We start from the raw sequence: 57,671 nt of genomic DNA, 5'->3' as shown, positions 1-57,671 counted from the left end.
TTTCAGCTTCCGTATGATCATTTTGCTGGTCCATGCCCGGTAGACAGGGTATTCGGGAAATGCCTGTCTCATGGAATCTTCAATGGCGTCAATGGTGACCTTTCTGGTGTCCTCATGGCTGGTGCCGAAGCTGACTGCCAGGATTGCTTTCTTTGTCTCTGTGTTCACTGGTGATATTCCTCCGTAATGTGTAGTATTCATATTGACATCTGCGATGTATTTTTCCAGAGTCTTCAGATTTTTGGGGACAGGCAGTGTGGGCTTTAAAATACCCTTCATACACAGACTGTCAAACAGCTCCAGAACAGCAGGCGGTTCCAGGTTCGTCCGGGCGAGGACTGCCTTGTTGCTGAATACATCAGCAGGGGTGCCGTGCATGAGAACCTTTCCCTCATGAAAAAGCATGATCTCATCTGCCCACTCATAGGCATAATTCACATCATGGGTGGCCATGAGGACGGTGATCCCGGCCTCTGTCAGACGATTGACGATGTGGTTGACCATGGTGGTGTGTTTGGGGTCCAGAGCCGCTGCCGGTTCATCTAAAATGATAATATCCGGATGCATAACAAGGATGTCTGCAATCGAGACCTGTTTTTTCTGCCCTCCGCTTAGGGAGTGGGTAGGCTTGTGGCGGAAAGGTGTGATCTCCAGATGATCAATAACCTCCTCCACCTCTTTTTTTGCATCCTCCTCGGACACACCCAGATTCAGGATGCCAAAGGAGATTTCCTGGTATACACTGGCTGAGAAGAGCTGGTTGTCAGGGTCCTGGAATACGATTCCTACCTTGCTGCGCAGTTTTAAGAGCCCCTTCTTGTCATAGGTGACCGGTTCTCCGTCAAAGTACAGGGTACCGGAGGAGGGACGGTGAATGCCGTTGCAGCATAAAAAGAAAGTGGATTTTCCGGAACCGTTGGAACCCATAAACGCAACTTTTTGTCCGCGTTTGATTTCCAGACTGAGACCGTTTAACGAATGGGAATTTTCATCGTCATAAGAAAAATATAAATTCTCTGCTTTCAGTATAATGTCATTGTTCATGTGAAGAACCTCCTCCAGATCATGATGGAAAATAAAAAGATTTCAAATAAAACAATCCACACAATCACTTTTTTCTTAGGAGGATAGGTTTCATTCAAAACATGGATGGTGCCGTCATAGCAGCGTGCTTCCATGGCACTGTAGAGGGCATTGGAGCGCTTTACTGCCCGAATCATCAAAACAGAGCCAAGGGAGCCGAAGGACTTTAAGCTTGTCCTGTAATCCCTGTTTCCAAGGCGGCTGTTCTGTGATGTGGAAATATAATACGCAGTGTCCAGCAGCACGAAGATGAACCGGTAGATGAGCAGCATAAGCTCGATCATCAGTTTGGGACAGTGGAGCTTTCCCAGTACATTTAAGATGTCCGGCATAGGTGTTGTCATGGACAGAAAATACAGGCAGGAGACTGCGGAAAGTGCCGTCAGGATCAACTGCAGAGCGTAGAGCAGGGCATCCAGACTTCCTGTGAGATATAAGCTCCCGATTGGGATGGCAAACAGGTCCAGCGGTTCGTGCTTTACATTCAGAACAATGGCAATGGTGCTCAGAATCAAGAAAGCCAGCGGCACAGTCATAAAGTGCAGATAGCGGGAAAAAGGGATTCCCCCCTTATAAACGGTGAGAATCCCTGTAACTGCTAAAACAATGCATGCGACCACGATGGAACGACTCATTACACAAAAAAGAAGTGTAATCATCGCAAACGCAAACTTTTCACCGGCATTTTCATATCTAAGCTTGGAAGTATAGCAAAGCTTATCAATGGTTATCATAAGTTACTCCTTTCGCCGGATGAAAAGTATCATTCGCCTTTTCCCAGCTTCTTTCTTTCTACAAAACGTCCCATAAAGAAGGCCAGAATGCCCACTCCGATGGAAGACTGTACGCAGAACAGAAGACTTTCCACTTCGCCCGGAAGCTCGCGGCCAAGCATTTTTTCAAGGAGCGGTTCCGCGATGGGCTGGAATCCGGAATCCACTTCCTCAACTATTTGGCTGCCGGCATCATCAGAGCCGCCGAAATCCGCATCCTTTAATGCAAAAAGCGGAACAAACGCAATTAAGAGAATCACAACTATTAATCCAATCACTGTTTTTTTCATATTACTTTGCCCCCTTTAAAAACCCGATGGTACGAAGTTCCGGTTTCGCATAGGTTTCAAGACCCATGATAATGAGAACTGTGATGACGCCTTCGATAATTGCCAGAGATAACTGTGTGGGTGCAAACATCAGCAGGAATTTTCCCATGGCTCCCATGATCGTGGTATCTGCATGATGAGCCAGAGCCAGCTGAACAGCAGTAACGCAGTATGTAAATAAATCGCCCAGGGTTGCTGCAAGGAAAATGGAAATATGCTTGTTTACCTTGCATTTTTTACATACGAAGAAAATTCCGTAGGATACAAAAGGTCCTGCAATCGCCATGGAAAAAGTATTGGCGCCCAGTGTGGTGAGTCCGCCGTGTGCCAGCAGGATTGCCTGGAAGAGCAGTACGATGATACCCAGAATGGAAACTGCGCTGGGACCGAAAAGGATAGCACCCAGTCCGGTTCCTGTCATATGGGAACAGCTTCCTGTTACAGACGGGATTTTCAGGGATGAAATAACGAACACGAATGCTCCTGACATTGCCAGCAGAGTGATCAGGTTTCTGTGTTCATTCAGGGTTTTCTTGATGGACATGAATCCTGCGATCAGGAATGGTACGCAGATGACACCCCATGCGATGCAGAACCCTCCGGGAAGATAACCTTCCATGATGTGCATGGCGCTGACGTTGGGCACGATACCAAAGGTCAGTGCGAACATGCTTGCCAGTACAATGATTTTTTTCTGTTTCTTACTCATTTTGTCTTTTCCTCCTTCTGATCGAGTAATAAAGCCTTACCCTTTAACCGGCAAAAGGCCAAAAAGGGTATAAAAAAACCTGGCGGCAGAAATACCGACAGGCCATCAGAAGAACAAACGCGGGGCAGGTGACTTTATACAAAGAATAAATGCCGTATCCGCCTGTTCTTACACAAGGCCATCGTTCGTAACCATTGTGTAAATCGTTTGTGACAGGCAGGTCTTCTGACTCGGGCCTCATCGCTGCATTTTGCCTTCCCAGTTTCCCAGTGACATTATAAAATGCAGCTCTTCCCTCACAGCGGCGTGACCGTGTGAGCTTTTAACTCAACTTTCCTATTCTTCCGCAAAAGCGGACACCTGTGCACACTCAATTCTGTGATTATTGTATCTCCCCGGAAGTTTTTTGTCAATTGAATTCGACAAGAAAAATCAGAAAACTATTATGGCACCAGATCTTCCTGCCGGGTATACGGGGAACAAGATGTTGCACCCGTTTTCATTCTGTGCTAATATGAAAAAACAGCAGGTGCCGTATAAGATTTGGAACAGTCATATTTTATGACCGCGGCATCTAAAAAACGGAAACGAAAGATATGGAGTGTAGGAACTATGAGTATTTCCATGATTGGAATTGATCACAGCAGAGCATCCGTAGATGTCCGGGCCAGATTTTCTTTCACCAAAAAAAATGCGGTGAGCGCTATGGAGCGTCTGAAAGAAGACAGGGACATCTTAGGGTGTATTATTTTGTCGACCTGCAACCGGATGGAGATCTGGGCCAGTGTGCAGGAAGACTGGGAGGGGTCCCTTCTTAGCTTTTTATGCAGAGAAAAAGAAGTTCCCGAGGAGGAATACCGGGAGTATTTTATCACAAGGGAAGGAAGGGAGGCTGTGGAGCATCTGTTTTATCTGACCAGCGGCCTGAAATCCCAGATTCTGGCGGAGGACCAGATCATTACCCAGGTGAAGGACGCACTGACTCTTTCCAGGGATGCCTACTGTACGGACGGTGTGCTGGAGGTGCTTTTTCGGATGGCAGTGACGGCGGCGAAGAAGGTTAAGACAGAAGTGGTATTTTCAAGGGCCAATACCTCTGTCATCCATCAGGCCATTGACAGGCTGGAAAACCAGGGATTTTCCATTCAGGGAAAAACCTGCATGGTCATCGGCAACGGGGAGATGGGAAAGGTGACAGCACTGGCTCTGAAAGAAGCAGGCGCTGATGTGACCGTGACCGTCCGTCAGTACCGGAGCGGCATTGTGACCATTCCCCAGGGGTGTGAGCGTATCAACTACGGCGACAGAATGGAACTGCTGCCAAAATGTGATCTGGTGGTATCCGCCACAGCCAGCCCGAACTGCACCATAACAAAAGAGCTTTTTGAAAACGCAGAGGTTCCCCATCATGTGATACTGATCGACCTGGCTGTGCCAAGAGATATTGACCCGGAGGTGGGAGAGCTGCAGAATGTGACGCTTTATGACATTGACAGCTTCAAGATCGATGCTGCCTCCCCAAGACTCCGGGCCAGCATGCAGAAGGCGGGGGCCATTTTGGATGAGCAGATGTCGGAATTTTATAATTGGTTTTCAGGGCGCGATGTATTTCCGAGAATCCAGGATATCAAGACAGAGGCAGTGGAGGATCTGAACGCGCGGATTCTGAAAATCTTAAAAAAGACGCCCATGGAGGACAGTGACAGGGAAAAACTCCTGAAAGCCATTGACACGGCAGCCGGAAAAGTGGTGAACAAAATGATCTTCGGCCTGCGGGATTCCCTGGAACAGGACGCGTTTATGGAGTGCGTGGCCGGATTGGAGAAGGTTTATGAAGACTGAGAAAAAACTGTTTCCCCTGTATACAGACCTGACACAGAAAAAAGCCGTGGTCATCGGCGGAGGAAAGATCGCTGCCAGAAGGATCAAAAGCCTTCTGGAATTTGTGGGGGAGCTGGTGGTGATCGCTCCTTTTGTACAGCCGGAGATCCGGGAGCTTGCAGAGAAGGGGGAGCTTATCTGGAAACAGAAAGAATACCGGCGGGAAGATCTGTACGACGCGGATTTGGCTCTGGCAGCCACAGATGACAGCAGAGTAAATGATGATATTTACAGTGCCTGCAAGTGTCTGGGCATACTGGTGAATACAGCCAGTGACCAGAACAAGTGTGATTTTCATTTCCCGGGACTTATCTGCCATGATGGCGTGGTCATTGGATTTAACGCGGCGGGAAAAGATCATAAAAAGACAAGACAGATGCGGGAAAAAGTGGAAGAATTTTTGAAAACGCCGGGAGGTAGAGCATGAACAGCAGGACAGTGGTAATCGGCAGCCGGGAGAGCCGGCTTGCTGTGATACAGAGCGAAATGGTGAAGGACTACATAGAGAAGAACAATGAGGGACTGAAGGCGGAGCTTCTCACCATGAAGACAACAGGGGATATCATTCTGGACCGAACCCTTGACAAAGTGGGGGGAAAGGGACTGTTTGTAAAAGAACTGGACCGGGCGCTTCTGGACGGAAGAAGTGAACTTTCCGTGCACAGCCTGAAGGATATGCCCATGGAGGTTCCGGATGAACTGCCTCTTCTGGCCTTTTCAAAAAGAGAGGACCCCAGAGATGCGCTGGTGCTCCCGGAGGGAGTGACCGAGCTTGACAGGACAAAGCCCATCGGCTGTTCCAGTCTCAGGCGTACCCTGCAGCTTCGGGAATTATTCCCGGATATGGAGTGCAGGAGTGTCAGAGGAAATGTGCAGACGCGGCTTCGGAAACTGGACAGCGGGGAGTACAGCGCGCTGGTGCTGGCAGCGGCGGGCCTTAAAAGGCTGGGGCTTACCCACAGGATTTCCAGATATTTTGAGCCGGAGGAGATGCTTCCGGCAGCAGGACAGGGCATTTTGACCGTGCAGGGCAGAAAAGGGAAGGATTACTCTTATCTGGACGGCTACGGGGACGCGGATAGTACCTGTGCGGCTTTGGCAGAGCGCTCTTTTGTAAGGTTTTTGAACGGCGGATGTTCCTCGCCGGTGGCTGCCCACGCGGTGGTGGACCGGGATGAAATCCTGCTTACCGGACTCTATTACGAGGAAGAGACAGGCGCTTATAAAAAGGGCAGTCTGAAAGGGAAAAGAGAAGAAGCAGAGGAGCTGGGCGTGCGTCTTGCACAGAAACTGAGAGAGGAGTGCAGAAGAGAGAATATGACAGCCAGGGAACAGGAAACAGACAATAGATACTGCAAAGGAAAGGTCTGGCTTGTGGGCGCCGGCCCGGGCGACATCGGACTTTTTACCCTGAAGGGCATGGAGACCTTGAAAAACGCAGAGGTGGTAGTATATGACAGCCTGGTGGGGCAGGGGGTATTATCCCGGATTCCGGCCGGCGTGCGCCTGATCAACGTGGGAAAACGTGCCTCCCACCATATTATGCCCCAGGAACAGATCAACCAGGTTCTTGTGGATGAGGCAAAAAAAGGTTACCGGGTGGTGCGTCTAAAGGGCGGGGACCCGTTCCTCTTCGGAAGAGGCGGGGAGGAGCTGGAGCTTCTTACAAAAGAGGGAATCCCCTACGAAGTGGTGCCCGGAGTGACCTCACCTTTGGCAGTCCCCGCGTACAACGGGATTCCCGTGACACACAGGAATTACTGTTCCTCCCTGCACATTATCACAGGCCACAAAAAGCAGGGGGAGGCCTATGACATAGATTTTGACGCGCTTGTGCGCACGAAGGGCACTCTGGTATTTCTTATGGGCGTCACCGCGCTTCCGGATATCTGTAACTCTCTGCTGCAGGCGGGTATGCAAAAAGAGATGCCGGCTGCCATTTTACAGAAGGGAACCACAGCGGGGCAGAAGCGGATCGTGGCCACAGTTGCCACACTTGAGGAGGAAGTAAAGCGCCGGGGAATCGAGACACCGGCGATCATTGTAGTGGGTGAGGTGTGTTCCCTTGCGGATACCTTCGGATGGTATGAAAAGCTGCCTCTTGCAGGGTATAAAGTGCTGGTCACAAGACCCAGGGAAACCATTTCCACCATGTCACAAAAACTGCGTCTGATGGGTGCTGAGGTGCTGGAGCTTCCGGCTATCCGCACAGCTCCCCTTGCAGACCAGAGCGCGCTTCATAACGCATTCGGACAGCTTCACACCTATGACTGGCTGGCATTTACAAGTCCTATCGGTGTAAACGTGTTCTTTGAGGAGATGAAAAAAGCCGGGACAGATGTCCGCAGACTAGGCCGCGCGAAGATTGCCGCCATCGGAAAGGGCACGAAAAAGGCACTGGAAGAGAGAGGTCTGTTCGTGGATCTCATGCCTGAAGTGTTTGACGGGGAATCTCTGGGGAAAGCTCTGTGCAGTGTTTGCAGCGGGAATGAGAAGATCCTTCTTCCGAGAGCCAAGATCGGCGGAAAAGAGATCATCCAGGAGCTGGAGAAAAAGCCGGGACTTTTCATCTGTGATGTGCCCACTTATGACACTTTCTATGAAAAACAGGAAGTGATCGATGAGAAAAAAGCTTTTGAGAGCGGAGAGATCAACTGTGCGGTTTTCACAAGCGCATCCACGGTAAGAGGATTTGCGGAGGCGGTAAAAGGGCTTGACTTTACAAAAGTAACGGCTGCCTGCATTGGAAAACAGACGAAAGCCGCGGCGGATGCCCTGGGTATGAAGACATTTATGGCGAAACAGGCCACCATTGACAGTGTGGTGGATTTGGTTGTAGACTTAAAAAATAGCAGATAACAGAGGATAAAGGAGTGTAGCAACATGGAAATGACAGTCAGACCGAGAAGGCTTCGGAAAAACGATACCCTGCGCAGAATGGTGCGTGAGACCAGGATGGACAAAAGTTCTCTGATCTATCCCATTTTTGTCCGTGAGGGAGAAAATATGGAGGAGGAAATCCCCTCCATGGAAGGACAGTTCCGATACAGCATTGACAGGCTGCCTTATGCCCTGGAAGGACTTATGAAGGCAGGCGTGGATAAAGTGATGTTCTTCGGGATTCCGGATGAAAAGGACGAGGTGGGAAGCCAGGCGTATGCGGAGGACGGAATTGTACAGAGGGCGCTTCGGGAAGCCAGAAAACAGTTCCCGGAAATGTATCTGATCACAGATGTCTGCATGTGTGAGTACACATCCCACGGCCACTGCGGCGTGCTGTGCGGTCATGATGTGGAAAATGACGCGACACTGGAGCTTTTGGCAAAGACAGCCCTTTCCCACGTGGAGGCAGGAGCCGATATGGTAGCACCCTCAGATATGATGGACGGCAGAGTCAGAGCGATCCGTGAGATCCTGGATACCCATCAGCACAAGGACATACCGATCATGTCCTACGCGGTAAAATATGCCTCTGCCTTTTACGGTCCATTCAGGGAAGCAGCAGGTTCTGCCCCTTCTTTCGGAGACAGAAAGAGCTATCAGATGGATTTTCACAACAAGAGGGAAGGTCTGAAGGAGGCGCTTCTGGATGTACAGGAGGGCGCGGATATCATTATGGTGAAACCGGCGCTTTCCTACCTGGATGTGATCAGTGAGGTGAAACAGAGTATACATCTGCCTGTGGCCGCCTATTCTGTCAGCGGCGAATATGCCATGGTGAAGGCAGGGGCAAAGCTTGGCTACATTGACGAGGAGAAGATCATCTGTGAGATGGCAGTGAGCACCTACCGTGCGGGAGCTGACATTTACCTGACTTATTTTGCAAAAGAGCTGGCCGGATATATGGACGAAGGGAGAATCGGGTAATGACAAGATCAGAAGAATTATTTGAGCGCGCCGTAAAACGGATTCCCGGAGGGGTGAACAGCCCCGTAAGGGCTTACGGTGCCATTGGGGAGACCCCGCGCTTTATACAGGGTGCAGTGGGAAGTAAAATATTCGATGTGGACGGCAATTCCTACACGGATTATATCGGGTCCTGGGGACCTATGATTCTGGGACACAACCATCCTGCTATTCGTGAGGCAGTGATCAAAGCCAGTGAAAATGGTCTGAGCTTTGGCTGTGCAACTGCAAAAGAGGTGGAGATGGCTGAATTCATCTGCGAGAGGATTCCCCATGTGGAGATGATCCGTATGGTAAATTCCGGAACAGAGGCCGTCATGAGCGCCATCCGCGTGGCCAGAGGCTTTACGGGGAAAGATAAGATCATCAAATTTGCAGGATGCTATCACGGCCACACGGATGCCATGCTGGTGAGTGCAGGCAGCGGAGTCATGACCAGCGGTGTGCCGGACAGCGCCGGCGTGCCCAAGGGCTGTACGCAGGATACCATGATCGCAGTGTATAATGATCTTGAAAGTGTGGAAGAACTTCTGACAGAGAGCAAAGACCAGGTGGCTGCTGTGATCGTGGAGCCAGTGGGCGCCAATATGGGCGTGGTCCCTCCTGCTGACGGTTTCCTTCAGGGGCTTCGGACCCTTTGTGATGCGCATGGGGCATTGCTGATCTTTGATGAAGTGATCACCGGTTTTCGGCTTAAATTTGACGGGGCCGCGGGATTCTACGGGGTGACACCGGACCTTGTCACCTATGGTAAGATCATCGGCGCCGGAATGCCTGTGGGCGCTTACGGCGGAAGAAAGGAAATCATGGAAAAGGTTTCCCCGGCAGGTCCTGTATACCAGGCAGGTACCTTAAGCGGCAATCCCATCGCCATGGCAGCAGGCCTTGCGCAGCTTAAGATCCTGTATGAAGATCCGGAGATCTATACAAGGCTGTACCAGAAAGGGGAGATGATGTTTGAGGGAATCCGCAGGATTTTCCTTGAGAACAATATTCCTTATCAGGTAAACAGTGTGGCATCTCTGGGATGTATCTTCTTTACAGAAAATAAGGTGACAGACTATGCCTCTGCCAAGACATCGGATACAGATGCCTTTGCAAAATATTTTAAATATATGCTGAACCACGGCGTACATCTGGCACCTTCACAGTTTGAGGCCATGTTCCTGTCAGATGCCCATACAAATGACGATATAGAAGCAGCACTGAAGCTGATAAAAGATTATTTCTGCGCATGAGCGTGTCATAAGATTGCTTTACGGATACGCTCATAACTGGTAAAAGAAAACGGAGGACAGCTATGAGTGAGACAACCTTGTGGACAGGACTGATCATCATTTTTGTGGCAGTCGTATTTGTGACCATGTTTCAGGAAAACAGGAGAAGACAGCGGGAATTTCTCCAGAAAATAAAAAAGGGCTGGGGACAGATTCCGGATCGGGAATACACCTGGGATAAGCTGGAACAGATCGGGGAGTATTTTCGCAGGAGGAAGGACGGGCGGTTTGTCATTGACGATATTACCTGGAATGATCTGGATATGGACCGTGTGTTTATGCTTATGAACCAGACAATATCCTCACCGGGGGAGGACTATCTGTACTATCTTCTCCGTACTCCTGAATATCAGGAGGAAAAGCTTGCGGAGAGGGAACGGCTGTACACATTTTTTCGGGAACATGAAAAAGAACGCCAGAAGGTCCAGGAGATCCTGGCACACATCAGAAAGCCGCCTTCATCGTCTGTTTACCAGGCTATTCATGTGACAAAAGAGTATGACGCGGGAAAACCGTGGAAGCAGATTCTCATGTGCCTGGCTTTTGTGCTTTCTATTGCTGCGTTCATAGCGGTTCCAAGGTACGGCGTCTTTGCCTTTCTGCTTGTGACCTGTATCAATATGGGAACGTATCTGAAAGACAAGGAGGTCATACAGGTATATCTGACCGGATTTAAGTGCATGCTCCAGCTTATAAACTGTGCAGGTGCTCTGGACAAACTGAAGATAGAGGAACTTCACAGGTATACGGAGCGTCTGAATGTCTGTGAAAAAGGTTTTTCCGGCTTCCGAAACGGGGCAAATCTGGTTTTGGACCGGGATGGATTTGCCAGCGGACCGGAATCCTTTATTCTGGATTATATCAGAATGATGACCCATATCGATCTGATCAAGTTCAATTCCATGATGAAGGCCATGAAGGAGCATAAAGCGGAAGCGGAGGAGATGCTGGAGATATACGGACTTCTGGACGCCTGTATTTCCATTGCATCCTTTCGGGAGGCCATGCCGTATTACTGTGTGCCGGATTTTACGAGGTATCAAAAGGGAAGTGATGTGCGGATGAAGGTGGAAAATCTGTACCATCCGCTGATTCATGAACCTGTGGCAAACAGTATTGATGCGTCTGGCGGCATCCTGGTGACCGGCTCTAATGCCTCCGGAAAATCCACTTTCTTAAAAAATGTGGCGATGAATGCCATTCTCGCGCAGACCGTGTATACCTGTACTGCCACAGAATACGCCGCTCCGTTTTTTAAGATACAGACTTCCATGGCACTTCGGGATGACCTGGAGAGCAAGGAGAGCTACTACATTGTGGAGATCAAGTCCCTGAAGAGAATCCTGGAGGAATCCAAGGAGGAAGCCCCCCTTCTGTGCATCATTGATGAGGTGCTCCGGGGAACAAATACCATTGAGAGAATCGCGGCTTCCTCCAATATTCTGGCGCATTTGAAAAAGCCCCATGTGCTTCCCTTTGCGGCGACACATGATATTGAGCTGTCTTATATGCTGGAGGGAGCGTATACCAACTATCACTTTGAGGAGGAATTCAGGGAGGATGACGTGGAATTTAACTATCTGCTGAAAAAGGGCAGGGTTACCACAAGGAATGCCATCCGCCTGCTCTCCATGGTAGGGTACGACAGAGAAATTGTAGAAGAGTCGGAAGCTGCGGTGGCTGATTTTGAAACCACCGGAATCTGGAAAAAGGTAGGAAATGAAAATGCTTGTTAAAATATATACAGATGGTTCTGCCAGGGGAAACCCGGACGGACCGGGAGGATACGGCTGTGTCCTCCACTATACGGACGCAAAAGGAACGCTGCATGAGCGTGAGTTTTCACAGGGATATGTGCGCACCACCAACAACCGCATGGAGCTTATGGCAGCTATTGTAGGAATGGAAGCGCTGACAAAGCCGTGTGAGGTGGAGCTGTATTCAGATTCCAAGTATCTGGTGGATGCCTTTAATCAGCACTGGATTGACGGCTGGCTGAAAAAGGGCTGGAAACGGGGAAAAAATGAACCGGTTAAGAATGTGGATCTATGGAAACGGCTCTTGAAGGCAAAAGAGCCGCATAAAGTGACATTTATCTGGGTGAAAGGGCACGACGGACACGAAATGAATGAACGCTGTGACTATCTGGCTACCAGTGCGGCGGATGGTGAAGACCTGCTGGTGGACCCTGGTGTGTAACTGCTTCATTTCAAAAGGGACTGCTGCCCGGCTGAATGGTTTCAGTCGGTGCAGCAGTCTCTTTTCTGTGTGGTTATCTGTTTTGTTTTCTCTTCTCGATTTCTGCGGAATATCCCTCGATATCCTTGCTTGACAGCTTATACCCGAATATCAGAATAAGCGCGCCGATTCCTACTGCAATAGCCGGAATTACGGTAAATCCCATACTGATTCCCCTTGCCAGCTTTTCCGTGACCTCATTGGACTGTACCACTGCAAGTGAAAAACCTGCCATGGCAAGACATGCATTGATCAGGATTCCACGGCTCACTACACCGATCTTCAGGGGGATATTACTCAGTCCCATGATCATACCGGTGGCATTTGTGCCTGTCTTATACTCGCTGTAAATTGCACAGTCTGCGTAGAGTGCCGGTCCGCAGGCGTTGGTCATGGTACAGAAAAACTGTGCAATGCTCACCATGATAAGGACCACCCAGGTACTGTTGTAGAAAAGGAAGCCAAGTACCAGCACCACGACCATACTCAGATAAGCGATGATAACGGTGTTTCTGGCCGAAAATTTTCCGGCTGCCTTTTTCGAGAGATAAGAAGCAGCGACGCCCAGCAGATTGGAAATGAGAATAAAGGTGGCGGTCAGACCGGCATTACCGGCAACATAGGTAAAGTAGTAAACGGCAATACCATTTGCTACAAACATGTAGACATATTTTGCCAGATCCGCAACGATCAGACCCAGAAGATAGGGATTTGATGTGAGGGATTTCAGCATTCCATGTCCTTTTTCTGCATGCTGGTCCTGTTTTGCCTTTTTCTCTCTCTGGAGTCTGGCAATCTCCTCTGCGCCGGTTTCTTCATATCCTTCAAACATTTTGAAATGTGCAAAGTATCCGGCTGCCATCAGAGCACCGAATACGAATGCTGCCGCACCGTATGAATTTTTGGCTCCCACAACGGCAGCCAGTATGGATACGGCACCCGGTCCCACGTAAGAATAAAGAACCATGCCCAGTGCGCCCCATAAAGCTCTCGTTGAGGAGAGGGCCATCCTGTCATCCGGTGTTTTGGAGGCAATATTGATCATTGAAATATTGGCCACAAAAGGAATATTCCAGGCAATATGACTGGTGATCGTAGCCACAATGATTACAACAATACCTGCCGCCCCGTCATTCAGCTTGATGAACTGGAATGCATACAAAAACGGCACCAGCCAGGGAATGACTGCCAGCCAAGAGCGGTAACGTCCCCATTTCATAGGTTTCATGGTATTGAGCAGAACACCGTACACCCAGGACAAGGCCGCGTCCACAAGACTGGTCAGTGTGGCTATCAGAGTTACAACAGGTATTGTATATTTTGCAATATCTGTCAGGAAAAACTGGAAATAATAGGTTTCAATATTCGTCATAAGATTGAAACCAAAATCTCCTACGCCAAAAAAGCGTTTTAACGATTTACTGATTTCCTTGCGCTCATTACTACTGTGATCTTCCATAATCCTTCCTCCCGTGCTGTCCGCCAAAAAAGCGGACTTTGTCATTGGTTACACGTTTTGGCACCTCCTGTCCATTTTTATTTTATGTATTCCGTACATAAGTTTCTGATAGTATTGAGGAGTATTTCTCACAGTTTCAGTTGGAATTTTGTTTTGTATACAAATATAGGCGATCATCGGATTCTTTTGGGATAATTATACTGCGGCTGTAAGGTTTATACAATGTTTTGAGGACAAAAATTGAATCTTTGTGACATTTTACAATTTTAGCTGCCGCTTATCAGACTGCGCCTGAACGCGGAAGGAGTGATTCCCTTTACACTTTTAAAAGTTTCCGCATAATAGCTGGAGCCGGAAAAGCCGTGTTTCAGTGCGATTTCCGTGATGGACAGATCTTTTTTCAGAAGATCCGGAATGCTTTGTTCCACGCGGTAGGCGTTCAGATATTCAAAGGGTGTCTGATGCAGGAGACGTTTGCAGATACGTCCGCATTCCCCGGTGCTCAGTGCTGCGGCGCCTGCAATGTCTGCCAGGGAAATTTTCTGTGTATAGTGGTTCCGGATGAATTCCAGAATGGATTTTGCCTTACCTGCAGCCTCCCGGCTCCTGGCAGTAGTTTTCCGGTTAGTGCCTTTTTCCGTAAATACGGCAAAAAGAGCACCCCAGCAGGAGAGAAGACTGGCCTTTACATGCAGCTCCCAGGCCAGGTTCTTTTCCTCATACAGATGCATGCACTGAAGCAGAAGCCCGGGTATGATGTGGCTCGCATCCCTGTTTTCCGACTTCAGAGGATAAGCGGAGAAGGCGGCGCTGTCCAGAATAGGGGAGATGTATTTTTCCCGAATCAGGCTGTCCTCATACCCGTACAGAAAACGGGGATGGAAAATGACAGATAAGGTGGAAGCCTGTTCACTGACTGCGGTACCCATATGCAGGCAGTTGGAGTTGATAAAAAGTCCCTCGCCCTCCTTAATATCATAGACTGTCTCATTGACCTGATAACGCATGGAGCCGGAGAGGACGATCATCAGTTCCGATTCGGGATGCCAGTGGCAGACAAAATAGGAGGGCGCGCCCGTTCCCTCTGCCTGGAAAACTTCACTGTGCACATCCACCGGAAACGCATAATTTCCGTGGGATATCTGTTCCTTTAAATTTTTGTCCACCGCAACAACAGATGATTTCATAAAAACTGCCTCCAAAATAGAAAATGATGATATTGTTATAAAATCTGCCGTAATTCTGATAGAAAATACCGCTTTTTGTCATTATACTAGAGTCCGGAAACAAGTACAAGCTACATAAAGCTTCAGGAGGAACGAAAATGGAAAGAAAAAATAAAAGAATCGGAATGGCATTCATCGGCATTATTCTGACAGCTGTCAGCGTGGGGATCTTCCGCTATGCGGATTTCGGAGTTGACCCTTACTGCGTACTGCTGACAGGGCTGGCAAAAATCTTTCATACCAGCTTTACCATGGCGGCAAATGTGACGTGTGTCCTGCTGCTTCTTTTCGCATGGAAAATGAAAAAAAGCCTGGTGGGGGTATCCACACTATTAAATCTGCTCATATACGGCGTGGTGGCAGATGCGGTATTTGCAGCGCTGAAAAGCGTGTATGAGACACCATCCCTTATTGTCAGGATTGTATGTCTTGTCAGCGCCCTTTTCCTGCTGGCCTTTTCAGGAGCCATGTATTACACGGCAGATCTGGGAGTATCCACATATGATGCCATTGCCCTGATCATGGATGACAGAAAGATCGGAAAATTCAAATACTGCCGAATCGCTGCTGACCTTACCTGTCTGATTGCCGGTATCCTGGCAGGAGGGGAAATCGGGATCGCAACGGTTATCATTGCCCTGACAGTGGGTCCCCTTATCCAGTATTTCCGCACTAATTTGGCAGAACCTTTCCTGGAAGGCCGCAAAATTCCCGCTTTTCTTTCTTGAAACCTGACAATTCCTGTGCTATTATTAAAAACAGTAATTTATAGCGGCAGCATTCGCGTGCTGCCCAATCATCAGGAGGTATGAACCGTGCAGAAATACGGAGTGAACGAACTTCGGAAAATGTTTTTGGAGTTCTTTGAAGGAAAAGGCCATCTGGCTATGAAGAGTTTTTCTCTTGTTCCCCATAATGATAAGAGTCTATTGTTGATCAATTCCGGTATGGCGCCGCTGAAACCATATTTTACAGGCGCTGAGGTGCCGCCCAGAAAAAGGGTGACGACCTGTCAGAAGTGTATCCGTACCGGTGATATTGAAAATGTAGGTAAGACAGCCCGTCACGGCACATTTTTTGAAATGCTGGGCAATTTCTCCTTTGGAGATTATTTTAAGAAAGAGGCAATCCGCTGGTCATGGGAATTTCTGACCGAGGTGGTAGGACTTGACGCGGACCGTCTGTATCCTTCTGTCTATCTTGACGATGATGAGGCATTTGATATCTGGAATAAAGAGATTGGAATTCCGGCTGACCGTATTTTCCGTTTTGGGAAAGAGGACAACTTCTGGGAGCACGGCGCAGGCCCATGTGGACCATGCTCTGAGATCTATTATGACAGAGGTGAGCGCTATGGATGCGGAGAACCGGGCTGTACTGTGGGCTGTGAATGTGACCGCTACATGGAAGTGTGGAATAATGTATTTACCCAGTTTGAAAATGACGGGGAAGGCCACTATGAAGAACTGCAGCAGAAGAACATCGACACAGGCATGGGCCTGGAGCGTCTGGCTGTAGCTGTGCAGGATGTGGATTCCATTTTTGATATTGACACAATCTGTGCCCTCAGAAACAAAGTCTGTGAGCTGACTCACACAGAATATAAAAAAGATGAAAATGTGGACGTATCTATCCGTCTGATCACAGACCATATCCGTTCCGCTACCTTTATGATCTCTGACGGCATTATGCCCACCAATGAAGGCAGAGGCTATGTACTGCGCCGTCTGATCCGCCGCGCTGCCCGTCACGGACGTCTTCTGGGAGTAAAAGGAAATTTCCTTGCCGCACTCAGCAATACTGTCATTGAGGGCTCCAGAGACGGTTATCCGGAATTGGAAGAGAAGAAAGACTTTATCTTCAATGTACTGACAAAGGAAGAGGAACAGTTCAGCAAGACCATTGACCAGGGACTGCATATTCTGGAAGAGATGGAGGCAGAGATGAAGGCTGCCGGAAGCAGCCAGCTTTCCGGTGAAAATGCATTTAAGTTATATGATACTTACGGATTCCCTCTGGATCTGACCAAGGAAATCCTGGAAGATAAGGGAATCTCCATTGACGAGGCCGGTTTCAAGGCAGCCATGGAAGAGCAGAGAGAAAAGGCCAGGATAGCCCGCGGAGTGACAAACTATATGGGGGCTGACGCCACGGTATATGATGAGATAGACCCGAAAATCACCACAGAGTTTGTGGGATATGACAATCTGTCCCATCCGTCCAGAATCACGGTCCTTACCACAGAGAACGAGATCGTGGATGCCCTGACAGAGGATGAGAAGGGAACCGTATTTGTGGAGGAAACTCCGTTCTATGCTACCATGGGCGGACAGGAAGGCGACAAAGGCGTGATCGAGCTGGGGGATGCCCAGTTTGTTGTGGAGGACACCATTAAGCTGCGCGGCGGCAAAGTGGGTCATGTGGGCAGACTGACAAAAGGCATGTTAAAGACAGGCGATGTGGTAACACTGAAAGTCAGCGCAAAGGACAGGGCAGACACCTGTAAGAACCACAGCGCTACCCATCTTCTGCAGAAAGCCCTGAAGACCGTTCTGGGTTCCCATGTAGAGCAGAAGGGTTCCCTGGTAACTCCGGACAGGCTCCGCTTTGACTTTGCCCATTTCCAGGCCATGACTCAGGAGGAGCTGGATCAGGTGGAAGCAATGGTCAACGAAGAGATCCAGGCAGCGCTTCCTGTGGTAACAGAGATCATGAGTATTGAGGATGCCAAGAAGACAGGAGCCATGGCTCTTTTTGGTGAGAAATACGGGGACAGTGTGCGTGTGGTTTCCATGGGAGACTTTTCCAAGGAGCTGTGCGGCGGTACGCATGTATCCAATACAGGAGTGATCACAACCTTTAAAATCGTATCCGAAGCAGGCATTGCAGCCGGTGTACGCCGGATCGAGGCACTGACCGGTGACGGCGTGTTCAAATACTACAAAGAGATGGAGCAGAAACTGGCCCATATTGCAGCACTTTTAAAAACTACCCCGGCAGAAGCAGCGGACAAGATCGTTCATCTGCAGGCAGAGGTAAAAGAGCTTCACGGAGAAAATGAGTCCCTGAAAGCCAAACTGGCACAAGAGGCAGTGGGCGATGTGATGAACCAGGTAAAAGAGGTGAAAGGCACTAAGCTGCTGGCTGTATCTGTAGCAGATGTGGATATGAACGGACTGCGCGACCTGGGCGACCAGTTAAAAGAAAAGCTGGGTGAAGGTGTGGTAGTTCTCGCCAGCGTTAACGGCGGTAAAGTAAACCTGCTGGCCATGGTGACTGACAGTGCCATGAAAGCCGGTGCCCATGCAGGGAATCTTGTAAAAGGCATGGCTGCAGTAGTAGGCGGAGGCGGCGGCGGACGTCCGAACATGGCTCAGGCCGGTGGAAAGAACCCGGAAAAAGTGCCCGAAGCCCTGGAAAAAGCGGCAGAATTGCTGGAAGGTCAGTTAAAATAAAATTTAAATAAAATATTTTAAAGAAAATAAGTCAAAATAGTTGACGTACGGCAAAAATCTGATATAATATTTGATGTGCAGTAAAAATACCCAGACAGTTGTATTATGCACAATCTACAACTGGAGGGAGGTTAGGTGTGAGACTATGTCAAATGTAATCGTAAAAGAAAACGAAACTTTGGATAGCGCTTTACGTCGTTTCAAGCGTAGCTGTGCAAAAGCAGGCATTCAGCAGGAAATCCGTAAAAGAGAGCATTACGAGAAACCAAGCGTTCGTCGTAAGAAAAAATCTGAAGCAGCTAGAAAACGTAAATATAATTAATGTGCAGTAAAAGCCTCTGGACAATACCAGGGGCTTTTTTACGACTCCGGAGCCAAAAGAGAGGATGGTGAGAAGATGAAAAAGATTATCGATCTGGTGTCCAGCCGGATCTTTGTATTTGTGCTGGCTGTACTGCTGCAGCTTGTGTGGCTGGTGGCGCTGGCCTGGGGTATGAGAAATATTTCCACCACTGTGGGATGGATCATGGATATTTTAAGTCTGTTTCTGGTATTATGGCTGGTCAATAAGAAAATCAATCCCTCTTACAAGCTCGCCTGGACGATTCTGATTCTTGTCATTCCCGTTTTCGGCGCAATTGTGTACCTGCTGTTCGGCGAATCCCGTGTGGCTAAGAAGATGACAAGGGAATCCGAGGCAGTCCTCAATGAAATCGGCAATTATTTCAAGGAAGATCCCAGGACAAGAACAGAACTTCAGGATATGGACCGGGGAGTATCCATCCAGTCTGCCTACATCCGGGATTACGCCGGTTTTCCCCTCCATAAGAATACCACCACAAAGTATTACCCGGTAGGGGATACCATGTTCGTGGATATGCTGGAGGAGATTAAGAAAGCGGAGCATTTTATTTTCCTGGAATATTTTATTATACATGACGGAAGAATGTGGAGAGAAATCCTTCAGGTGCTGGAGGAAAAGGTAAAGGAGGGCGTGGATGTACGCCTGATTTACGATGATATGGGATGTGTGACCACCCTGCCCCACAGATATTATAAAGAACTGCAGAAAAAAGGCATCAAGTGTGCGGCGTTCAATCCGGTGCGGCCTGTGCTGAACATTATCCTCAACAACCGGGACCATAGAAAAATTTTGGTAATCGACGGGCATACAGGGTTCACGGGCGGCATTAATCTTGCCGATGAATATATCAATGAGGATGTGCGGTTTGGGCATTGGAAGGATACCGGTGTCATGCTGCACGGTGAGGGTGTATGGAACCTGACGGTGATGTTTCTGCAGATGTGGGCAGTGATCACCCACACCAGAAGCCATCTGCCGGCGTACGGCCCTTATATCTATCACCCGGAAGAGTTTGAAAATGACGGGTTTGTACAGCCCTATGGGGACAGTCCCCTGGACAATGAGATCGTGGGGGAGAATGTCTATCTGAATATCATCAACCAGGCGAAGCGGTATGTGTACATCTGCACACCATATCTGATCATAGACAATGAGATGATGACAGCCCTGTGCCTGGCCTCCAAAAAGGGTGTGGACGTGCGGATCGTGACGCCGGGAATCCCTGACAAGAAGATGGTATTCCTTCTCACCCAGTCTTACTATGAGCAGCTTCTGGAGGCAGGGGTGAGGATCTTTGAGTACACGCCGGGATTCATCCACTCCAAATCCTTTGTCTGTGACGATGAAATTGCCTCTGTGGGAACCATCAACCTGGATTACAGAAGCCTGTATCTGCATTTTGAGTGTGCAGTCTGGATGTACCGAAGCAGGGCTGTGATGCAGGTGAAGGAGGACATGGAGGATACCTTCCCAAAATGCAGGGAAATCTGTATGAAATTCTGCCGCAGCAGAAATATCTTTGTGCGTATGGCGCAGAGTATTCTGAGACTTTTCGCCCCCATGCTTTAGGAAAAATAATAAAAGCGGCTATGTGTACAGGATTTTTTCTTTACAAGCCGGGGGCTCCCATGATAGAATGGGCACATAAAACTTACTATGAAGACACATGTTACGAGATGCGCCAATGATATAAGGGGAGATTAAGTATGATTTGGACAAAGAGTATGTTTGGTATAGATCTCTACCATGTCACCCAGTGGTTTTTGGTTTACAGTATCCTGGGATGGGTGGTGGAATCTATATACATGTCAATCTGTAACAGGCGGCTTACCAACAGGGGATTTGTGAGAGGGCCATTCTGCCCTATTTACGGAGTGGGAGCGTTGTCTGTGTTTTTTCTGCTGAGGCCGTTCTGCGGCAACCTTCTGCTGTTATATGTGCTGGGCTGTGTGTTTCCCACACTGCTTGAGTATGTGACAGCCAGGGTTATGCTGGCATTGTTCGGTGAAGTATGGTGGGATTATTCGGAGAAACCTTTTAATTACAAAGGTATCCTCTGTCTGGAAAGTACCATTGCCTGGGGGTTCTATACATTGGGCCTGTTTCTGTTTCTCCATGAAGGCGTGGAGCGTTTTGTGGACAGTTATCCGTTTACCGTGGGATACCGGGCCGGATCGCTGATGATCGCATTGTTTACAGCAGATTTTTTACATACCTTATACGAAAAGAAAAAAGACAGTCTGCCTGCCTCCTTGGGTGAGGTGAGAGAAGGGATACGCGCCCTGATTTACGGTAGATTTTAATGTTGAGGGACGCCTGAGGGCGTCCTTTTTAGTTGGTCTTGCGGGAGAAGATTTATGGCAGAGATTTGATCACAGTTCCTCGTGGGAAACGGAGGGAGGATTCGACGTAAATAAAAAAAGTGCAAAGCCATGATAATTCAGCGGGCTTCACACTTATATGGACATTATGCTATTTTGTTTTTCAGTTCGGCAATTTCTTTTTTGAGCTTTTCAACGTCTTCCATCAGATAATTGACTTTAATTTGATAGGCTATTTGCTGGTCAGTAATACTGTTGTTAGCATTGAGTTTTTTGACAAGATTACTGTAATTTTCTGCGAGAAGGGATATGTTTTTGTCACTTACATTTTCAAGATGGAGTCTTATGTCTGTTACCTGATCATCCATGCTGGACATCTTCTCTTCAATTCTCTCAAGATGTGAGTCTGCAGCGGTTACTTTTTGCAGCAACAAGTCAAGCTTTTCATCAACGGTCATTGTATTAACCTCCCTGCTTTATAGTGTATGTATTATACCATATGTATTAGTGTGAAGTCTATGTAAACATTGTTTCACTATTTCCTGATAGTATATATAGTAAGGTATATATCAGCACGGGCAGATTTTCGGTTAGATTTTATCAGGAAAAGGATTCCAGATTGCCTTCTCTAGGATCATAAGGGGAGTCTGTATAATGAATATGTATGGTCCAGATAAAATCCCAGTTTTTCTGCCAGTGACCTTGAAGCGGTATTAGTAAACATACAATCCCAATAAGGCTCGCAGCCATCTTCTAATAATTTAGAAACAAATGATTCTGTAGCCATTTGTGAAAACCCTCTTCTTCTGTGATGTTCTAAGGTTTCAATTCCTATGGTATAAGTATTCTGATATACAAAATTGGTGATACAATAACTTACAATCTTTTTATTTTCTATAACACAAAATCCAAAAGCCTGTTCAAAAAAATAATCTAATGAATCCCACCAGCGCAAAATCTCTGATTCAATAAATTCCGGATTAAGTATCTCTGCTGATTGTATTAAATTCAAATCTATTTTTCGTATATCAGTATCTTTACACAGCCCGTTTGTTTTATGGTATTTCCATTTGTCAAAATCTAACTGATAGACGCATTGTCTGGATTTGATTAGTTCTTTGAAATTAAAGATTTTTTCCAGCACGGAATCCCACATAATACAATCGCCGCTAAATTCAAAATGATTCAGTCCGCTTTGTATTATACGGAATCTCAGGTGATTAATAATAAATTCTATTATTTCGGCATTGAATGTATGATTATCTGGATTGCCAATAAAATAAAACCCTTCAATTCCTTTAGACCATAAAAGTGCAGTGGCGGGGGTTTCCAATGAATCTACAAACACCCATCCCGTATTTATACCGCTTAATACAGCCATTATTTCGATATTGTCCCATTGTTTGTGGACTATATCTTTTATACTGCCAAATCGCTCTTTTTTTAGTTCATAAATCATAGGATTCCTCTCTGCTGTTTTAGAAAATAATAATTACATGTCCTTCTCCAGGCTTTTTATTTGTTATTGTATCATGTGGCTCTATGCATGTCTACTTTAGAAAATAATATATCATCTATCTCATCTCCATCAAATAAAAAGTGCATGGGATTGAAAATTTGACTTTGCATTTTAAGGCGCTTTTTATAAGCCGCCTTATATAAATAAAACGAGAAGAGAAGATGATGCAACATTTCGGTCTTTGATTGACACAGTTATATTAGCATAGAGCATTTTACTGTTGAAAAAGGGGGAATTGTTAAATGAGAGTAAGGAAAACAGGAAAAATATTTGTTATATTGGGGAGTCTGCTGCTATTATGCATATTATTTTTATCTGCCAGCGAACAAAAACGGAATGGGTATTTCCAAGGAGAGGAAGAGGATGAGAATACAATTACCGGAAAGATTATAGAAGTCCGTGATACTTCGATTCTTTTATTACACGAGGGAGATGTGAACGAAGGACTCATGGAAGCAGAAATAAAAAATGTCAAAATATATAGTCAAAATAAACAAGAAATAAAAGCAGATACACTGAAACCCGGAATGTATATTCGATTGTCACTTCAGGAAGGCAGTACGGTTATGGAGTGTTATCCCTTGCTGATCAGTGGTGCGCAGGAAATTCATGTTCTGGAACAGGGGAATGATTACATAGGTTTGTATCTGGATATAATAGAGGAGATTTATGGCAGAGATTCCGCCCTAAACGATGGAATGCGGGTTATGGCCCTGGACTTGACTCAGGTGAGAAATCTTTCTGACAGTGAAAAAGAGGCAATCCGGTATTTGCTTGAGCCACTTCTTGAGACCTGGCAAAAAGACAGTATCGGCAGCCCGGGAACTGTGAAGTGTCCGAATCCGAATGTGATTCTTGTAGCGGAGGAGGATTTGATGGAACAAGGGCTGTTAAGTGAAGATGGTTCATATTTTCCGGAGGGAATATTGATTAAAATAAGGACAGTAAGAAACAGAAAAAACAGTTTTACTTTTTCAGCTAAAAAATGGAGTTCCGGTCTTGGGGCAAATGGATATGATGACTGTAAAGCTTCTTTTAAGAAGGGAGCAGGGGCATACAAGCTGAATTTTACATGGATTTCCTGAAGATAGCAGCGATAATGAGAAAGAGGCTTTCCGTATTCTATTTTTTATCCCGGTGTAATACAATTCTATAAGAGCATTTCTACGGGAGAGCGGTATGTTTCGGAAAGCATCTGTTTTTCTGGTCTTATTTTCCCTTATTGTCAATATAGCCCTGCCGGTTACGGTGCACGCGGAGGGGGAGGATTTGATCACCGCACCTCATGGGGTTCTGATGGAGGCTTCCACAGGGACCATAATCTACGAGAAGGACAAAGACACCAAGGTCTACCCGGCAAGTATTACGAAAATCATGACCCTGGTGCTGATATTTGACGAGATTGCCAAGGGCACCCTACATATGGAGGATGAAGTGACTACAAGTGCCTACGCCAAGTCCATGGGCGGTTCCCAGGTCTATCTGGAGGAGGGCGAGAAGCAGACAGTGGAGACCATGATCAAGTGTATTGTCATTGCCTCCGGAAATGATGCCAGCGTCGCCATGGCGGAACATATAGCCGGAAGCGAAGCGGAGTTTGTCAAACGTATGAATGAGAGGGCAGCAGGACTTAACATGACAGGAACTCATTTTGAGGACTGCTGCGGACTGACGGAGTCCACCAACCATTATACCACCGCATATGACGTAGCCCTTATGTCCAGGGAGCTGGTGACAAAATATCCCAAGGTTCTGGATTTTTCCTCTATCTGGATGGAAAATATCACCCATAACACGGCAAAGGGGAGCAGTGAGTTCGGCCTTACCAATACAAACAAGCTGCTGCGAAGCTATGACGGCTGTGTGGGCTTAAAGACAGGGAGTACCAGCCTGGCAAAATACTGCGTCTCCGAGGTGGCAAAGAGAAACGGGATTACTCTGATAAGCGTGGTGATGACAGCACCTGACTATAAAGTACGGTTTAAAGATGCTGCGGCGATGCTGAATCTGGGTTTTGGCGCCTGTAACCTTTATGTGGATGAAAACAAAGACAGCCTGCCGAAGGTTCCGGTGAAGGGAGCCATTCAGGATAAGGCGTCTGTATCCTATGAAGGGGATTTCCGTTATCTGGATACAAAAGGGGAGGCTCTTGATAATGTGCAGAAGAAAATTAACCTGAAGAAGAGCACAGATGCCCCGGTGAAGAAAGGCAGTAAAGCCGGGACCGCGGATTATTATCTGAACGGGAAGAAAATAGGCAGTGTGAATCTGCTTTTTAGTGAAAAAGTGGAGAAGGCCGGCTACATGGACTATGTGAAAAAAGTATTCAAAACATTTTTCTGAAAAAATAAAATTAGGGTATTGCAGGATAGAAATGTTTGCATTATAATAGCCCGGTAACAAAAAGACGGAGGGTGCCCGCTGGCACCTTCCTTTTTCGTGAAAAAATGACTTGATGGCAGGAAGAAGGCAGAGCCTGCGCCTTTTTGCCTGCCGGCGGACACATTGTTTACAGAGAGAATGAGGAGAGGCATGCAGAAAGATATGACGGCCGGCAGCCCGGCAAAAGCGATTGTAGGATTTACAATTCCGGTATTTATCGGAAATATTTTTCAGCAGTTTTACAGTATGGTGGACACCATCATCGTAGGAAAATTCGTGGGTACAAAAGCACTGGCAGCCGTGGGTAGTGTGGGTACCATTAACTTTTTGATCATAGGTTTTATGCTGGGACTGACCGCGGGATTTACGGTACTGACTGCCCAGAGATACGGTGCGGGGGATATGAAGAATATGAGACGGACCGTGGGGTCGGCAGCCGTGCTGTCCCTGATCGTTACTATTGTCATGACTCTGGTGAGTATGCTGGGAATGCATGGGCTGCTGGAATTTATGCATACTCCGGAGGATATTTTCGGTGATGCGTACCGGTATATTATGATCATCTGCGGCGGTATATTTGCCACGGTGCTGTATAATCTGCTGGCAAGTGTCTTGAGGGCGCTGGGAAACAGCCAGGTGCCGCTGTATTTTCTGATCTTGTCGGCACTGCTGAATGTGGTGCTGGACCTGCTGTTTATCATTGTATTTCATTGGGGAGCAGCGGGTGCGGCCTATGCCACTGTGATCTCCCAGGGTGTTTCCGGTGTTCTCTGCTTGGTGTATATAGCGAAGAAAATGCCGGAACTGCGGCTTCAGGAGGAGGATTTTCGTCTGTCAGCCCATATTGTGAAGATGCAGGTGGGAATCGGCATTCCCATGGCGCTCCAGTTTTCCATCACCGCCATTGGTACTATGATGGTGCAGTCCGCGCTGAATATGCTGGGCTCCATGGCTGTAGCTGCCTTTACAGCGGCCAGCAAGGTGGAGCAGATTGCCACACAGGCTTATGTGGCTTTGGGAACCACCATGGCAACCTACTGTGCCCAGAACATGGGTGCAGGCAGAATTGACAGGATCCGTATGGGCTTCCGGGCATCTACCTGGATGGGTGTGGTTTACTCCCTGGTGTTTGGACTTCTGACCGCTTTCTTTGGAAAGTACTTGACCTATCTCTTTGTGTCAAGCGATGTGCAGACACTGATGGGGCAGGTGGATATCTACCTGAAATGCGCCTCCCTGTTTTTCATTGCCCTGAATATTGTAAATGTATACCGAAACGGCATTCAGGGCATGGGATATGGTATACTGCCCATGATGGCAGGCGTGGCGGAGCTTTTTGGCCGCGGTATCGTGGCTCTGGCGGCAGGGCTGAACAGGAGCTACCTGCTTGCCTGCCTGGCAAGTCCGGTTGCCTGGGTATTTGCAGGTGTGCTGCTGCTTTTCATGTACCGTCTGGTTATGAAGCAGCAGGAAAAGGTTTTCGGCAGCAGTTTCAAAAAAAGCAGATAGTCTTACTTTTCTTTTTTCTCTTTATGGGGTAAAATAGAGAGAAAAGAGAGAAGAGCAGGGAATATTTGTGAAGAAATTTGTGACGACTACTTACAGGATAACAACAGATAAGATAAAAAGACATCCGCTGAGATTCGTGATGATTAGTGACCTCCACAATGTGATGTTCGGGGAAAGAAATGAGCCGGTTTTTGAAAAGATCAGGGCTCTTAACCCGGATGCCATATTGATAGCCGGAGACCTGGTGCTGGGAAAAGAAGACGCGTCCCTGAAACCGGCTGCGGCATTTTTAAGCGAGGCCGTTAAACTGGCACCCGTATTATACGGGCCGGGCAATCACGAGCAGCGGATGAAATTATTCACAGAGGAATACGGGGGCCGATTCTCTGCGTTTGAGAAGAAAATGAAACAGATGGGTGTCTCCTATCTGGAAAATGAGCGTGTCGTTTGGCAGATAAAGGGGGAAACCGTGGCGGTGACCGGGCTGGATCTGCCTATTGAATATTATAACAGAGGGCCTCAGAAGGGACCGGGAAGAAAAGAACTGGAAGGGCTGATCGGAAGGCCCGACAAAGATGTATATGAGATCCTGCTTGCCCATACACCCAGGTTTGGGGATGACTATTTTGCATGGGGGGCGGATTTGATTCTGTCCGGGCATTACCACGGGGGAATCATGCGGCTTCCGTTTTTAGGCAGTGTTATCAGCCCTGATTTTCGTCTGTTTCCCCGCTATGCTTACGGGGAATACAGAAAGAAAGACAATACGCCTGCAAAAAGGGCGGGAAGAAGACAAAGAGTAACAGGAAAGGAACAGATCATGATTACAGGTGCGGGACTGGGTGAGCACACACTGCCTCTTCGGATCAACAATCCGAGAGAACTGGTGGTGCTGGAATGTCTGCCGAAAGAGGTGTGAAATGGAAGAGAAAAACGGTATGGTAAAAATACGTGAAAATGTGGGGAAGGTGATTGTGGGAAAAGAAAAGGTGCTGGAGCTTCTTCTCACTGCCCTGACTGCCGGAGGCCATGTCCTTTTGGAGGACGTGCCCGGAACAGGCAAGACGATGATGGCGAAATCCCTGGCCCGCTCCATGGACGGGAAATTCTCCCGCATTCAGTTTACGCCGGATCTGCTGCCCTCTGATGTGACGGGGCTAAACTATTATAACCAGAAGGCAGGGGAGTTTCTATTCAAAGAAGGACCTGCTTTCTGCAACATTCTGCTGGCTGATGAGATCAACCGTGCCACGCCGAGGACTCAGTCAAGCCTTCTGGAGTGTATGGAGGAGCACCAGATTACCATTGACGGGGAAACCAGGACACTTCAGGAGCCTTTTTTTGTCATTGCCACTCAGAATCCGGTGGAGACCACAGGCACATTTCCGCTTCCGGAAGCGCAGATGGACCGTTTTTTTATGCGCCTTTCCATGGGGCTGCCGGACAAGGAGGAGGAGCTGGCCATCCTGGACCGTTTTGAGGACAGACAGCCTCTTTTTGAGCTTTCCTGTGTGTGTACAAAGGAAGAACTTCTAAATGCAAGAGAGGCATACAAAAAGGTATATGTGCACCCGGATCTGAAGTCCTATCTGGTGGAGGTGGTGCAGGCCACCCGAACAGCAGGAGATGTGATCGCAGGTGTAAGTCCAAGGGGTACCCTGGCTCTTTTTAACGGCGCGAAAGCTTATGCCTATGTAAAGGGCAGGGATTATGTGGTGCCGGAGGATATAAAAACCGTGGCGGTTCCCATTCTGGCCCACAGAATGATCATGACCTCCGGATACGGACAGGAGGAGAGCGGCAGCCAGGCAATTCAGCGGATCCTGAATCAGGTCCCTGTACCCACAGAGGAGTGGAAGAGAAAAACATGACAATTTTTTTGCTTTTGCTGGGAGCCGTCCTGCTGCAGTTTTTGGCGGAGTGGTTCTACCGAAAGAATTGGGACAGGCATCTGGAGGTAAATGTAAAATTCCAGGAACAGCCCGTCCACGAAGGGGAGAAGGCATACCTGACGGAAACCATTGAAAACAGAAAATGGCTCCTTCTTCCCATGCTGCAGGCAGCCTTTCGGGTACATAGAAACCTCTTCTTTGAGGAGGAGGAAAATACCAGTATCTCCGACTATACCTATAAAAGAGATATCTTCTCCGTACTGTTTTACCAGAAAATAGAGCGGGAAATCACATTTCTGGCAAGGAAAAGGGGATACTACGAGATTGAGCAGGCAGAGATTCTCACAAGAGGCCTTCTTATGAACCGTGAGATGTATCGGACCATGCCTCTTTCCACCCATCTGTATGTATATCCGAGAACGATTCCCGTCTCCCGCATGGAAATTCCCTTTAAAAAGCTTATGGGACAGGTCTTGGTACGGCAGCGGATGTATGAGGACCCTTTTTCCTTCCGCGGCCTGCGGGAATACCAGCCGGGGGACCCTATGAATAAAATCAACTGGAAGGCCTCCGCAAAAGAAGGCGGTCTTATGGTAAATCTGCTGGATTCCACATCCAGTGCCCAGGTCCTCATCTATCTGGATGTGGAGGATGAGACCATATGGAAATACGAAGAGATCCACGAGGCAGGCATTTCCCTGGCCGTCTCCTTAGCAGAACAGCTTCTGCAGAGAGGCATTGCCACAGGCCTTGTCACCAACGGCAGGGATCACATCACAGAGGCACCCATCGCCGTTTTGCCCGGCACGGGAAGAGGACAGCTTGTAAAACTGTATCAGAATCTGGCAAGACTGGATCTGGACCTTCCCGCCGGAAAGTTTCCCGAACTTTTAAGTGCGCAGCGCCGTCTTTTGTCAGAAGGCCGGGGTATCCCTGTTCTTATTTCCAAAAATCAGGGCCAGCCTCTTTTTACAGAGATGGAAACACTTGCGAAGGCCGGGGGCAGCGCCCTGTGGATTTCCACCCTGTACAAGGATATGGAGTGGAAGCTTCCGTGCTCGCCCCACATGGAGATCATACGCTGGGAGGTGCCGAGATGAAAATAGATCTGCTGGTTGTATACCGCTTTTTTCATACATTTCTTCTGACGGACAGTCTGGCACTTTTGATCCTGTCTTTCGGCGGGGATATCACGCCGATTCAGATGATGAAAAGCCTGCTGCTGTTTGTCCCCATACTGCTCTTATACTGGATACAGCGCCGCTTTCAGAGTCTGCTTCTTTTTGCAGTGTCAGGTGCAGTAAGCCTGGCAGTTCTGTATACTGCCTCTCAAACGGTGTGGGAGAGAGCAGCGTTCATGGTCTGCGGAGCTCTTCTTGTGCTTCTGTACTTCTTTGAGCGGGCGGGAAGCGGAGAGAGCCTTCTTGTGCGGCCTTCCTACGCGGGGCTTCTGATTTTTGCAGGTATCTATATCTATACACTGGCATACCATAAGAGCACTCTGGGAACGGTCATCTGTCTTTTCACAGGGGCTTATTGGCTGCTCACCATTCTTTCGGAAAACCGGCGCTCCCTTCTGAAGCTGTATGCACAGAATGAGAAGCTCCACAGATTCCCGAAAAACAGAATCGCGGAGGGGAACAGGATCGCCCTGGGCGGTTTCTGTGTTCTTGTCACTGCGGGAATGATATTTCTGCCCATGTCCGGCTTTGACAAGGTCTTACAAAGAATTGGGCACCTGCTGGTACGTCTGCTTCGGAGACTTCTGGCAGGTCTTGGCGGGGCGGAGGAGCTGATCCAGGAGGAGCCGGAGATGGCGGAACAGATGCCGTTTTTTCCGGGAGAATTTAAGGAGGCTTCCCCTTTCTGGCAGGCGCTTTTTCAAATACTGGAAAAAGTGTTTGTTTTACTGTTTCTGGCAGCAGTTGTTTATCTTGTCTGCCGTATCCTTTATGATTTATATAAAAAATACCATGAAACCGTTCTTACGGACGGGGACCGCGTGGAGTTTCTTTCCCCCGTGAAGGGAGACCGGAAAGAGGGATTGAAAAAGAGAAAGAGAAGCGGCAGCCTTTTCTCTGCCCGCTCCGCAAATGAGATGATCCGCAGATATTATAAAAAGAAGATAGAGAGCACTGCAAAAAAGACCATCCCTGTGTCATTGGCCCCGGAGGAGATTGAGGAGACAGCAGGGCTGTCGGGTGCCGAGGGGATGGAAGAATTCCATGAGATATATGAGAAGGCAAGATACGGGAAAGAAAGATGCGGACAGGATGAGGTTTTGAGGATGAGAGAGCTGAGGTGACAGTTTGGCCGGTCCGGACCAGACCGGGGAAGATGATGCAAGGAATATTCTGGACTTTTTACTGAAAATAGTGTAGAATGTCGTAAGCGGTATGCCCGATACCATGGAAAGGATGAGAATAAATGGGAATCCCGGTAAAGCTTCCGGTGTTTGAGGGGCCTTTAGACCTGCTTTTACACCTGATCGAGAAGAATAAAGTAAATATTTACGACATTCCCATTGTGGAGATAACGGATCAGTACATGGAGTATATTCACCAGATGGAGAGGGAAGATCTGAATATCATGAGCGAGTTCATGGTCATGGCGGCAACCCTCATTTCTATCAAATGCAGGATGCTTCTCCCAAAAGAAGTCAATGAGGACGGTGAGGAAGAAGATCCCAGAGACGAACTGGTGCGTCAGCTTCTGGAGTATAAGATGTATAAATATATGTCCTATGAACTCAGGGACCGGATGGCAGAAGCGGCAAAAAGTATCTATAAGCTCCCCACCCTTCCAAGGGAAGTGGAGGACTACAGGGAGCCTGTGGATACCAGCGAGCTTCTGGACGGGCTGACACTGGGACGTCTTCACAAAATTTTCCAGGATGTATTAAAACGCCAGGAGGATAAAAAGGACCCCATCCGAAGCAATTTCGGCAAGATTGAGCAGGAGGAGGTCAGTCTTCCGGAGAAAATGACCGACGTGGAGGAGTACGCCAGAAGACACCGGCGTTTCAGCTTTCGTGACCTTCTGGGAAAACAGGCCAGCAAATTCCAGGTGGTGGTTACATTTCTGGCGATCCTGGAGCTGATGAAGACAGGAAAGATATCTATCAGGCAGGAGCATATTTTTGACGATATTCAGATTGAGAGCAAGGAGGCAGGGGACCCGTATGGAAATTGAACATCTGGAAGGCGCTGTTGAGGCGCTTTTGTTTGCTATGGGGGAATCCGTAGAGGTTTCCGCCATTGCCAAGGCTATAGGACATGATACGGAAACCACCAGAAAGATCATTCGGAATATGATGCTGAAATATAATGCCGGGGACCGGGGAATCAAGATCATAGAGCTGGAAAATGCATATCAGATGTGCACAAAGGAAGAGTATTATGACTATCTGGTCAAGCTTGCCCTGCAGCCGAAAAAGGCGGTGCTGACAGACGTTATGCTGGAGACACTCTCCATCATTGCCTATAAACAGCCGGTCACAAAACTTGAAATAGAGAAGATACGCGGTGTCAAGTCTGACCATGCGGTGAACAAACTCATGGAATATAATCTGGTACAGGAGGTCGGCCGTCTGGACGCACCGGGAAGGCCGCTGCTCTTTGGAACCACGGAGGAGTTTTTAAGAAACTTCGGGGTTCAGGGGCTGGATGAGCTGCCGGAGCTGGACCCGGTACAGATAGAAGATTTCAAGGCAGAAGCAGAAGAAGAAATTCAGCTTAAGCTGGATGTATAAACGGGGGAAAGAGACATGCCAACAACTTACACACATGACATTTTCGGCAAGGAGGTATATAAAAGACTTCCTTCTGAGATAAAAGAGGCAATCAGGGAATCCAAAAGTATGTATCTGATCGGCCTGCACGGACCTGATATTTTGTTTTACTATCAGCCCCTGATGAAAAACAGGGTGAGCGGGCTGGGACACCAGGTTCACCAGAGAGAGGCCGCAGAATTTTTCTGTCAGGCTGTTGTAAAATACCAGGAGGAGCCGACTGCGCAGATGTTATCCTATCTGCTGGGATTTGGATGCCACTACATTTTGGACAGCGCCTGCCATCCCTATGTACGGCGGTTTGAAAAGGAAACCGGTGCGTCCCATTCAGAGATTGAATCTGAGCTTGACCGGTACTATATGCTGCGTGAGGGAAAGGACCCGTTTACCTACAGACCTGCCGTAAATATCTTCCCCACAATGGAGGGCTGCAGGACCATAAGCAGGGCCTTTGGGAAGATCACAGTGAAGCAGGCGGCAAAAGCACTTCACGGTATGAGATTTTACACCGGAGCCCTTGTCTGCAGCAGCAGCCTGAAGAGAAAGGGACTGCTGGGAATCATGAAGCTGTTTGGATGCCGGGACACTCTGGGAGGCCATATCATACCGGCAAAGCCGGACAGAAGATGTGATATGGCAACAGATGTACTGCGTCATCTGTATGAAGAGGCATTGGATGAGGCGGTGGAAGCACTTACAAATCTGTACGGCTGCATGGTAAAGGAAGAGCGGCTGTCGCAGCGCTTCGGCAGAAATTTCGGCTGAGAAGAACGGGGGGCATATGAAGGGATTAACCAAACTGGAGAAACAGTGGGTACTGTATGATGTGGGGAACTCAGCGTTCGTCATGCTGTGTACCACGATCATTCCCATTTATTTTAAGAATATAGCCACAGCGGAGGGGATTTCCCTGGCGGATTCCACAGCGTATCTAAGCTATGCACTGTCTGTGTGTACCATCCTGGTAGCGCTCATGGGTCCGGTGTTCGGAACCCTGGCGGACACAAAAGGGTATAAGAAACCCATGTTCGCCACTTTTTTTGTGATCGGCGTAGTCGGGTGTCTTTCTCTTGCCATACCCAAGGAATGGCTGGCTTTTCTGGTGGTACTGGTGATCGCCAAGACCACATATAGTATGAGCCTGATCTTCTATGATTCCATGCTGGCAGATGTGACTGTGGATGAGAGGATGGACATGGTTTCCTCCCATGGCTATGCGTGGGGGTATATCGGGAGCTGTATTCCCTTTATCGCCTGTCTGCTCCTCATACTTTTTGCAGAGAAGCTGGGTATCTCAGGCGTTACGGCAACCATGATCTCTTTTGGGATCACAGGGATCTGGTGGTTTGCAGTCACGATTCCCCTATTGAAAAATTATAATCAGAAGCATTGGGTGGAGGTAAAGGGCAGCCCGGTAAAGGAGAGCTTTTCCAGACTGAAAAAAGTGCTCTTTAAGATCAATAAGGACAAAAAGGTGCTTTATTTTCTGGGCGCGTTTTTCTTCTATATTGACGGCGTTTACACCATCATCGACCTGGCTACCTCCTACGGAAAGGACGTGGGAATTGATGACACGCATCTTCTTCTGGCACTGCTGCTGACACAGATTGTAGCGTTTCCCTGTTCTCTTTTGTTTGGAAAGTTCTCGGCAAGATTTAAGAGTGAGAAGCTGATCAAAGTATGTATACTGGGATATTTGGGAATCGCACTGTTTGCCCTTCAGCTTGACAGGGCATGGGAATTCTGGTTCTTAGCAGTCTGCGTGGCTGTATTTCAGGGGGCCATCCAGGCGCTTTCCAGATCTTATTTTGCAAGGATCATTCCCAAGGAAAACTCCAGCGAGTATTTCGGGTTTTATGATATATTCGGAAAGGGAGCGGCGTTCATGGGAACCATGCTCATGGGCATTTCCACACAGTTGAGCGGAAGTTCAAGGACAGGAGTGGGAATGCTGGCGGTGATGTTTATCATCGGATTTTTCCTGTTCGGAAAGACAGAGAAAATCAGCCGCAGCGCTGCATGACAAAGAACGGAAGCTGTACTGTAACCGGGGCGGACCGGTTTGGTACAGCTTTTTGTTATAATCCTCCCGGGACAGGCATATAATGTATAAGAAATTTTGTGTGCAGGGATGGAAGCATGAAAAAAATTATAAGCTGGATTTTGGTATGCGCAGTGATAACCGGGTGCTTCGTGGTACATAGAGATACCGTCTGGGCAGAGGAAAATGGACAGGGTGTTGGCAGCCTGTACGCCACCTCAGCGGTACTTATGGATGCGGACTCAGGAAGGATACTCTATGAAAAAAACGGGTTTGAGAAAAGGCCCATGGCCAGTACCACTAAGATCATGACCTGTATTCTGGCTTTGGAGAAGGGCAACGCGGAGGATATTGTGACAGCATCCGCCTATGCGGCATCCAGGCCGAAAGTACATCTGGGAGTGACAGAGGGAGAAACCTTCCGTTTTGGAGACCTTTTGTATTCTCTGATGCTGGAGAGCCACAATGATGCGGCTGTGATGATCGCGGAACATCTGGGAGGAAGTGTGGAGGGATTCGCGGATATGATGAACGCCAAGGCCGGAGAACTGGGGTGTGAGGATACTTATTTTATCACACCCAACGGCCTGGATGCCGCTGTCACAGTGGGGGAGGAACAGAAGGTGCATTCCACAACAGCGGCAGACCTGGCACGTATCATGAAGTATTGTATCAAAGAATCTCCCTGCAGGGAGGAATTTCTTAACGTGACAAGGACGGCCTCCTACAGTTTCTCGGACGCGGAGGGAAAGCGGAGCTTTTCCTGCAACAACCACAATGCTTTTCTGAACATGATGGAGGGTGCCCTCACCGGAAAAACCGGGTTTACGGCAAATGCCGGTTACTGCTATGTAGGTGCCCTCACCAGGGACGGCAGAACATTCATTGTTGCCCTTCTGGCATGCGGATGGCCGAATAACAAGACCTACAAATGGAAGGATACCACAAAACTTATGAATTACGGGCTGGAAAATTACAGTTACCGTTCCTTTTCTGACGCGGCACTTCCCGATATACCGGCAGCCATACCGGTTCAGAACGGACAGAGTGAAACCCTGGGAGATACAGCCCTTACTGAGGTGGAGGCTGAGACAGCTAAGGACTTCGGTATGCTGATGCGCCGGGATGAGGAAATTGAAGTGAGTTATGAGGGAAAAGAGACTTTGAAAGCACCGGTCAAAGCGGGAACGCAGGTGGGAACCATCACTTACCGGGTGGGAGGCCAGACATTTCTCACTTGTCCGGTGAAAATCAGGCAGTCTGTCAAGAAGATAGATTTTCCCTGGTGTCTGGAAAAGACCATGGACAAATGGGCATTCGGCGCAGCAGGCTGATCGCGGGGCACTTTACAATTTTTGACGTTGTGATAAAATAAAAGAAAAAACAAGGAGGAATCAGAACATGAATGCAGTGATGGAAAATATTTTGACCAGAAGAAGTATCCGGGCATTTCAAAATAAGGAAATTCCACGAGAAGAGCTGGAACAGATCATCCGGGCCGGACTCTATGCGCCCAGCGGACAGAACCGTCAGACATGGAAATTTACCGTGGTGACAGACCGGGAGCAGATCGGGAAGCTGGCGGAAGTCATAGGAAGGAAACTGGGAAGAGACGGGTATGACATGTACAGCCCTCAGGTTCTGATCATTCCGTCCAATGAAAAGGAAAATCAGCATTCCATGGAGGACAATGCCTGTGCTCTGGAAAATATGTTTCTGGCGGCTCATTCCTTCGGGATTGGTTCTGTCTGGATCAACCAGATGCGGGATATCTGCGATGAGCCTGAGGTGCGGGAGATGTTAAGGAGCTGGGAGATACCGGATTCCCACAGGGTATTCGGCATGGCTGCCCTTGGATATGCTGCGGCATCAGAGAAAAAAGAAGTGAAAAAAACAGGAGAGGTACATTTTGTGTAACAGCCAGGCAGGTATCCGCATTTTCCGTGCGGACCGTAAGTTACCATATTGTATGACAGGACATTTAGCATGGGACATATAACATCAAAAGACGCATATAAAAATCTGGAAGAAAGAATCAACTGGTTTACCCAGGGAGCGCCGCCTTCGGAGACTTTTTATAAGATCCTCCAGGTGCTCTACACGGAGAAGGAGGCAAAATGGGTGGCACTTCTGCCGGTACGCCCCTTCACTTTGAAAAAGGCTGCCCGTATCTGGGGGACCACGGAGGCAAAGGCGGAAAAAGTGCTGGACCATCTGTGTGAGAAGGCGCTGCTGGTGGATTCCACCTACAGGGGAGTCCGCCGTTTTGTCATGCCGCCGCCCATGGCCGGGTTTATTGAATTTGCCCTGATGAGGACCAGAGGGGATATTGACCAGAAGTATCTCAGCGAACTGTATTATCAGTATATGAATGTGGAGGAGGACTTTGTAAAAGACCTTTTCTATGCCACGGAGACAAAGCTGGGCCGTGTCTACGTGCAGGAGCCGGTGCTTACCACGGAAAATACCCTGCATATCCTGGACCATGAGCGGGCCAGCCACATTGTGGAGGAGGCAGAGTACATTGGCCTGGGAACCTGTTACTGCAGACATAAGGCATATCACGCGGGGCATCCCTGTGAGATTGATGCTCCCTGGGATGTATGCCTGACTTTCGGCAATGTAGCTCGCTCCCTGGCAGAGCACGGCGGACATGCCCGGCTTATCTCCAAGGAAGAAGCCATGGACGCTCTGGAACGCTCCTACGATGCGGGACTGGTGCAGATCGGGGAGAATGTCAGAGAGGACCCGGCGTTTATCTGTAACTGCTGCGGATGCTGTTGTGAGGCTCTGCAGGCTGCCAGAAAATTCTCTCCCATGCAGCCGGTGGCAACCACCAATTATATCCCGTCGGTGGAGGAGAAGACCTGTATCGGATGCGGAAAGTGTGAGAAGGCATGTCCCATTTTTGCCATTTCCATGGAGACGGTCCCGGAGGACGGGAAAAAGAAAAGACGTCCCGTGGTGGATACGGATATCTGCCTGGGCTGCGGTGTGTGCGCATCCAGATGTCCCAACGGTTCCCTGAAACTGGAGCGGCGTCCGGTACAGGTGATAACGCCTGTGAACAGTACGCACAGGTTTGTGCTCCAGGCCATAGAAAAAGGAACGCTTCAGAACCTCGTATTCGACAATCAGGCATTTGCCAACCACAGAGCCATGGCTGCCGTGTTTGGAGTGATCTTAAATCTGCCTCCGCTGAAACAGGCACTGGCAAGTAAGCAGTTTAAATCTGTATATCTGGATAAACTTTTGTCAAGTGCTGTGAATAAAAGCAGGAATAAAAAATAAACGGAAAAAGGATCTTTCGCTATCTTGCGCTGCATAAGGCCGCGGTGCATAGAAAACGGAAGATTCTTTTTTTGATATATCAAACAACGAAGGTAAAATGTGAAAAAAGTGTGAAATTAGCACTCGCCTATTGACAGTGCTAATAATGCGTGCTATATTACAATTAGAACAAGGGAAAAGAAAGAATCCCCTGCCAAATGTAACAATTCATTGATTGATATATAGGAAAGGAGAATGACTTATGAGAATGATGCCCAGTATTTTTGGAGAAGATTTATTTGATGAATGGATGGATTTTCCTTTTGAGAAGGAGTTCTTCGGAAGGAAGAATCCGCTGTACGGAAAGAATGAGAAGAATTTGATGAAGACCGACGTAAAAGAGACGGAAGATTCCTTTGAAATTGACATTGACCTGCCGGGCTTCAAGAAAGAGAATGTAACGGCCAGACTGGAGAACGGATATCTCACCATCCAGGCATCCAAAGGACTTGACAAGGATAAAGAGGATAAGGAAGGAAAATATATCCGCAGAGAACGCTACGCGGGAAGCTGCTCCAGAAGCTTCTATATCGGCGAAGGCGTTACCCAGGATGAGATTCGGGCCAGATTTGAGGACGGAATCCTTCGTCTCACGGTACCTAAGAAAGACAAAAAACAGGTGGAAGAAAATAAATATATCTCCATTGAAGGATAAGCTTCTTTGTTACCCCTCCTTTGAGGACCGCCGCTTCGTCTGTAAGCGGCGGTCCTTTTTGGCTTGCCGGGAGACAGACAGCAGCAGTTTACAAGATCTGTCTCTCTGTGCTATGGTAAGAGAAAAAACAGGAGATATTTTAGGATGAAGACAGTTATCATGAATTTTTCCGGTGTGTACCCGGAGGAAGATTTTTATAGACAAAAGGCCGGTGATTATGAGATGGTGGATTTTACCCATGCGGAAGGGGTCAATTGTTACTGTACCTCGGAGGCAGAACAGGAGATTAAGGAAAGGATTCGGGCATATGGCCCCTGCGGCATCCATTTTCTGGATTCCGGCAATTATCACTATTTATCAAAATTTTGGATGGAGATGATTGACACTCCTTTTTCCCTTCTTCTTTTTGACAATCACACAGACATGCAGGAATCCGCATTCTTTGGCCTTCTGTCCTGCGGAAGCTGGGTGAGAGAAGCTATGCTGTCCAATCCCCTGCTGAAAAGTGTGTGTATCATAGGGCCAAAAGAGGCAGATTTTCAAAGGGATATACCGTCAAAACAGGTGACCTGGGTATCTGCCGAGGATCTGCAGGAGGGCAGACTACAGAAGTTCAGAGAATTTTTGGAGGGGGAATCCTGTCCCTTATATCTCTCTGTGGACAAGGATATTCTCCGGGGCAGGGATGCAGTCACAAACTGGGACCAGGGAGAGATGAAACTGGACTGCCTTCTGGGCCTGATCGAGGAGGCGGCAGCGGCAAGGAAATGTATCGGAGGGGACATCTGTGGGGAAAATCCACCCGAGAGTGGTTTCTGTGAAAATAGGGAATTACACATAAACAGTCAGACAAATGAAAGATTAAAAGAGGTAATGGCTAAAGTGATGGTAAATTCTACCAATAATAGTAATTCTTATCAGAAAGATTGACACGGGGAATTGTATGCCTGTATAATAAAAAACAAATTGCAAATGTCGAAATATGTAGAACAGGAAAAGGGAATCTGAGGGGAGAAAAAGACGCGAAAAGTCATGGGACGGGAATGCCGTGGAAGTCTGCACATATGTGCGGAGGGCCGGGCAGTTCGGGGCCTGTGTTTTATTATGTATACGGAGGAAAAAGGGAAAGAATGGAAGAGAGAGCACAAGAGACAAAAGACATCAGGGAATTTCTGCCATTGTCAAACAGCCAGCAGAACATATGGAATCTGGAGATGGCCCATCCGGGTACGCCGATCAATACCATATGCACCGTACTGCGCATTGACGGTAATTTTCATGTGGAGTATCTGCAGGAATGTATCAGGCTTTGTTATGAGGACTATCCTGTTCTGCGCACCAGGATCACACTTCGGGAGGGAGAGGTGTGCCAGTATATTGATCCGCATATACAAAGAAATGTTCCGTTTCTGGATTTTTCCAGGACAAACAAAAAGGGCGCGGATATCTGGGATGTTTCCGTGGCACGGGAGCATATTACGCTTCTGGATTCCCCCCTGTGTCAGATGATACTTTTTAAGAGGGCGGAAAATACAGGCGGAATTCTGACAAAAGTGCATCATATCATAGCGGATGCCTGGTCCCAGACGGTTGTGACCAACCGGATCATTCACAACTATTTCCGCATGTTAAAGGGGGAGGCGCCGGACAGAGAGCCTATGCCGGACTATGCGCTGCATATTGAGCTTGAGAATAAGTATCTCGCCTCAAAAAGCTTTGAACGTGACAGGGAATACTGGAAGTCCATGCTGAAGGATATACAGCCGGCAGCAGCAAAAGAACACCCCTACGCCCAGGTCAGCCCTGTGGGAATCCGCAGGTCTTTTGCAGTCTCCAACCGGATGAACCGTATGATCGCAGGCTTCTGCAGGGAAAAGAAGGTATCCCCTTTTGCCGTGTTTTATATGGCTTTGGCGATCTATCTGCGCAGGATCAAAGGGCAGGAGCGGTTCTGCATCGGTGTCCCCACCATTAACCGTCTGAATTTCAAGGAAAAACAGATGGCAGGCATGTTTGTAAATACTCTGCCCTTTGTCAATGAGCTGGATGCATCCATTTCCTTTCAGGAATTTAATGAAAAGCTGCAGACAGACTGGTACCAGCTTCTCTATCACCAGAGAATGCCGTTTTCGGAGATAAAAAAGCTGGCTGCCCGGAATCAAGAGGGAGCCGCACCGGATCAGCTCTTCGGAATTGTACTGTCCTACCAGAACGGGCAGATCCACCATCTGCAGGGCGCCCAGGTGACCCTGGAAGGGCGCTGGCTCTACAGTGGCTACCAGGCAGAACCTCTGTGTATTCATTTGAGCAGCAGAGATGAGGATAACCGGTTTCAGGTGGATTATGATTATCAGACACAGCTTTTTTCCGAGCGTGAGATCACGACTCTGCATCAGCATTTGATGGACATTCTGCACAGTGCCCTGCTGCATCCCAAGACACCCATAAAAGAACTGTCTGTCATCAGTGAGGAGGAGGAAGAGCGCCTCATCTTTGACTTTAACCAGACAGATACCTGGTATCCGAGAAAACAGAATATAGCCGACCATCTGCGGGAACAGGCAGTCATGAATCCAAAAAGGGCAGCTGTCATATTCAGAAATGAGAGGCTTACCTATGAAAGATTCATAAGGGAGGCAGAGCAGCTTGCAGGGAAAATTGCCTGTTTTTGTCCTGAAGGAGGAAGAAATGTAGCTGTCCTAATGGAGCGCAGTGACAGGCTTCTGGTTGTTATGGCTGCTGTGGCGTTTTCCGGTAATGCATGGCTGCTTATAGACTGCCGCCAGCCGGCTGCGCGTATCAGCGAACTGCTGGAGGGAAGTGAGGCGGTTCTTGTTGTCTCGGACGGGACAGCGGAGATTTTAAATCCCGCCGTACCGGTCTTAACGGAGGAAATGCTTGCAAAGGGAAAGAGTGCCGCCTGTGTTGCTGCAGGACCTGATGACCTGGCCTATCTTGTCTATACATCCGGAAGTACGGGAACACCGAAGGCTGTGGAGGTGGAGCAGCACAGTGTGCTGAATCTGGCGGCTGCCATGGCACCTCTTTATCCCAAAGGGGCGGTTCTGTCCATCTGCAATGTGGGTTTTGATGCCTTTTTGCTGGAGAGCATCAGCGCGCTGTTAAACGGCAGGACCATTGTGATGGCGGAGGAGGCCGTTTGTAACCGGCCTGCAGGTCTGGCAGATCTCATTAACGGTTACGACGCCGGATTTATGGCTTTAACGCCCTCCAGGCTTCTGGAATATCTGAAGGACCCGGCATTTGGAAAGGCCATGTCTCATATAGAATGCGTTGTATGCGGAGGAGAAAGTATGCCTCCGGAGCTTTACCATGCTCTGCGTTTCTGTTCTTCTGTTCAATTATATAACCAATACGGTCCGTCTGAGGCCACTGTGGCAGTGAGTCACAGCGCGGTTACCGGCAATGAGATGATTTCCATCGGGAAACCTCTCGGCAACTGCAGAATTTATATACTGGACGAATCCATGCGTCCCCTGCCTGTGGGTGCTGCCGGTGAGCTTTATATCGGCGGGGACTGCCTGGCCAGGGGGTATCATGGAGATGAGGAACTCACCAGGAAAAAGTTCGTGGAGGACCCCTATATTCCCGGTGAACGTCTGTACCGGACAGGTGATATGGGATACTGGACGCAGGACGGTGAGATCATATTTACGGGCAGGAAAGACGGACAGTTAAAAATCCTGGGGCACAGAATGGAGCCTGCGGAGATTGAGGAAAAACTGGTGTCGCATCCAAAAGTAAATATGGCTGCAGTGAAAGCTTTTGACAATCTTCTGATTGCCTATTATACCTCCGGGGAAGGGCTTGAGGGAGAAGAACTTCTCTCTTACGCGGCATTTTATCTGCCAAGATATCAGGTGCCTGCAATGGCGGTGCTTCTGGAAGAAATGCCGGTCACTGCCAGCGGAAAAGTGGATTATAAAAAGCTTCCGAAACCGTATATGCCTGATGTACAGGAGGCACCTGCCGACGAACTGGAAGAAAAACTGCTGGAAATATGGAGGAAATCCCTGCAGCAGCCCGGGCTGAGCATTCATTCCGATTATTTTCTAAGCGGCGGGGATTCCCTGAACGCGGTTGCCATGCTGACGGAAGTGGAACGGGAGTTTTCTGTCCTTCCTGAGCTGACCAGCCTGTATGCCTGCCGGACTGTACGGCGCTTTGCCAATCTGCTGCGCGGCAGCAAGGCAGATGCGTCCTCTTACCACACAGAGATACCAAAGGCCCCTGACGGTGATACATATCCGCTGACGGCTGCCCAGAGAAGCTTTTATGTGCTGGAGCAGACAGATGAGACAAAGACAGGCTATCACATGCCCGGGATTTTTCTCGTGGAGGGTAATCTGGACAGGGAAACACTGACTCGTGCGTTTCACAGAATCATAGAGGAGGATGAGACCTTCAGGACAGGATTTGAGATATCCGGTTCCAGCGTACAGGCCCGTGTGCACAGGCAGGTGGAGTTTGAGCTGGAGGAAGTGCAGGGGCGGAATATAAAAGAGGCGGCCGCCGGTTTTATACGGCCGTTTTCCCTTGACAGACCGCCGCTTATGCGGGCCGGATTTTTCACGGAGGGGGAAAAGAAATATCTGCTTCTGGATATACATCACCTGATCTCCGATGGCATGAGCAGCCAGCTTGTTTTTGAACGGCTTCACAGAGCGTGCCTGGGGGAAGAGACGGAAATGCCGAATACTACTTACAGGGATTATGCCTGGTGGGTGGATAAAAGACCGGAAAAACTGCAGAAACGCCAGGAGGATTACTGGAGAGCCAGGCTTTTAGAAGACCGGGAGGAGCTTCGTCTTCCCACAGACAGGATACGCCCCGGTGTGTTTGACGGGCGGGGGGCCAGATATTATTTCCATATGCCGCATGAGATGGAGGAAGCGGGAAGAAAATTTTGTGCCCAGCAGCAGGTGACCCCTTACATGCTGCTTCTGTCCGCATTCGGCATATTGCTCTTCGGCGTGTGCGGACAGGAAAAAATCGTGGTGGGGACTCCTGTTTCAGGCCGGCGCCACGGGGATCTGAGCCGGGTGACAGGTGTGTTCGTGAATACCCTTCCTGTATTTTTGGAGCCGGAGAGAAAGAAAAACTATCTGGAATATCTGCATCAGGTGCGGGAACGTGTGCTGGAAATGCTGGACAATCAGGATACACCCCTGGAAGATATCGTAGCCATGTCAAATGCAGAGCGGAACAGGGACAGGAATCCCCTGTATCAGGTGCTGTTTTCCCTGACCGCAGCGCAGACCGAAAATCTGCCTCTGGGAGATGCGAAACTCTCCATGGTGCAGATGGAAGAAGTATCTGTGAAGATGGATCTTCATCTGGAAGTGATCCAAAGCGGAGAGGAAAGCCGTTTTTGTTTTGAGTACGCGAAATCTCTTTTTGACAGTGTGACCATTGCGTTTTACAGCCGCTGTTATCTGGAAATCTTAAGACAGATCCTGGAGCTTCCCCATCAGGAGATCGGCAGCATCAGTCTGTTGGAGGACAGTGACAGAATCCGCCTGCTGGAGGAACCGAATTTTGTGAGAATGCCTTATGACGGTACTCTGATCGACCGGTTGATCGACCGGCAGGCACGTCTCTATCCGTCACGCACGGCTGTATGCTGGGGCAGTAATAAGACATATACGTTCGGGGAATTAAAAGAAAAGTCAGATGGTCTGGCAGCGTATCTGATCAGCAGGAATATTCAGCATGGAGACAGAGTGGCCTTTCTTTTAAAACGGGATGGGGATATGCTGGCAGCCATGCTGGGAATTTTAAAAGCAGGAGCTGTCTATCTTCCCCTGGACCCTGCACTTCCGAAAGAACGGATCTGCTATATGCTGGAAAATGCGGAGGCAAAGCTGCTTCTGTGCAGCAATGAAGTGAAATTGCCCGGTGAGATCCCCTGTCCGGTGCTTCCCCCTGTCTTTGATGGTGACAGGGCAAAACTGCCTGTAAAGGGACGCAGCGGCGGGGATGTGCTGAATGTGATATATACCTCAGGAACAACAGGACAGCCCAAGGGCGTTATGATGGTACACAAAGCAATTTCAAACCTGGCGGCACATGCAGATGCTATTCTCGGAAGGGAGAATAGCTGTGTGCTCTGTGCGTCCAACTGCGTATTTGATGTGTTTACCATAGAGACGCTGCTGGCCCTTGCCAGAGGAAGGCGTGTCAGTGTGGCGGATGAGGAGGAAATGCTTCTCCCCTGGAAGATGGCGGAGCGGATGAGACAGGACGGCGCTGCGGTGCTGCAGCTCACGCCTTCCAGAATACAGATGTGTCTGCAGGAGGCTTCCTTTGCGGAAGTTCTTGCACAGACGGAGGTATTGATCCTCATGGGAGAGCCGTGGACACTGGCACTGAAGGAGAGGATCAGGAAGCTTACCAATGCCCGGATCTTTAATATCTATGGTCCCACAGAGACATCTGTTTACAACTGCCAGGGGGATATTACGGATGACAATGCCATCCACATAGGAAAGCCCATCGGCAACTGCCGCTATTATCTTCTGGACCGGGAGATGCGGCAGGTGATGCCTACCGGGACAGGTGAGATTTACATAGCCGGGGAATGCCTTGCAAAAGGGTATATCAACAGGGATGATCTTACGGAACAGGTATTTCTGCCGGACCCCTTCTTTGCGGGTGAGTTCATGTATAAAACAGGTGATCTGGGACGCCTTCGGGCTGACGGGAACTGGCAGTGCCTGGGAAGAGTGGATTCTCAGCTAAAGCTCAACGGACACAGGATTGAGCCTGAAGAAATCGAGGCACAGATGCTGCAGTCCGGTCTTGTAAAAGAAGCGGCAGTGGTGCCTGTGAAAAGAGAGGGAACCGTATCAGCGCTCTGTGCTTTTGCTGTGCCCCAGGCCGGATTTTCGGAAGGATCCGTAAGAGATTTTCTGGCAGAGAGGCTGCCTGACTATATGGTACCCGGTCAGGTGAGAACTCTTGCGCAGATGCCCAGGACCTCCAGCGGAAAAGCGGACAGGAAGGCTCTGGAAGGAATGGCATGTATTTCGGATACAAAAGAGAAAAACGCACAGGCTGCGGAGGACGAGCATTCCGATGAAACAGTTATCGCACCGAAGGACAAACATTCCGATGAAACGGTTATCGCACCGGAGGAAATCTGGCGTGAAGTTCTGGGCCAGGAGCCGGATCTGGATAAGAGCTTTTTTGTACAGGGAGGAACTTCTCTGACTGCTATTGTGGTCCTGAGCCACTATTACAGCCGGCATTGGGATTTTTCACTCAACGATTTTTACCGGCATCCCACTTTGCGGGAACAGATACAGATGATTGGAAAGAGCGCGGATCATGTCTCCGAAAAAGAGGAGAAAACAGAGGGGCTCGAGTCAAAGCCGGCCGCAGCGGAGGAACGTCTGCCAAGATATGTATGCAGTCTTTCCGAGAAAGCAGATACAGGGAAAAATTTACTGCTGACAGGCGCTGCCGGTTATCTGGGAGCACATCTTCTTCGAGAACTGACGGCAGATGATCAGAAAACCATATATTGTCTTTTGAGAAAAGGCAGAGAGGCAAAGCTTACGCAGGTGCTTTCCTTCTATTTCGGAAAAAGCGGTGCAGACAAAATAAAAAGACAGGTCAGGATACTGGAGGGAGATATTACCCTTCCGGATCTGGGACTTGACAGGGAGATATATGAAAACCTCACAGATACCATAGAAACCGTAATCCATGCGGCAGCGGATGTCCGTCATTATGCACCCATGGAGGAACTGCTTCTGACAAATGTAGAGGGGACAAAGCATATGGTTTCCCTGGCTGAGAAAGCGGACGCGCTGTATATTCATATCTCCACAGTCAGTGTTTCGGGAGAATTTTTAAAGGATGCACCGAAGCTGCCGGCAGTATTTTCGGAGAGAGACCTGGATATGGGGCAGAACTGGGAGGAGAATCCCTACGTGAAAAGCAAGATCCTGGCCGAGACGTGGGTCTGCCGGGCCATGGACAGGGGATTGAAGGCCGGTATTTTCCGGGTTGGACGTCTCATAGGCAGAAAGAGCGACGGGGTGTTTCAGATAAATCCGGAGACCAACGCGTTTTACCGTCTGGTAAAAGGTATTCTGGAACTTGGGCAGATGCCGGAAGAATTTTACCGCATGCTGCTTGAGGTCACACCTGTAGACCAGTGTGCCCGGGCCGTCTGCAGTCTGATGGGACAGCCGGGCGGTGCCTGGCATATTGTGAATCCGGATGAGGTGTCTTTGGGTGCCCTTTTGGAAGAATGCGGGCAGGTAGAGTGTGTATCTGACCAGGTATTTGAGGAAAATTTGAGAAAACAGGCGTCAGCGTCCAGTTCACCCTATATACAGGCTGCAGCGGAAACTTATTTTTCAGGCAGGGCACAGAGAACTGCCATTTATGTGGATGCGAGAAGGACGGTATGTGAACTGAAACGTGTGCAGTTTGACTGGGACCATACGGACTTATATCAGGCAGTGCGCTGTTTTAGAAGCTGAGAGGAAAGCAGGGAGATTTTATGGAACGAATCATGACACATCTGGTGGATGTAGCGGTCACTATTCTGATTTTCTTTCTTTACAGCTGTATCCGGAAGGGCAGACTGCCGCTGCTGCAGAGGCTCTACGTGGCGGCATCGGCGTTTCTCCTTATCTGGCTTCTGGCGATTGCCGGAATCCTGGGGGGTGCTGACAGCAGTATGCAGGTGCTCACCATACTGGACGCTATCACCTGCGGTGCCTGCGCGCTGATGGTGGTCACTGTGCTGCTTTTGACAATTGCGTTTATATACAATTATGAAAAGCTTCCAAGGATATTTTATTTTCTCTATATCCTGCCGGTGGTGACCTCCCTGATCGTATTTACAAATCCATGGCATCATCTTTTTTATAAACAGTTTTCCATCTATGCCTCAGAGGTGAAATTCGGACCGTTGTTCATCCTGTCAGGCAGTCAGTATTATATTTACTGTATTCTGTCCATTGTGCTGGCCTTAAGGAACGGCATCAGGAAGAGAAATAATAGCGCAGTGTGGCAGTCCATTTTATTTGCATGGGGGCTGATCGTGCCGGTGTGTGTCAATCTTTTAGCAACCCTGAAGATTGTCAATCTGTCCATCGCGGCAACTCCCATTGCTTTCATGTTCACGATCATCTGCCACGGAATAGCAATTTATTATCTGAATTTTTTAAACATCAAGCCCATTGCACTGCAGAATATAATTGACAATATTTCGGATGGTTATGTGATCATTTCCTCAGACAGCCAGATCATCAATATGAATGATGCCTTCCGGGAGAATTTCGGGGAAAGCTACGGTATGAAAAATAACGTATATCTGGACCGTCAGGTGGAAGTTCTGGATGAACAGAAAAGGGATGTGATCTACAATCTGTTAAGTTTTTTTGATATCTGCAGACAGACGGTGAGTGTGATCACCTATGAGCAGGCAGTGATAAAAGACGACAAAAAGATTTATTATTCCGTGGAGCTGACTCCGGTATTCGGAAAACAGAGAATGATGGGCGTGGTGGCGCTTTTTAAGGACGTGACACAGGTAAAAGAGGAGATTCGGCAGCAGCAGCAGAAACTGAGCCAGGAGATGGAGCGGGAGCGGCTGGCTTCCCTGGGACAGATGATCGGAGGCATTTCCCATAACTTAAAGACACCGATCATGTCTGTCTCAGGCAGTGTGGAGTCTCTGGAAAAACTGGTGGATGAATATACGATCAGTCTTGGGGATGAAGATGTGACGGTGGAGGATTATCAGGAAATTGCGGGGGATATGAGAGCGTGGCTTGGAAAAATCAGGGAGAGCTGTGCTTACATGTCTGATATCATCACCACAGTGAAGGGACTGGCTACGAATATGAACACCAACAATATTGTGGAATTTACAGTGGATGAAGTGTTCAGAAGAGTGTTTCTGCTGATGAAGCACAGTCTTGCCAAGCACGGCTGTGTTTTATCCATGGAAAATGAACTGCCCGGGGATGCTGTTTTAAAGGGGGATATCAACAATCTGGTACAGGTGGTCAACAATCTGGTGGACAATGCCATGGATGCCATGAAGGAGGAAGGCGGGAAGATCACCCTCTGCGCGGAAAAGAAAAACGGGAATATTCTGATCAAGGTGAAGGACAGCGGACCGGGAATTGCCCCGGAGGTTATGGAACGGCTGTTTCACTCCATGGTGACGACGAAAGGGGCAATGGGAACCGGCCTGGGGCTTTACAGTTCCGCAGGTTTGATACGGGGTAAGTTCAGCGGAAGAATGTGGGCTGAGAATCTGCCGGAGGGCGGAGCTGTCTTCTGCGTGGAACTGCCCCTGCAAAGTTAAGAGAAAAGATTATTTGAGGTGAAGAAGGTATGCGAAAAAATAAGGCAGGACAGCAGAAAAATGGCTTCACCATGCTGGTTCTGGATGACGACAAGAATATTACGGACGCACTGTATTCCTATTTTGAATCCTCCGGCTATACTGTAGAGACGGAAAACGATCCGCTGGGCGCTCTGGAGAAGATGAAGAACAAATCCTATGATATTCTTTTGCTGGATTTTATCATGTACCCCATCTGCGGGGATCAGGTGGTGGCACGTCTGCGGCAGTTTGATACCAGAATTTTTGTGATCATGCTTACCGGGCACAGGGAGGTGGCACCGCCTCTGAACACGATCCGGGAGCTGGATATTCAGGGGTATTTTGAGAAAAGCGACCGTTTTGACCAGCTTGAACTCTTAGTGGAAAGCTGTGTCAAGTCCATCCGGCAGATGCGCACGGTCTACCGTTACCAGGACGGGCTGGGATCCATCTTAGGCTCCATACCCAGTATACATCAGCTTCTCTCCCTGGATGTGGTACTTGGAAGGATTCTGGGACAGATGCTGCTTTTGGGGGATAACAGGCACGGATTTGCCTGGATCAAGCCCAAAAGGATCATATCATCCATGCCTGTGGAAAATCTGCCGGATGATATTTTCCAGGGAAGCGGAAAATATGAAAAAAAACTGGAACAGTTTTTAAAAGAGGATTATCCGCAGTTTGAAAATGCTGTGCAGAAGGCGGGCAGCAGCGGGGAAATTCAGGAGTTTGACGGACTTTTCCTGGTTCCGCTCAAGGCAAACCATGATATCTTTCTGGGAGTTTTGGGAATCGGACGGGATTCCGCCTATTCTGATGTGCAGCAGCGTCTTCTGGCTGTCTACGGGGAACAGGTCACCACAGCGCTTCACAACACGATCCTTCACATGCTTCTGAATATTAACAACAGAAAACTCAGTCTGACGTATTCCCGGCTGAAAGAGAGCTATATGCAGACCGTGGAGGCCCTTCGGCTTCTGGTGGATGCCAAGGATGATTACACCCGGGGGCATTCTGACAGGGTCTCCATGTACGCAGAGAAAATAGCCAAGAAGACAGGGATGGAAGAATCCCAGACAGAATGTGTCAGGTGCGCCGGACTGCTCCACGATATCGGAAAAGTAGGAGTCTCTGACGCAATTTTGTGCAAAGAGGATAAACTGACAGAGGAAGAGTTTGCCGTGATACGAAGACATCCGGAAATCGGAGGGAAGATTCTCTCCTGCATAGACATGTTTCACAATCTGGGAGAGATCGTGCGGGCGCACCACGAACGGATAGACGGCCGTGGATATCCGGACGGGCTGAGAGGGGAACAGATTCCCCCGGAAGCGCGGATGATCTCCATTGCCGATGCTTTTGATGCCATGATGTCGGACCGTCATTACAGAAAACGGCTTTCCCTGGCAAAAGCAAAAGAGGAGCTGGAAGCGGGGAAGGGCACACAATTTGACGCAGGACTGGTGGAGGTTTTTCTGGAGCTGATAGCAAATGGTGAGCTGGGAGAACTGGAGGGGACATGAGACTGGATTATCCTTTAAACAATGTAAATACATATGAGACAGTCGGGGAATTTCTGCAGAAGGCAGAGTCACGCTTTGGGGACAGACCGGCGGTCACTGTCTATGACTGGGAGGGAAAGGAACACTGCTATACCTACCGGATGCTTGCAAGGGATGCAAAGGCGATTGCGCTGGTGCTCCTGGATATGGGTATCGCAGGGAAACATCTGGCAATCGCAGGGGAGAACGGCTATGAGTGGCTTGTGATGTTTTTGGCCTGCTGTTCTGTGGGCGCTGTGGCGCTTCCTGTGGATGTGGAGCAGCAGGATGAGAAAATCCTGCAGTGCATCCGTTACGGTGACTCCTGCATGGCTGCCGTTTCCCGGGAATATGAATTTCTGTTTCAGGATTTTCCCGGCTGCCCTGTGCTCTGCCTGTGGGATGCTCACAGTGACAACAGCTTTCCCTCTCTTCTTTTAAGGGGATACGAGGCGCTTAAGAGCAGGGAGGAAGAGCTGAACCTTGCAATGGATAAAGTACAGGCAGATGAGACAGCTGTCATCATCTACACCTCCGGTACTTTAAGCAGTCCGAAACCGGTCATGCTCAGCCACGGCAATATTATGTTCAATGCCTGCCATGCCCAGGCACTGGTGGAGGCAGGGGATAAGGCATATACCTGCCTGCCTTTATATCATGCGTATTCCCTTGTGTGCGGTGCGTTAAATGTCCTGACACAGGGGCAGCATCTGGGATTGAACGGAAGTGTGAAGAACTGGATGCGAGACCTGCGCCTGTTTTGCCCGGAGATGATACTTCTGGTTCCCATGATGATGGAATCCCTGATCCGCAGCATCCGTCTGGAACAGAAGCGGGACGGCACGCGGGAGGAGGCAAAAAAGGCATTGAAAAGGTACCAAAGCCGGAAAAAATATCATCTGTCCTGCAGTCCTTTTGTGCACGATGCGTTAACCCGCGTTCTCGGGGACTCTGTCTCCCTTATCATCTGCGGAGGTGCTCAGCAGAACGAGCGGCTGGCCCAGGAGTTTGGCTGCTACGGAATCTGCGTGCTGCAGGGATACGGGGTTACGGAGTGCGGTCCTCTTATTTCCGTAAACAGAAACCGCAGACACAGGGAAAATTCCGTGGGCGTGCTGCTTCCAGAGACCAGAGTGAAGATTCGGGACGGGGAGATTCTGGTTAAGGGTCCGTCAGTCTTTAAAGGTTATTATAAAGCGGACGGGGAGACAAAAAAAGCATTTTCGGATGGCTGGTTCTGTACCGGAGATCTGGGATATATGGACAGGAAAGGGTTTCTCTACATTACGGGGAGAAAAAAGAATCTGGTGGTGTTCAGCAACGGTAAAAAAGTGGTGCCCGAGGAGTTGGAGGAGCTCATACTGCAGATCCCTCTTGTCAGGGAAGTGATGGTATATGGAGCCAGTAACGGGCAGACAGCCGATGATGTGAAGCTCTCCGCGGTCATTTACGCGGATCCGCAGAAGACCCGGGGCATGACAAGCTATGAAGTGCTGGAGCGGATTCAGGAGGAGATTTATGAGCTGAATAAAAAACTGCCTTTTCATAAAAGAATCCAGCTTATCCGCATGACAGAAGCGGAGTTTAAGAAGACATCCATCTATAAAATAAAAAGGGGGCGTTTTTGATGCGCAGTGAAGCTTACCTGTCTGTTATTGAAGAACTTGTTTATCAGGTGACCGGAATCAGCGAACTGACCCCCGATACGGATTTTATCAGGGATTTGGCGCTGAATTCTCTGGATGTGGCAAACCTTGTCTGTGCCTTTGAGGACAGGTTTCAGGTGGAAATCCCTGTGCGGGATGTATGGCAGTTGTCCCAGGTGCGGGATGTAATAGAATATATGCAGAAAAAAGCAATGCATAAAAAACAGGTGTAAATTTCCCGGAATTATGGTAAACTGTTATAAGTGAAAACCGAGAAGAGGTGTAAAAGAATGAAAAAAATAGGTTTTATCGGTGTGGGAGTCATGGGTAAATCCATGGTCCGCAACCTGATGAAAGCAGGATACGAACTGTCTATCTATACGAGAACCAAAGAGAAGGTGCTGGATATCATCGAGGAGGGAGCCGTATGGTGTGATACCGTAGCACAGTGCGTCAGAGACAGGGAGGCTGTCATCACCATGGTTGGCTATCCCGAAGACGTATGGGAGGTCTATTTTGGCGAGGCCGGAATCATAGCAAATGCCAGACCAGGAACCTATGTCATTGATATGACCACCACCAGCCCGAAGCTTTCCGTGGAGATTTATGAGAGAGCAAGGGATGCAGGGATTTACGCTGTGGATGCTCCGGTATCCGGCGGGGATGTGGGTGCAAGGCATGGCACCTTATCCATTATGGCCGGCGGGGATGAAGAAGCGTTTGAAGCCTGCCTGGAGCTGTTCAAATCCATGGGCAAGACTATTATCTACGAGGGAAAAGCCGGCAACGGACAGCACACAAAAGCTGCCAACCAGATTGCGCTTGGCGGTGTGATCGCAGGTGTGTGTGAGGCCATCACCTATGCCCGCGCCGCAGGCCTTGATGTACAGACTATGCTGGACAGTATCAGTCAGGGCGCAGCGGGAAGCTGGCAGATGAATAATATGGCACCCCGCATGATCAAAGAGGACTATGATCCGGGATTTTTCATCAAACATTACATCAAGGATATGAAGATCGCCCTGGAGGAGTCCGATGCCAGAAAGCTAACACTCCCTATTCTCATGGAAGTACTGGATATGTACAAGAAGCTGGATGAAAAAGGATTGGGTGACCTGGGCACCCAGGCTCTGATAAAATATTATGAAGAACAGTAGCAGGGAACAGGATGAGAAGTTCCTGTCAAGCAGGCAGGAGAACATCCGCCTTGCAATTGCTCTGGAGCGTTTTTTTGAATTATGCCCTGAGGACGGCCTTTTATATGAGCGGTACAGGGAATATCTGAAGAAGCGTTTCCGTCCTGCCATGGAAAAACTGATGAAAGCCAGGGAGACAGAGAAAGTAAAAGTTCTTTTTGGTTTGGATACAGTGACACTGGTGCAGATGGATGAACTTCTGGCACTGGCGCAGAAGTATGGAAGTACGGAAAGTGTTTTATGGCTTCTGTCAAAAAAGGAGGAGCAGTTCGGATTTGGCGGAAAGGATATGGAATTATGAGACAGGCAGAGGAAATTGCACAGGAAATCTGGGCATTGGCCAAGCAGGAAATTTCCTGCGCCTGTCCTTTTTTTGTGCTGGCATGCAGTTATCTGAAAATGGCAGCAGATGAAACATGTGCCTGCACCTGTACAGACGGCAGGGTGCTCCATTATTCTCCCAAAGCTGTTCTGACTGATTTTGCGGAAAAGGGCAGGAAATACATAAACAGAGTGTATCTGCACAGCCTGTTCCATTGCCTCTATCTGCACCCCGCAGACCGTGAGGAACGAGATGAGGAGCTGTGGAATTTGGCCTGTGACATAGTGGCAGAATATACGGTGGATTGCCTTGGCATGCCCTTCCTTACAGGGGAAGCCGGAAAAGAAAAAACGGAAGTTTACCGCCTGTTCTGGAAGGGGAAAAAATCCAGGACCGCAGCACAGATTTATGACATGCTGCGGGAGGGGGAGTTTGGAAAGAGCTGTACAGATGCCTGGAGAAGTCTGTTTTTTACGGACGGGCACAGTCTCTGGAGAATGCTTTCCAAGGGAGAGCTTGCCGGTATCCGGGATGTATGGGAAAAGGCAGCGGCATATACCAGCAGGGATGCGGGAAATGCCGGTAAGAGGGCAGGAAGTGAAAAAGGGAATAGGCAGGAATGGTATGAGCTGCAGCAAAAAAGAAGGTATGATTACCGGAAATTTTTGCGGCGTTTTGCTGTGCAGAGAGAGGAAGTCCAGCTCGATATGGAAAGTTTTGATTATATTTCCTATTGCCTTGGACTGTCTATGTATGGTAACATGCCACTGGTGGAGCCTCTGGAATATACAGAGGCATGCAAGCTTGAGGAAATCGTCATAGCCATTGATACGTCCAGCTCCTGTTCCCGGGAAATGGTACAGCGTTTTTTGGAAGAGACGTATTCCATGCTCAGTGAGAGAGAAAATTTTTTCAGGAAAATGAATGTCCACGTCATACAGTGTGACTGCTACATCCAGGAGGATGTGACCCTGTGCTGCGAGGAGGACTGGCGGGCTTATATGAAGCAGATTCGGATCCAGGGAAGGGGCGGCACGGATTTCCGCCCGGTATTTACTTATGTGGACAGGCTGATCAGAGAGAAAAAGATCAGAAATTTAAAAGGGCTTCTGTATTTTACGGACGGGGACGGCATCTATCCCGCCGGGAAGCCGGACTATGAGACAGCATTTATTTTAATAAAGGAGCCTCCGGGAAATGTGAAAATCCCTTCGTGGGCTATCCGTCTGTATCTGGATGAGAGAAAGGCAGGATCAGGAGTATGAATATCGGGCAGGCAAAACAGGAAATAGAAAATACCGTGCGGGCCTACACAAAAAAGAAGGCTGACGGAACTTACGCCATACCGGCTGTGCATCAGCGTCCGGTGCTTTTGATCGGTCCTCCGGGAATCGGCAAGACAGCTATAATGGAACAGGCTGCAGAAAGCCTGCAGATCGGTCTTGTGGCCTACACCATTACCCACCATACAAGGCAGAGTGCCATCGGACTGCCGGTCATTGAAAAAAGGCAGTTTGACGGAAAAGAATATACGGTGACAGAATATACCATGAGTGAAATTGTGGCGTCTGTTTACCGGTGCATGGAGCGGACGGGGTGCAGAGAGGGCATCTTGTTTATTGACGAGATCAACTGTGTCTCAGAAACGCTTGCACCCACCATGCTCCAGTTTCTTCAGTGCAAGACTTTTGGGAGCCATAAGATACCGGAGGGCTGGGTCATAGTGGCAGCGGGAAATCCTCCCGAGTACAACAAATCCGTAAGGGAATTTGACATGGTCACCCTGGACAGGATCAAGCGGATCGAGGTGACAGAGGATTACGGCGTATGGAAATGTTATGCCAGAGAGCATGGGATACATGCATCCATTCCCGCATACCTGGATGTGCGGAGGGAGAATTTCTACCGCACCGAGGCAAATGCGGAGGGGCATTATTTTGTCACGGCCAGGGGCTGGGAGGATCTATCGCGGATGATGTATGTGTATGAGGAGCTTGGGATTCCTGTCACAGACGAGTTCGTGTTCCAATATATCCAGCAGCCGGAAGTAGCAAAGGATTTTACGGGATTTTACGGACTCTGCAGAAAATATCAGGAAGATTATGCGTTTTCTTCGCTTTTGGACGGGACTATGGATGATGCTGCGGTAAAGGAGAAAGAGGAACGGCTGAAAAGATCCGGTTATGATGAACGTATGGCGGTGATCAGTCTTCTTTTGGGAGCCGTGCATACAGCGCTTGCCCGGTATGCTGCCGGTGAACGGGAGACAAAGGCCCTTTATGAGGAAGCCCGCAGACTGAAGAACGGTCTGGATGTTCAGGAGCCGGAAGAGGCGGCCCGGATGCTGGATCATGAAATGGAAAAGCGGCAGCGCGCACTGGAGATAAAAAAGGAAGCGGGACTGTACCGGGAGGATGAAGCGTATCTTGCCCGGTATGTGACAGACTGGGTAAGGCGTTATCTGTATGAGTGGAAAAAGGTGAGCAGCCGGCAGGAATGCACGGCTTCCTCTGTATTAAAAGAGATGTTTGAACAGGAAAAGAAAAAACTGGATGATGCAAGAGCAGATGTGCAGCGGCTTTTGGAGCGGGCTTTTGCCTTTGCCGGTGAGGCTTTTTCAGGCGGACAGGAGATGGCTGTGTTCACAGAGGAGATTTCCAGGGATGAGACAGTGATGAAGTTCATCTTGGAAAATGGCTGTAAGGCGTACCGGGAAGCAGGAAAGATCCTGCAGACAGAGAAGAGAGAGCGTGAACTGAAGGAGGAAATCCGGGAGTTGTCGGATTGTCTTCAGACAGGAGAAAACATTTTGTGATTTCATAAATATCCAAAAAAAGAAGATACTAAGTAACAATGCATTACCGTAAAGACGGACGGGCAAAGAACTGGAAAGGACAAAACAATATGCTGAATAATATTTTGACTCGTGTGAACGATTTTATGTACACCTACCCGTTATTGATACTGCTTGTGGGTGCCGGCGTGTATTTTACCGTGCGGACCCGCTTTGTACAGGGACGCCTGCTTGGCGAAGCTTTTCGCGTGCTGCTTGAAAAAGCGGAGGTGAAAGACGGCAAAAAACAGGTGTCCTCTTTTCAGGCACTGATGATATCCACTGCCTCCAGAGTGGGAACCGGCAACATTGCCGGAATTGCCACTGCCATTGCTGCCGGAGGCCCCGGCGCTGTGTTCTGGATGTGGGTGATGGCTGTGATCGGCAGTGCATCCGCCTTTATTGAGAGTACCCTGGCACAGGTGTACAAGGTGAAAGATGGAAAAGACTTCAGAGGCGGACCTTCTTATTACATGGAGAAGGCGCTTGGGAAGAGATATCTCGGAATTATATTTTCGGTACTGCTGATCATCTGTTTTGCCTACGGGTTTAACGGGCTGCAGTCTTTTAATATGTCCTCTTCTCTGGAATATTATATTCCCGGGTATGCGGACAGTGTTTATCCGGCTGTTATAGGTGCTGTATTGGCGGCAGCTACGGCTTTTGTTATTTTCGGCGGGGTCCACAGGATCGGATTTATCACTTCTGTGATCGTGCCTGTGATGGCGGGCGGCTACCTGCTCATGGGGCTTGCCACCATGGTGATGAATGCGGGAAGGATTCCTGAAGTCTTTGCACTGATCTTCAGGGAAGCCTTTGACGGACAGGCGATTTTCGGAGGGTTTGCGGGCAGTGCTGTGGTGATCGGAATCAAGAGGGGACTTTTTTCCAATGAGGCCGGTATGGGAAGCGCGCCCAATGCTTCTGCCAGCGCGGCGGTGAGCCATCCGGCAAAACAGGGGCTGGTGCAGGTGCTCTCCGTGTTTATTGATACGCTGCTGATCTGTTCCGCCACTGCCATGATGCTGCTGCTTTCCGGTGTGGAAGGAAAGTCAGGAGTTTTGGATGGGATTCCCTATGTGCAGCAGGCTATTTCCGCAAATGTGGGGACGTGGGGGATTCATTTTATCACGTTTTCCATTTTTACGTTTGCGTTTTCCAGTCTGGTGGGAAATTATTATTATGCGGAGTCGAATATTAAGTTTATCAAGGATGATAAGAAGCTTTTGTTTGTGTTCCGGGTGAGTTGTCTTTTGGCAGTGTTTTTGGGGGCGCAGGCGGACTTTTCGGTGATCTGGAATGTGGCGGATATTACCATGGGGGGAATGGCTGTGCTGAATATTGTGGTGATACTGCTGCTTGGGGGGACGGCTGTGAAGGTGCTTCGGGATTATGAGGAGCAGAAGAAGAGAGGGGTTGAGCCGGTTTTCAGGGCTGAGGAATTGGGGATTGGGAATACGGAGTGTTGGGGGGAGGAGGGACTTTAAAATAGGGTGGCGGATGTGGCTGATGCCGGATGTGGCTGATGCCGGACGCCGGACCTGGCCGCAGGTTTCCCTGTACGGACGAGAGCAGAGAACTTTCAAGCTAACACGTAAGCCGCACTAAGTTCATCG

46 protein-coding genes, 2 pseudogenes and 1 riboswitch (1 of these 49 only partly in view) are annotated in these 57,671 nt (G+C 48.8%); of the genes and pseudogenes, 39 read left to right on the top strand and 9 right to left on the bottom strand.

All coding sequences use genetic code 11. The features are described from left to right. From MUB35_RS30895 to MUB35_RS21045, 5 genes and pseudogenes are all read right to left on the bottom strand, one after another. Positions 1-168: the 5' end (the start) of a sirohydrochlorin cobaltochelatase gene (locus MUB35_RS30895; protein ID WP_225305384.1), read on the bottom strand. 621 nt of this gene lie to the left of the window's left edge; only the first 168 of its 789 coding nucleotides appear in the window; the start codon lies at positions 166-168; the stop codon falls past the left edge of the window. Between the two features lie 273 nt (positions 169-441). Next, positions 442-1,044 (bottom strand): annotated as a pseudogene (locus tag MUB35_RS30890) (energy-coupling factor ABC transporter ATP-binding protein); the annotation flags it as partial. Further along, complete coding sequence (gene cbiQ / locus MUB35_RS21055; protein WP_033141808.1) at positions 1,041-1,817, bottom strand: cobalt ECF transporter T component CbiQ; 777 nt, start codon at positions 1,815-1,817, stop codon at positions 1,041-1,043. The pseudogene MUB35_RS30890 and the gene cbiQ, both read right to left, overlap by 4 nt. A gap of 29 nt (positions 1,818-1,846) precedes the next feature. Further along, positions 1,847-2,146, bottom strand: coding sequence for an energy-coupling factor ABC transporter substrate-binding protein (locus MUB35_RS21050; RefSeq protein WP_244806781.1), 300 nt, complete (start codon positions 2,144-2,146; stop codon positions 1,847-1,849). A 1-nt stretch (position 2,147) separates the two neighbouring features. Beyond that, positions 2,148-2,894, bottom strand: coding sequence for an energy-coupling factor ABC transporter permease (locus MUB35_RS21045; RefSeq protein WP_244806780.1), 747 nt, complete (start codon positions 2,892-2,894; stop codon positions 2,148-2,150). 198 nt (positions 2,895-3,092) lie between these two features. Further along, a riboswitch (cobalamin riboswitch) is annotated at positions 3,093-3,273 on the bottom strand. A 233-nt stretch (positions 3,274-3,506) separates the two neighbouring features. Between MUB35_RS21045 and hemA the strand changes: the two genes are divergently transcribed. The 8 genes and pseudogenes from hemA to rnhA all read left to right on the top strand — a co-directional run bounded on the left by hemA (position 3,507) and on the right by rnhA (position 12,157). Further along, positions 3,507-4,736, top strand: coding sequence for a glutamyl-tRNA reductase (hemA, locus tag MUB35_RS21040; protein ID WP_033141805.1), 1,230 nt, complete (start codon positions 3,507-3,509; stop codon positions 4,734-4,736). Continuing rightward, entirely contained in the window at positions 4,726-5,202 is a 477-nt protein-coding gene (locus tag MUB35_RS21035) for a precorrin-2 dehydrogenase/sirohydrochlorin ferrochelatase family protein (RefSeq protein WP_244806779.1), read from the top strand. Before hemA ends, MUB35_RS21035 begins: the two co-directional genes overlap by 11 nt. Beyond that, a pseudogene (gene hemC, locus MUB35_RS30885) lies at positions 5,199-6,062 on the top strand (hydroxymethylbilane synthase); the annotation flags it as partial. The gene MUB35_RS21035 and the pseudogene hemC, both read left to right, overlap by 4 nt. Positions 6,063-6,092: 30 nt before the next feature. Then, a complete protein-coding gene (gene cobA / locus MUB35_RS30880; RefSeq protein WP_244806791.1) occupies positions 6,093-7,634 on the top strand; it encodes a uroporphyrinogen-III C-methyltransferase in 1,542 nt (513 codons plus the stop codon). Between the two features lie 24 nt (positions 7,635-7,658). Then, entirely contained in the window at positions 7,659-8,642 is a 984-nt protein-coding gene (gene hemB, locus MUB35_RS21020) for a porphobilinogen synthase (RefSeq protein WP_081960389.1), read from the top strand. Further along, positions 8,642-9,919 carry a glutamate-1-semialdehyde 2,1-aminomutase gene (gene hemL / locus MUB35_RS21015; RefSeq protein WP_244806778.1) on the top strand — a complete coding sequence of 426 codons (1,278 nt, stop codon included), beginning with the start codon at positions 8,642-8,644 and terminating at the stop codon, positions 9,917-9,919. The genes hemB and hemL overlap by 1 nt, the downstream gene beginning before the upstream one ends. Before the next feature lie 62 nt (positions 9,920-9,981). After that, positions 9,982-11,694, top strand: coding sequence for a MutS-related protein (locus MUB35_RS21010; RefSeq protein WP_033141801.1), 1,713 nt, complete (start codon positions 9,982-9,984; stop codon positions 11,692-11,694). Further along, complete coding sequence (gene rnhA / locus MUB35_RS21005) at positions 11,684-12,157, top strand: ribonuclease HI (protein ID WP_033141800.1); 474 nt, start codon at positions 11,684-11,686, stop codon at positions 12,155-12,157. The genes MUB35_RS21010 and rnhA overlap by 11 nt, the downstream gene beginning before the upstream one ends. A 73-nt stretch (positions 12,158-12,230) precedes the next feature. Here the strand turns inward: rnhA and MUB35_RS21000 are convergent, their stop codons facing one another. Further along, positions 12,231-13,655 (bottom strand): MFS transporter, encoded by a 1,425-nt coding sequence (locus MUB35_RS21000; protein ID WP_033141851.1) that lies wholly within the window; start codon positions 13,653-13,655, stop codon positions 12,231-12,233. A gap of 266 nt (positions 13,656-13,921) precedes the next feature. Continuing rightward, positions 13,922-14,842 (bottom strand): AraC family transcriptional regulator, encoded by a 921-nt coding sequence (locus MUB35_RS20995; protein WP_244806777.1) that lies wholly within the window; start codon positions 14,840-14,842, stop codon positions 13,922-13,924. A gap of 137 nt (positions 14,843-14,979) precedes the next feature. Between MUB35_RS20995 and MUB35_RS20990 the strand changes: the two genes are divergently transcribed. The 5 genes from MUB35_RS20990 to MUB35_RS20970 all read left to right on the top strand — a co-directional run bounded on the left by MUB35_RS20990 (position 14,980) and on the right by MUB35_RS20970 (position 21,003). Further along, the gene (locus tag MUB35_RS20990; protein ID WP_244806776.1) at positions 14,980-15,609 is read left to right on the top strand and encodes a YczE/YyaS/YitT family protein; all 630 of its coding nucleotides are present in this window, start codon (positions 14,980-14,982) and stop codon (positions 15,607-15,609) included. Positions 15,610-15,696: 87 nt separating this feature from the next. Further along, entirely contained in the window at positions 15,697-18,336 is a 2,640-nt protein-coding gene (alaS, locus tag MUB35_RS20985; RefSeq protein WP_103732858.1) for an alanine--tRNA ligase, read from the top strand. A 145-nt stretch (positions 18,337-18,481) separates the two neighbouring features. Next, positions 18,482-18,658 (top strand): 30S ribosomal protein S21, encoded by a 177-nt coding sequence (gene rpsU / locus MUB35_RS20980; RefSeq protein WP_004222305.1) that lies wholly within the window; start codon positions 18,482-18,484, stop codon positions 18,656-18,658. 75 nt (positions 18,659-18,733) lie between these two features. Further along, positions 18,734-20,269, top strand: coding sequence for a cardiolipin synthase (gene cls, locus MUB35_RS20975; RefSeq protein ID WP_033141796.1), 1,536 nt, complete (start codon positions 18,734-18,736; stop codon positions 20,267-20,269). Between the two features lie 137 nt (positions 20,270-20,406). Further along, positions 20,407-21,003: a putative ABC transporter permease gene (locus tag MUB35_RS20970; RefSeq protein ID WP_181014550.1), complete on the top strand. Its 597-nt coding sequence runs from the start codon at positions 20,407-20,409 to the stop codon at positions 21,001-21,003. A gap of 164 nt (positions 21,004-21,167) precedes the next feature. On the opposite strand, the gene MUB35_RS20965 is transcribed toward MUB35_RS20970, so the two are convergent. Both MUB35_RS20965 and MUB35_RS20960 read right to left on the bottom strand, forming a co-directional pair. Next, positions 21,168-21,479 (bottom strand): hypothetical protein, encoded by a 312-nt coding sequence (locus tag MUB35_RS20965; protein WP_052099523.1) that lies wholly within the window; start codon positions 21,477-21,479, stop codon positions 21,168-21,170. Positions 21,480-21,655: 176 nt separating this feature from the next. Beyond that, entirely contained in the window at positions 21,656-22,480 is an 825-nt protein-coding gene (locus MUB35_RS20960; protein WP_103732957.1) for a GNAT family N-acetyltransferase, read from the bottom strand. 302 nt (positions 22,481-22,782) lie between these two features. Between MUB35_RS20960 and MUB35_RS20955 the strand changes: the two genes are divergently transcribed. The 26 genes from MUB35_RS20955 to MUB35_RS20830 all read left to right on the top strand — a co-directional run bounded on the left by MUB35_RS20955 (position 22,783) and on the right by MUB35_RS20830 (position 57,542). Continuing rightward, on the top strand, positions 22,783-23,625 hold the full coding sequence (locus MUB35_RS20955) for a hypothetical protein (RefSeq protein ID WP_118593993.1): 843 nt from the start codon (positions 22,783-22,785) through the stop codon (positions 23,623-23,625). Between the two features lie 94 nt (positions 23,626-23,719). Beyond that, entirely contained in the window at positions 23,720-24,883 is a 1,164-nt protein-coding gene (locus MUB35_RS20950; RefSeq protein WP_033141793.1) for a D-alanyl-D-alanine carboxypeptidase family protein, read from the top strand. A gap of 189 nt (positions 24,884-25,072) precedes the next feature. Then, complete coding sequence (locus MUB35_RS20945) at positions 25,073-26,431, top strand: MATE family efflux transporter (RefSeq protein WP_103731100.1); 1,359 nt, start codon at positions 25,073-25,075, stop codon at positions 26,429-26,431. Between the two features lie 67 nt (positions 26,432-26,498). After that, a complete protein-coding gene (locus MUB35_RS20940) occupies positions 26,499-27,350 on the top strand; it encodes a metallophosphoesterase (RefSeq protein WP_033141791.1) in 852 nt (283 codons plus the stop codon). Position 27,351: 1 nt separating this feature from the next. Beyond that, complete coding sequence (locus MUB35_RS20935; protein ID WP_033141790.1) at positions 27,352-28,302, top strand: AAA family ATPase; 951 nt, start codon at positions 27,352-27,354, stop codon at positions 28,300-28,302. After that, positions 28,299-29,423 carry a DUF58 domain-containing protein gene (locus MUB35_RS20930; protein ID WP_033141789.1) on the top strand — a complete coding sequence of 375 codons (1,125 nt, stop codon included), beginning with the start codon at positions 28,299-28,301 and terminating at the stop codon, positions 29,421-29,423. The genes MUB35_RS20935 and MUB35_RS20930 overlap by 4 nt, the downstream gene beginning before the upstream one ends. After that, positions 29,420-30,628: a hypothetical protein gene (locus tag MUB35_RS20925; RefSeq protein WP_103731099.1), complete on the top strand. Its 1,209-nt coding sequence runs from the start codon at positions 29,420-29,422 to the stop codon at positions 30,626-30,628. The genes MUB35_RS20930 and MUB35_RS20925 overlap by 4 nt, the downstream gene beginning before the upstream one ends. A 122-nt stretch (positions 30,629-30,750) precedes the next feature. Then, positions 30,751-31,515, top strand: coding sequence for a segregation and condensation protein A (locus MUB35_RS20920; protein ID WP_033141787.1), 765 nt, complete (start codon positions 30,751-30,753; stop codon positions 31,513-31,515). Then, positions 31,505-32,074: an SMC-Scp complex subunit ScpB gene (scpB, locus tag MUB35_RS20915; RefSeq protein ID WP_033141786.1), complete on the top strand. Its 570-nt coding sequence runs from the start codon at positions 31,505-31,507 to the stop codon at positions 32,072-32,074. Before MUB35_RS20920 ends, scpB begins: the two co-directional genes overlap by 11 nt. A 15-nt stretch (positions 32,075-32,089) precedes the next feature. Next, entirely contained in the window at positions 32,090-32,878 is a 789-nt protein-coding gene (locus MUB35_RS20910) for a zinc dependent phospholipase C family protein (RefSeq protein ID WP_103731098.1), read from the top strand. 16 nt (positions 32,879-32,894) lie between these two features. Next, positions 32,895-34,136: an MFS transporter gene (locus MUB35_RS20905; protein ID WP_033141785.1), complete on the top strand. Its 1,242-nt coding sequence runs from the start codon at positions 32,895-32,897 to the stop codon at positions 34,134-34,136. Positions 34,137-34,252: 116 nt separating this feature from the next. Beyond that, positions 34,253-35,488, top strand: a complete 1,236-nt coding sequence (locus tag MUB35_RS20900) for a D-alanyl-D-alanine carboxypeptidase family protein (protein ID WP_033141784.1) — start codon at positions 34,253-34,255, stop codon at positions 35,486-35,488. 67 nt (positions 35,489-35,555) lie between these two features. Continuing rightward, complete coding sequence (locus MUB35_RS20895; RefSeq protein WP_033141783.1) at positions 35,556-36,071, top strand: nitroreductase family protein; 516 nt, start codon at positions 35,556-35,558, stop codon at positions 36,069-36,071. A gap of 69 nt (positions 36,072-36,140) precedes the next feature. Beyond that, positions 36,141-37,445, top strand: a complete 1,305-nt coding sequence (locus tag MUB35_RS20890) for a 4Fe-4S dicluster domain-containing protein (RefSeq protein ID WP_103731097.1) — start codon at positions 36,141-36,143, stop codon at positions 37,443-37,445. A 241-nt stretch (positions 37,446-37,686) separates the two neighbouring features. Continuing rightward, entirely contained in the window at positions 37,687-38,139 is a 453-nt protein-coding gene (locus MUB35_RS20885) for an Hsp20/alpha crystallin family protein (RefSeq protein ID WP_081960386.1), read from the top strand. A 144-nt stretch (positions 38,140-38,283) separates the two neighbouring features. Next, positions 38,284-39,069, top strand: coding sequence for an arginase family protein (locus tag MUB35_RS20880; RefSeq protein ID WP_054351265.1), 786 nt, complete (start codon positions 38,284-38,286; stop codon positions 39,067-39,069). A 200-nt stretch (positions 39,070-39,269) separates the two neighbouring features. Further along, complete coding sequence (locus tag MUB35_RS20875) at positions 39,270-46,655, top strand: non-ribosomal peptide synthetase (protein ID WP_244806775.1); 7,386 nt, start codon at positions 39,270-39,272, stop codon at positions 46,653-46,655. Between the two features lie 20 nt (positions 46,656-46,675). Further along, a complete protein-coding gene (locus MUB35_RS20870; RefSeq protein ID WP_033141781.1) occupies positions 46,676-48,496 on the top strand; it encodes a histidine kinase N-terminal 7TM domain-containing protein in 1,821 nt (606 codons plus the stop codon). Between the two features lie 29 nt (positions 48,497-48,525). Then, the gene (locus tag MUB35_RS20865) at positions 48,526-50,040 is read left to right on the top strand and encodes an HD domain-containing response regulator (RefSeq protein ID WP_103731095.1); all 1,515 of its coding nucleotides are present in this window, start codon (positions 48,526-48,528) and stop codon (positions 50,038-50,040) included. Beyond that, positions 50,037-51,686 carry an AMP-binding protein gene (locus tag MUB35_RS20860; RefSeq protein ID WP_227210646.1) on the top strand — a complete coding sequence of 550 codons (1,650 nt, stop codon included), beginning with the start codon at positions 50,037-50,039 and terminating at the stop codon, positions 51,684-51,686. Before MUB35_RS20865 ends, MUB35_RS20860 begins: the two co-directional genes overlap by 4 nt. Further along, entirely contained in the window at positions 51,686-51,937 is a 252-nt protein-coding gene (locus tag MUB35_RS20855; RefSeq protein WP_033141778.1) for an acyl carrier protein, read from the top strand. Before MUB35_RS20860 ends, MUB35_RS20855 begins: the two co-directional genes overlap by 1 nt. Positions 51,938-51,994: 57 nt before the next feature. Further along, the gene (locus MUB35_RS20850; protein ID WP_103731093.1) at positions 51,995-52,861 is read left to right on the top strand and encodes an NAD(P)-dependent oxidoreductase; all 867 of its coding nucleotides are present in this window, start codon (positions 51,995-51,997) and stop codon (positions 52,859-52,861) included. Further along, positions 52,848-53,201, top strand: coding sequence for a hypothetical protein (locus MUB35_RS20845; protein ID WP_033141776.1), 354 nt, complete (start codon positions 52,848-52,850; stop codon positions 53,199-53,201). The genes MUB35_RS20850 and MUB35_RS20845 overlap by 14 nt, the downstream gene beginning before the upstream one ends. Continuing rightward, positions 53,198-54,487: a vWA domain-containing protein gene (locus tag MUB35_RS20840; protein ID WP_244806774.1), complete on the top strand. Its 1,290-nt coding sequence runs from the start codon at positions 53,198-53,200 to the stop codon at positions 54,485-54,487. The genes MUB35_RS20845 and MUB35_RS20840 overlap by 4 nt, the downstream gene beginning before the upstream one ends. Next, the gene (locus MUB35_RS20835; protein ID WP_054351269.1) at positions 54,484-56,037 is read left to right on the top strand and encodes an ATP-binding protein; all 1,554 of its coding nucleotides are present in this window, start codon (positions 54,484-54,486) and stop codon (positions 56,035-56,037) included. Before MUB35_RS20840 ends, MUB35_RS20835 begins: the two co-directional genes overlap by 4 nt. Before the next feature lie 89 nt (positions 56,038-56,126). After that, a complete protein-coding gene (locus tag MUB35_RS20830; protein WP_244806773.1) occupies positions 56,127-57,542 on the top strand; it encodes an alanine/glycine:cation symporter family protein in 1,416 nt (471 codons plus the stop codon). The last annotated feature ends 129 nt before the right edge of the window (positions 57,543-57,671 follow it).

Origin of the sequence: Blautia sp. NSJ-175 (assembly GCF_022867815.1) — a bacterium.
GTDB lineage: Bacteria > Bacillota > Clostridia > Lachnospirales > Lachnospiraceae > Blautia > Blautia celeris.
The sequence above is the reverse complement of the archived record's forward strand: the minus strand, read 5'-3'. Positions and strand labels throughout refer to the sequence as shown.

What these genes read in the sequence shown, in the direction of transcription:
- cbiQ (WP_033141808.1), bottom strand. Translation starts at nt 1,817, where the DNA reads ATGATAACCATTGATAAGCTTTGCTATACTTCCAAGCTTAGATATGAA.
- MUB35_RS21050 (WP_244806781.1), bottom strand. Translation starts at nt 2,146, where the DNA reads ATGAAAAAAACAGTGATTGGATTAATAGTTGTGATTCTCTTAATTGCG.
- MUB35_RS21045 (WP_244806780.1), bottom strand. Translation starts at nt 2,894, where the DNA reads ATGAGTAAGAAACAGAAAAAAATCATTGTACTGGCAAGCATGTTCGCA.
- hemA (WP_033141805.1), top strand. Translation starts at nt 3,507, where the DNA reads ATGAGTATTTCCATGATTGGAATTGATCACAGCAGAGCATCCGTAGAT.
- MUB35_RS21035 (WP_244806779.1), top strand. Translation starts at nt 4,726, where the DNA reads ATGAAGACTGAGAAAAAACTGTTTCCCCTGTATACAGACCTGACACAG.
- cobA (WP_244806791.1), top strand. Translation starts at nt 6,093, where the DNA reads ATGACAGCCAGGGAACAGGAAACAGACAATAGATACTGCAAAGGAAAG.
- hemB (WP_081960389.1), top strand. Translation starts at nt 7,659, where the DNA reads ATGGAAATGACAGTCAGACCGAGAAGGCTTCGGAAAAACGATACCCTG.
- hemL (WP_244806778.1), top strand. Translation starts at nt 8,642, where the DNA reads ATGACAAGATCAGAAGAATTATTTGAGCGCGCCGTAAAACGGATTCCC.
- MUB35_RS21010 (WP_033141801.1), top strand. Translation starts at nt 9,982, where the DNA reads ATGAGTGAGACAACCTTGTGGACAGGACTGATCATCATTTTTGTGGCA.
- rnhA (WP_033141800.1), top strand. Translation starts at nt 11,684, where the DNA reads ATGCTTGTTAAAATATATACAGATGGTTCTGCCAGGGGAAACCCGGAC.
- MUB35_RS21000 (WP_033141851.1), bottom strand. Translation starts at nt 13,655, where the DNA reads ATGGAAGATCACAGTAGTAATGAGCGCAAGGAAATCAGTAAATCGTTA.
- MUB35_RS20995 (WP_244806777.1), bottom strand. Translation starts at nt 14,842, where the DNA reads ATGAAATCATCTGTTGTTGCGGTGGACAAAAATTTAAAGGAACAGATA.
- MUB35_RS20990 (WP_244806776.1), top strand. Translation starts at nt 14,980, where the DNA reads ATGGAAAGAAAAAATAAAAGAATCGGAATGGCATTCATCGGCATTATT.
- rpsU (WP_004222305.1), top strand. Translation starts at nt 18,482, where the DNA reads ATGTCAAATGTAATCGTAAAAGAAAACGAAACTTTGGATAGCGCTTTA.
- cls (WP_033141796.1), top strand. Translation starts at nt 18,734, where the DNA reads ATGAAAAAGATTATCGATCTGGTGTCCAGCCGGATCTTTGTATTTGTG.
- MUB35_RS20970 (WP_181014550.1), top strand. Translation starts at nt 20,407, where the DNA reads ATGATTTGGACAAAGAGTATGTTTGGTATAGATCTCTACCATGTCACC.
- MUB35_RS20965 (WP_052099523.1), bottom strand. Translation starts at nt 21,479, where the DNA reads ATGACCGTTGATGAAAAGCTTGACTTGTTGCTGCAAAAAGTAACCGCT.
- MUB35_RS20960 (WP_103732957.1), bottom strand. Translation starts at nt 22,480, where the DNA reads ATGATTTATGAACTAAAAAAAGAGCGATTTGGCAGTATAAAAGATATA.
- MUB35_RS20955 (WP_118593993.1), top strand. Translation starts at nt 22,783, where the DNA reads ATGAGAGTAAGGAAAACAGGAAAAATATTTGTTATATTGGGGAGTCTG.
- MUB35_RS20950 (WP_033141793.1), top strand. Translation starts at nt 23,720, where the DNA reads ATGTTTCGGAAAGCATCTGTTTTTCTGGTCTTATTTTCCCTTATTGTC.
- MUB35_RS20945 (WP_103731100.1), top strand. Translation starts at nt 25,073, where the DNA reads ATGCAGAAAGATATGACGGCCGGCAGCCCGGCAAAAGCGATTGTAGGA.
- MUB35_RS20935 (WP_033141790.1), top strand. Translation starts at nt 27,352, where the DNA reads ATGGAAGAGAAAAACGGTATGGTAAAAATACGTGAAAATGTGGGGAAG.
- MUB35_RS20930 (WP_033141789.1), top strand. Translation starts at nt 28,299, where the DNA reads ATGACAATTTTTTTGCTTTTGCTGGGAGCCGTCCTGCTGCAGTTTTTG.
- MUB35_RS20925 (WP_103731099.1), top strand. Translation starts at nt 29,420, where the DNA reads ATGAAAATAGATCTGCTGGTTGTATACCGCTTTTTTCATACATTTCTT.
- MUB35_RS20920 (WP_033141787.1), top strand. Translation starts at nt 30,751, where the DNA reads ATGGGAATCCCGGTAAAGCTTCCGGTGTTTGAGGGGCCTTTAGACCTG.
- scpB (WP_033141786.1), top strand. Translation starts at nt 31,505, where the DNA reads ATGGAAATTGAACATCTGGAAGGCGCTGTTGAGGCGCTTTTGTTTGCT.
- MUB35_RS20910 (WP_103731098.1), top strand. Translation starts at nt 32,090, where the DNA reads ATGCCAACAACTTACACACATGACATTTTCGGCAAGGAGGTATATAAA.
- MUB35_RS20905 (WP_033141785.1), top strand. Translation starts at nt 32,895, where the DNA reads ATGAAGGGATTAACCAAACTGGAGAAACAGTGGGTACTGTATGATGTG.
- MUB35_RS20900 (WP_033141784.1), top strand. Translation starts at nt 34,253, where the DNA reads ATGAAAAAAATTATAAGCTGGATTTTGGTATGCGCAGTGATAACCGGG.
- MUB35_RS20895 (WP_033141783.1), top strand. Translation starts at nt 35,556, where the DNA reads ATGAATGCAGTGATGGAAAATATTTTGACCAGAAGAAGTATCCGGGCA.
- MUB35_RS20890 (WP_103731097.1), top strand. Translation starts at nt 36,141, where the DNA reads ATGGGACATATAACATCAAAAGACGCATATAAAAATCTGGAAGAAAGA.
- MUB35_RS20885 (WP_081960386.1), top strand. Translation starts at nt 37,687, where the DNA reads ATGAGAATGATGCCCAGTATTTTTGGAGAAGATTTATTTGATGAATGG.
- MUB35_RS20880 (WP_054351265.1), top strand. Translation starts at nt 38,284, where the DNA reads ATGAAGACAGTTATCATGAATTTTTCCGGTGTGTACCCGGAGGAAGAT.
- MUB35_RS20875 (WP_244806775.1), top strand. Translation starts at nt 39,270, where the DNA reads ATGGAAGAGAGAGCACAAGAGACAAAAGACATCAGGGAATTTCTGCCA.
- MUB35_RS20870 (WP_033141781.1), top strand. Translation starts at nt 46,676, where the DNA reads ATGGAACGAATCATGACACATCTGGTGGATGTAGCGGTCACTATTCTG.
- MUB35_RS20865 (WP_103731095.1), top strand. Translation starts at nt 48,526, where the DNA reads ATGCGAAAAAATAAGGCAGGACAGCAGAAAAATGGCTTCACCATGCTG.
- MUB35_RS20860 (WP_227210646.1), top strand. Translation starts at nt 50,037, where the DNA reads ATGAGACTGGATTATCCTTTAAACAATGTAAATACATATGAGACAGTC.
- MUB35_RS20855 (WP_033141778.1), top strand. Translation starts at nt 51,686, where the DNA reads ATGCGCAGTGAAGCTTACCTGTCTGTTATTGAAGAACTTGTTTATCAG.
- MUB35_RS20850 (WP_103731093.1), top strand. Translation starts at nt 51,995, where the DNA reads ATGAAAAAAATAGGTTTTATCGGTGTGGGAGTCATGGGTAAATCCATG.
- MUB35_RS20845 (WP_033141776.1), top strand. Translation starts at nt 52,848, where the DNA reads ATGAAGAACAGTAGCAGGGAACAGGATGAGAAGTTCCTGTCAAGCAGG.
- MUB35_RS20840 (WP_244806774.1), top strand. Translation starts at nt 53,198, where the DNA reads ATGAGACAGGCAGAGGAAATTGCACAGGAAATCTGGGCATTGGCCAAG.
- MUB35_RS20835 (WP_054351269.1), top strand. Translation starts at nt 54,484, where the DNA reads ATGAATATCGGGCAGGCAAAACAGGAAATAGAAAATACCGTGCGGGCC.
- MUB35_RS20830 (WP_244806773.1), top strand. Translation starts at nt 56,127, where the DNA reads ATGCTGAATAATATTTTGACTCGTGTGAACGATTTTATGTACACCTAC.